This is a genomic window from Flavobacterium cyanobacteriorum (assembly GCF_002251835.1).
Lineage (GTDB): Bacteria > Bacteroidota > Bacteroidia > Flavobacteriales > Flavobacteriaceae > Flavobacterium > Flavobacterium cyanobacteriorum.
In genome coordinates this window covers 1-53,360 of record NZ_NOXV01000293.1, presented here as the reverse complement: position 1 = coordinate 53,360, position 53,360 = coordinate 1, and the positions used below count along the sequence as shown (strand labels likewise).

Below are 53,360 nucleotides of genomic sequence, written 5' to 3'. Positions count from 1 at the left end.
CTGTGCAGCCGGTATAATGCTTATCTGGTAGTAGATGAGGCCCATGCTGTGGGGGTATCCGGCAGGGGAAGGGGGATGGTACAGGAACTTGGCCTGCAGGATGAGGTTTTTGCCAGGGTTGTTACTTTCGGCAAAGCGCTCGGCTGCCATGGCGCAGCAGTTTTAGGCCACATAAAGCTGAGGGATTACCTTGTAAATTTTGCCCGCAGTTTTATATTCACAACAGGGCTGCCGCCCCATGCCTTAGCCACAGTGCTTGCAGCATATAACCAGCTTGCTGGTGATGTTTCTGCGCAAAACGGGCTCCGGGAAATCATCGGCTTTTTTTCATCTGAGGCAGAAAGGCTCGGCTTAGGCTGCTTTATCAATAGCACCTCCGCCATACACTGTGCCGTTGTGCCGGGCACAATAAAAGTAAAGGCTATATCAACGGCTTTGCAGGAGCGCGGATTCGATGTTCGGGCCATACTGTCGCCTACAGTGCCTGCCGGGCAGGAGCGCCTGCGTTTTTGCCTGCACAGCTACAACACAAAGCAGCAGGTTACCACAGTGCTTACGCATTTCCGGGAACTGCTTCATCAGTAGGCTTCTTTCGCCGTTTCCGCCGTTTAAACCAGTTGCTGTCTTCCTCACCAAACAGGTAGGCATACGGCTGCGTATCGGGGCTCAGCTCAAACAGCTTTTTAAGTATGGCTATAGTGGGTATTATAAGTATCATGCCCATAATGCCCCATATAGCGCCGCCAATAAGCAGCCCTAAAAAGGTAACCAGCGCGTTAAGGTTTACATTGCCACCGGTAATTTTAGGGGTGAGGAAAGCTCCTTCAAGCAATTGTATAAACGTAAAAGCCACCAGCACGGCTATGGGGTAAAACAGGCTGTCTTTGGTCAACAGCGCAAACAGGAAAGGCAATACAGCGCCCAGCGACGGGCCGAGGTAAGGGATGATATTAAGCACGCCTGCAAGCACACCGAAAAATATGGCATGCTCAATACCCAGCGCAAAAAGCACTGCCGTGTTCACTATGGCAAGGATAAGCATAACTTTGCCCGCGCCAACAATATAGGCGTGTACAATTTTGCGCAGCTGCGTCATTTTTGCCAGCAGGCCGTTGTTGTCATGCCTGCGGAACACTTTGGTAATAAATATGGCCAGGTGGTCCCGGTATATCAGCAGGAAAAAGATGAACACCGGCAGCAGGATGACATCCGACAGCGTGTTGAGTGTTGAAAATACGAGTTGGGTGGCGCTGCTGTTTTCCGGCTGCACAATTTCTACCGCTTTTTTCATTTCAAACCCGTCTTTCATGCCAAGGTCAAAACCAAACGTATCATAGCACCATGTATTAGCCTTAATGATAAAGTGGTTGAGCTTTTGGGTAAGGTCGGTACCCAGGTCATCAACAAACTGCCTCACCTGGATGTATATGAGGGAAAATATCCCGCCTAACAGGATAAGGAAGCCTGAAAGTACAACAAATGCTGAGAATGACCGGGGAATTTTACGGCGTTCCAGCCTGTTGCAGGTTGAGGTTAGCAGCATGGCTAAATATCCTGATATAAGCAACGGTACCAAAAGCTGTTTTGCCATTATCATAAAGAAGATAATAATGATAATGAGCAGGGCTATATACACGGTTTTTATGTAATTAGGCACTTTAAGGGTTTCCATGCATAAGGGAAGACGTGTTAATTTAATGTCTTTACTCTCAAAGTTATAGAATATAAATATTGCCTATTGGTAATATTATATTAAAATTGGTGGCCCCCAATTTTTAAATAAACACCCATATTTAAGTAAGTTTGCACTATGGAAAGTATGTTTACGAAAATAGGCGCTTACCAATATACTTCAGAGGCACTGATTATCAAAGGAAAGCTTCAGTCTGAGGGTATAGATGTTTTTATGGCCGATAACCATACGATAGATTTTGATCCGTTGATAAGTAATGCAATAGGAGGGGTTAAGCTATTTGTAAGAAATGTAGACGCTGGTAAAGCTAAGCAAATACTTTTTGCAATCAACAGGTATTCTGTCGACGATTCCGGAAATCCGGTTATATGCCCTCAATGCAGTAGTAGCCAGGTAGATTTGGTTTCCACCATCAAAGATTTAAAATCTTTATTTTCTTTCCTATTCTCTTTACTACTGGGATTACTTCCATTCTACGTAAAATATAAATATTGTTGTAACAATTGTAAAAATCAATTTCTATAAATGAAACTATTTATCACGGGAATTGGCACCGATGTAGGCAAAACAGTGGCATCGGCCATTATAACCGAAGCGCTCGAGGCAGATTACTGGAAACCGGTACAGGCCGGCGACCTGGACAATTCAGACAGCCACAAGGTAAGCAGGTACATATCAAACAAAAAAACGGTTATCCATAAAAACAGCTATGCCCTTACTACACCGGCCAGCCCGCACCTGGCTGCGGCAATAGACGGTATAACCATAAACAGGCAGCAGGTAACAGAACCGCAGACAGATAATCACCTGGTTATTGAAGGGGCCGGCGGGGTGTTGGTACCGCTTAATGATGAAGATACCATTTTAAGCCTCATAAAGCCGGAGTATAAAGTTGTGGTAGTGTCAAGGCATTACCTTGGCAGCATCAATCACACCCTGATGACTATTGAAACCCTGAAGAGCCATGGCATCAACCCGGCCGGGATTATATTTAATGGTGATGAAAACCCTTCTACAGAAAGTATTATCCTGAAACGTACAGGCATTACCTTCATCGGGCGGATTGACAATGAACCCTATTTTGACAAAAATGTAGTCCTTGACTATGCCGACAGGTTTCGTGAAAATATATTGAAGTTATGATTGCAGGAAACCAGGCTCCTCTCGGGCAAGAGAGCCTTCGTGAAAGAGACAGGCGCTACCTGTGGCATCCTTATACCCAGCACAAGACCGCTCCGGAGCATATTGCCATAACGAGGGGACAGGGTGCGCTACTTTGGGATGAAGAGGGTAAACAATATATTGATGCCATTGCCTCGTGGTGGGTAAATCCATACGGGCATAGTAATACCTATATAGCTGATGCCATATACAGGCAGCTTACTACACTGGAGCACGTGCTTTTTGGCGGTTTTACCCATGAGCCTGCCATACTTTTGGCTGAGAGGCTGGTGCCGCTTCTTCCGCCAGGGCAGGAAAAACTGTTTTTTAGCGATAACGGGTCAACAGCCGTGGAAGTAGCCATAAAGGCAGCATTGCAATATTATTATAATAAAGGTGAAAAGCGCACAAAGATAATAGCACTGGAAAATGCCTTTCATGGCGATACTTTTGCAGCTATGGCAGCCAGCGGGATAACATTTTTTACCGAGGCTTTCAGGGGTTCGCTTGTTGAGGTTACACACATACCCGTACCTGTAAAAGGTAGCGAGGATGAAGCCTTGGCAGTGCTTAAAGCCCTGGCCGCAACGGGTGAATATGCCGCTTTTATCTTCGAACCTTTGGTACAGGGTGCCGCCGGCATGGTGATGTATGAGCCGCAGGCGCTGGACAGGCTCATTGCCGTTTGCAGGGATCATGGTGTTTTTACCATAGCAGATGAGGTAATGACCGGTTTTGGCAAAACAGGTAAAATTTTTGCATCAGGCCACCTGGAAAATAAGCCCGACATGATGTGCCTCTCCAAAGCCCTTACAGGGGGCACCATACCTATGGCCGTAACTACTTTTACAGGAAAAATATTTAAGGGATTTTATGACGATGATGTAAACAGGGTGCTGTTCCACGGGCACACGTTCATGGCTAATCCTACAGGATGCGCCGCAGCCCTGGCTTCCCTTGACCTGCTGTTGTCGGATGAAATGCAGCAGAATATAAGGCGCATTAATGAAAATCACCTTGCCTTCATGAAAAAGATGCAGCACCACCCGAGGGTGAAGGAAGTAAGGGTAAGGGGCGTTATACTGGCACTTGAAATTGCCCGCGAAGGCAAAGAAGAATATTATGGAGGCTTCAGGAACAGGCTGTATAATTTCTTTATCAGCAGGGGAATCATCCTCAGGCCGGTGGGAAATATTGTATATATCCTGCCGCCTTACATCATCACGGATGATTTGTTAAGAAATATTTATGATGTTGTTGAGGAAGCTGTTGAAAAAATAACGTAAATTAGGTTAATTAATTTATGTTGTATGATCCATCCTGATACTGAACTCCGTTTTATCAATGATGTAGTTGGCTATGGAGTTGTAGCCAAGAAGTTTATCCCTAAAGGTACCATTACATGGGTTCAGGACGATCTGGATCAGGTATATACGCCGGAAGACATACGGCGGATAAACCCTGTTATGCAAACTTACCTTGACACCTACAGCTTTACGAACAGCCGTGGCGAGAAGGTTTTGTGCTGGGACCATGCCAAATATGTAAACCATAGTTTTAATCCCAGTTGCATGAGTACCGCTTATGATTTTGAAATTGCCATCCGGGATATACAGCCCGGTGAGCAGCTTACCGATGATTATGGCTACCTTAACGTATCAGAACCTTTTGAAGCGGAAGATGAAGGTACTGAACGTAAAGTGGTTTATCCTGATGATATACTGAATTACTACGAAGTATGGGACGGGGCCATAAAAGATAATATGGCAAACATAGGGGTTGTCAGCCAGCCGCTACTAAGGTTTATTCCGCAGGCCAACTGGGCAGAGTTCAGTAAAGTGCTTTCTGGCGAAGCGCCGCTCCGCTCCATAAAAACCTGTTATTTTGAGCAGAAAATTCTTGACCGCAGTTAAGTTGCGGTTTTTTTAGTTTAGTACTTTTGCAAAAATTAATTTTGCATTGGGTATACCTGTTTCCATAACCTCCATAGCTTCTTTCTCTCCGCTTGGCGACAGCTCCGAAACCGTTTGGAAAAATTATAACCACATCGGGACGCTTATTACAAATACCGCTATAGGCAGCGCCATTGTGCCTGTTGCGGCTGTTCCACCGGCCTTAAAGGAAAAAACGACGCTGCTGCGTGAGTCTGACGCTAAATACAGGCATCTTGATGACTCTGTGCTTTATGCTATACTTGCCTCAAGGGCCGCAGTGAGTAAAGCCGGCTGGGGCATTGGCGATGATTTTGGCGTAAATATCGGTTCTTCACGCGGGGCAACCCACCAGTTCGAGGAGCATTACCGCAATTACCTGGAAACCGGCAAGGCTGCTGTGCAGGCATCTCCCTCCACCACGCTGGGCAATATATCATCATGGGTGGCGCATGACCTGAAGAGCAGTGGGCCTGAAATTTCCCATTCCATAACCTGTTCAACAGCCCTGCATGCTGTTTTAAACGGCGTGGCATGGCTACGTGCGGGGATGGCACGAAAATTTCTTGCCGGCGGTGCCGAAGCGCCGCTTACGCCTTTTACCATTGCCCAGATGCAGGCCATGAAAATATATGCAAAGGCTTCGGGTGGCGCGTATCCCTGCCTTGCGTCTGACCTCCTTAAAAAGGTAAATACCATGGTGTTGGGTGAAGGGGCTGCTGCTGTGTGCCTTGAGCCGGGTATTGTTGACGGTGCCCTTGCTACTATTGACGGTGTCGGCTATGCGACTGAAATGCTGGAACACAGTGTTTTCCTTTCTGCTGATGCAGGATGTATGCAGCGGGCTATGCTTATGGCGCTGGGAGGCACTCCGCCTTCAGCTGTTGATGCTGTAGTAATGCATGCTCCGGGAACATTAAAAGGCGACAGTGCGGAGCATGCCGCCATACAAAAAGTTTTTGGTGATGCCATGCCACTGCTCACCACCAACAAATGGAAAATAGGCCACACCTTTGGCGCTTCGGGCCTCCTGAGCCTTGAAATGGCTGTCCTGATGCTCCTCAACAACAAGTTTATAGGCGTGCCTTTTACTGAAGGCAGGCCACAGCAGGGTAACCTTAAAAAGATACTCGTAAATGCGGTTGGTTTTGGCGGCAATGCTGTAAGTGTACTTATTGCCAGGCCGTAATAAGGTAATGCATTTACATCAGGGCCATAATGGTGGTGAAGCCAACGATATCCGCTAAAAGGCTCAATACGTAACTCGGTAGCAGGTGTGGGCAAATAATGCGCAAACTTTTTGCATAGCCCCGATAGAAACGGCATCCTCCCCGCCGCCCGCTTTCGCGGCGGGGAGATATAGTGGATAGCGGGACCGGGCTTTGACAAAAATGCCAAAGCCCGGGCTGCTCCGCAAAAAAAGCAGACTGCTTTTCGGGTTAGAGGCTGTATTATAAAATAGTTTAGCTGCTGCCTTCCCTGGACTGGGGAAAGCAGCAAAAACTGTTTAAGTTTTGGTGGCAAAACGTAAAACAAATTAAACACTTTATATTGATTATAAATAAGCCTGAAAAGGTTGTAGTTATAGTGATTTCACCTTATTTTTGTTTGATTTTTAAAAAAACTTATATATCAATCAGATACTATGGCAAAATCTGCATTATTAAAGTCATCAATTGCAAAAAAGTATTGGATGGCGCTGACAGGTTTATTCCTGTGCCTGTTTTTAGTGGGGCATTTAATAGGTAACCTTCAGTTACTTTACGGAGGGGAAAACCCATCACTGCGCTTTAATGAATATGCGCTTTTCATGACCACAAACCCTGCTATAAAAATACTGTCATACCTCACTTACTTTTCAATTCTGTTCCACGCTGTTGACGGTATAGTTCTTGCTTATCAAAACCAGAAGGCAAGGCCGGTAAAGTATGCTAAGAACAGGCCGGAAACCAATACTGTATGGGCTTCCAGGAACATGGCGGTGCTGGGTACGCTAATCCTGGTGTTTATTGTAACGCACATGGTAAACTTCTGGAGCCGGATGCATTTTGATAAGAACATGCCTTTGCAGACTGTTGAAATCAATGCAGGCGGCATGAAGCAGCTTTTTTACCTTACTACTGATGGCGGCTACCTGCCTAAAGCCCAGGTTGACCAGGGTATGGTAGTAATTAAAGACCGTAAGTACTTTTATGATGCGCAGGCCAATGTAAAAATAAAGGAAGGGTACATGGACCTTTACAAAATAACTGTTGAGTTTTTCAAACACCCGCGATACGGCCTTATAGCCAGTATACTATATGTTATAGCCATGGCGGTTTTAGGTTTCCACCTGTACCACGGTTTCGGCAGTGCATTCCAGTCGCTGGGCATAAATAACCCGCGTTATAACATGCTGATCAAAAATTTCGGGATAGCGTTTTCAATTGTAGTACCGCTACTGTTTGCTATAATTCCGTTATACATTCATTTCTTTCTAAAAGCTTAATTGTATGGCATTAGATTCTAAAATACCAAATGGTCCTATTTCTCAAAAATGGACAGACTATAAAAACAAGATCAACCTGGTAAACCCTGCCAACAAACGTAATATTGATGTTATTGTTGTAGGTACCGGGCTTGCAGGTGGGTCAGCTGCGGCTACACTGGCTGAGCTGGGATATAACGTTAAGGCGTTCTGTTTCCAGGACTCGCCACGCCGTGCGCACTCAATTGCGGCACAGGGTGGTATCAATGCAGCTAAAAACTACCAGGGAGACGGAGACTCAGTGTTCCGCCTGTTCTATGATACGGTTAAAGGAGGTGACTACCGCGCCCGCGAAGCCAACGTACACCGCCTTGCCGAAGTTTCAACAAATATTATTGACCAGTGTGTCGCGCAGGGTGTGCCGCTTGCCAGGGAATATGGCGGACTGCTTGATAACCGCTCTTTCGGTGGTACGCTGGTATCCCGTACTTTCTATGCTAAAGGCCAGACAGGCCAGCAGCTTTTACTGGGTGCGTACTCTGCCATGAACCGCCAGATAGGCCGTGGCAAGATACAGATGTATAACCGCCACGAAATGCTGGACCTTGTTATTGTAAACGGAAAAGCACGCGGCATTATAGCCCGTAATCTGGTAACCGGTGAAATTGAAAGGCATTCTGCTCACGCTGTAGTACTGGGCACAGGAGGTTACGGCAACGTTTTCTTCCTGTCTACCAACGCTATGGGAAGTAACGTAACCGCCGCATGGAAAGCACACAAAAAAGGAGCATACTTTGCCAATCCATGCTATACGCAGATTCACCCCACCTGTATCCCTGTTTCAGGTGACCACCAGAGTAAGCTTACGCTGATGTCAGAATCGCTAAGGAACGACGGGCGTATTTGGGTACCGAAAAAACTGGAAGACGCACAGGCCATCCGTGAAGGAAGGCTGAAGCCTACACAAATAGCTGAAGAAGACAGGGACTATTACCTTGAAAGGAGATATCCTTCGTTTGGTAACCTTGTACCTCGAGATGTGGCTTCGCGCGCTGCCAAGGAAAGGTGCGATGCCGGTTTTGGCGTTAACAAAACAGGTGAGGCTGTTTACCTTGACTTTGCTTCATCCATTATACGCTACGGTAAGGAACAGGCAAAGATAAAAGGGCTTAATCCCGACGATGAAAAACTGGTAAAACAACTGGGCACGGAAGTTATTGAGAATAAGTACGGTAACCTCTTCCAGATGTATGAAAAGATTGTGGATGAAAATCCGTATGAAACCCCAATGATGATATACCCCGCAGTGCACTATACTATGGGTGGCCTTTGGGTTGACTATAACCTTATGACAACAGTGGAAGGCTGCTACGCCATAGGTGAAGCTAACTTCTCTGACCACGGGGCTAACCGTCTTGGTGCTTCGGCACTGATGCAGGGCCTTGCCGATGGTTACTTCGTGTTGCCATATACTATTGGTGATTACCTTGCCAAAGATATACGTACAGGTAAAATATCAACAGACCTTCCTGAATTTGAGGAGGCTGAAAATAATGTAAGGACACAGCTTGAGAGCCTTATTAATAATAAGGGGACGCATACGGTTGACTATTTCCATAAGCGCCTTGGTAAGATAATGTGGGACAAGGTAGGTATGGCGCGTAATGCGCAGGGTCTTACTGAAGCCATTGCCGAAATTGCGGCACTTCGTGATGAGTTTTACCGTGATGTAAAAGTGCCCGGCGATATGTATGGCCTTAACCAGGAGCTGGAAAAAGCTATGCGCGTAGCCGATTTCCTTGAACTTGGCGAGCTTTTTGCAAAGGATGCCCTGCACAGGAACGAATCATGCGGAGGCCACTTCCGTGAGGAATACCAGACCGAGGAGGGTGAGGCACAGCGTGATGACGAGAACTTTGCCTACGTTGCAGCGTGGGAATACAGAGGTAAACCAAGCGAAGCAGTGCTGCACAAAGAGCCTCTTGTTTTTGAAAACGTAAAATTAGTTCAGAGAAGTTACAAATAAGCCACCAGCCATAAGGCATTAGGCATTAGCTATATGAGTGAAATTAAAGATTATAAAGATTTACTTATATGGCAAAAGGGAATTCAGATTGTTAAAGCAGTTTATTTGTGCTTTGGGTCTTTCCCTAAAGACGAGATCTTTGGTTTACAGAGTCAGATGAAGCGGTCAGCTGTTTCTGTGCCTTCTAACATAGCTGAAGGCTGGGGAAGAGATTCTACACAAAGCTACCTTCAGTTTCTCCGCGTTTCAAGAGGTTCACTCATGGAACTGGAAACACAACTGATTATAGCCAAAGAACTAAATTATATTGAAGATTTAAAATTTACGGAAATATCCGGTTTGATTACCGAAGAAAGTAAAATGTTAAACGCCTTTATTAAGACACTCAGCAAATAACTTTTGGCTGGTGGCTAGTGGCTAAAAACTATTAACATGAATTTAAAACTTAAAATATGGCGCCAAAAAAACGCCAGGGAAGCGGGGAAAATGGTTGATTACAACATCAGCAACGTTTCTCCTGACATGTCATTCCTTGAAATGCTTGACGTGTTAAATGAAGAGCTTAACAACAAGGGCGAAGACCCTGTTGCTTTTGACCATGACTGCCGTGAAGGTATCTGCGGCATGTGCTCGCTGTTCATTAATGGTGAGGCACACGGCCCTGACAGGGGCGTAACTACCTGCCAGCTGCACATGAGGAAATTTAAGGATGGCGATACTATTTATATTGAGCCTTTCCGTGCTAAAGCTTTCCCTGTAATTAAAGACCTTGTAGTTGACAGGAGTTCCTTTGACAGGATCCAGCAGGCCGGTGGTTTTATCTCGGTAAATACATCAGGCAATACTATTGATGCCAATGCCATTCCTATTAAGAAACATGATGCCGACAGGTCTTTTGACGCGGCTACGTGCATTGGTTGCGGCGCTTGTGTGGCCAGCTGTAAAAATGCTTCAGCCATGCTTTTCGTTTCGGCTAAAGTATCACAGTTCGCTCTCCTTCCCCAGGGTAAGGTTGAAGCGCACGAACGCGTACTGAACATGGTTAAGAAAATGGACGAAGAAGGCTTTGGTAACTGTACAAATACCGGCGCCTGCGAGGTGGAATGCCCTAAAGGGATTTCACTTGAAAATATTGCCCGGATGAACAGGGAGTACCTGTTTGCAAGCGTTAAATCGTAAGGCAAAAATCATTTGGGCCAAAACGAATCTATAGCTATCAGTCCAGATGCATCCAATGTGCGAAGTAGCGATTGTGTTGAGGCGTTGCCATATTAGTGTACAGCGGGTTGAAAGTAGGCTGAATCTGGCTGTTTGATTAAAAATATTGGAATAGGGCGGGCATCTTATGCCTGCCTTTTCTTTTAATGTATTCCAATAAAGAATCTTTATCAAATTTATTTAGAATTAATAAAAATAGTTTGCGTATAACAATCGCGACATTTAAATTTGCAGCAATTTAGAATTAATCTAAGTAAAGCTGTAATGCAGTCTGTAACTAAAGCAATATACTACTTAATAATCCTTTTTCCGGCGCTTCTTTGTGCGCAGGAAACCGACACTACAAGAACTACGCTTGAAGAAGTGGTGGTTACAGGCCAGATTGAACCCCAGTCGCTAAAAAAATCTGTATTTAACGTAAGGGTCATTACAAGGCAGGACATACAACAGCAGGCAGCCGTAAACCTGGCCGACCTGCTGAACCAGTATATAAATATTACGGTTATGCCAAACAGTACCAACGGGCGCTCCACCATCTCCATGTTTGGGCTCGATGGGCAATATATGAAAGTGCTGGTGGATAACGTGCCGCTGGTAAGCGATACAGGCCTGGGCAACAATACTGACCTTTCGCAAATTAATCTTGATGATGTTGAACAGATTGAGATTATTGAAGGGGCAATGGGGGTAACCCACGGTGCCAATGCCGTAAGCGGTATCCTTAATATTATAACCAAAAAGAGTTCAAAGTACAAGTGGGAGGCTTTTGCCGCCATACAGGAAGAAACTGCCGGTAAAGAGTATGCCTGGTTTGACAAAGGAAGGCATATACAGTCTTTAAAAATATCTAATAACATTAATGATAACTGGTTTGCCTCAATAGGCGCAAACCGCACACAATTCGCCGGCTTTTATGGCGACAGGGAAGGTAAGGAGCATACGGTTAACGACGGCCGCAGGGGCTACATCTGGCTGCCGGAAGAACAGCTTGTTACCAATGCCATGCTGAGCTACAAAAAGAATGGCTTCCGGGCGTTTTATAAGTTTGAATATCTTACCGAAGCTATAAGTTATTACAACTTTGCCGTACAGTCTGATTTTATACCGCCTTCCACCATCCTTAAATTTTCTAATGACGAACGTTTTTTAACCGAAAGGTTTTACCACCACCTGAACGGTACCGGCAGGCTGTGGAACAGGGTCAATTATAATGTCTCAGTATCTCACCAGAAGCAGGAACGCGATTATGAAAAGTTTAAGTATTATATTGAAACGGATGATGAGGTGAATAACAGCAGGGTAACCAACAATGCCGTTGAGGTATTATATTCTACGGGTACTTTCAGCAACTTTTTTGAAAGTAAGAAAGTTAACCTGCAATTGGGCTATGAAACAGTCAATACCAATGGCTTTGCCCTTGTAGACGGTGAAAACCAGATACCTGTGGAAGTGCGCCGCCGCCTCGAAAATTATGATATATTCCTTTCGGGAGAAGTAAATATTACTGATCGGTTTTCCATGAGGCCGGGATACCGCTACTCATTCCAGTCGGCATTTAATGACCAGCATGCCGTTTCGCTCGGCCTTCGCCAGCTTTTAAATCACGGTATGGAGGCAAGGGCATCTGTAGGCAGGTCATACCGCACACCTAACTTTGACGAGCTGTACAGCAGGTTGGTATTTTCAGGCCATTACTTTATAGGCAATCCGTCGCTTTCCCCTGAGGCAGGCCTGTCTTATGAGGTAAGCCTTAAAAAAAATACCTCATTCAGCGCCGGTGGCATGCTCTCAAACTCACTTATAGTAAGCTTCCTTGATATTGATGATAAAATTGATATGGCTCTGGTAGGCTTTGAGCCATCAGGCAATACACCTATATACCAGTACATAAACATAAGCAAGTACCGGATGTGGAACATTTCCACCACGCACCAGTACGCTTTTAATAATTTTAATGCAAGGCTTGGCGCTTCCCTTATTGGTATATCGCAGGAAATAAACAACGGGTCTGCCGTTTCTGATGATAAGTTCCTGTATTCGCTTCAGCTCAACACAGTGTTGTCATACAACCTGCCAAAGTGGAACACGCTGTTTTCAGTATATTATAAATTCAATGGCAGGCAGCAGCGTTTTTATGAATCTACCAACGGGAACGGAGACCCGGTATATAAAATATCAACGCTTGATGCTTACAGCTGGCTGGATGCTTCCATACGCAAAACATTTTTTAAAGACCGGTTTGATGTAACCCTTGGGGCAAGGAACCTGCTGGACATTGTAAACATACAGCAAACACAAAACACGGCTGGGTCAGCGCACGCCGCTTCAACCGATATACTGTTGGGTTATGGCCGTTCGTATTTCCTCAGATTATCATATAACTTTAATTTTTAACTTAAATACCAATATAATGAAAAAAAGTCTGATTTTTGTTTTTTCACTCCTTTCGCTTGCAGCCTGCAGTGACGACGATAATACTGCCCCTACCATATCAGGCCCCTCAACAGGCGCTATATTAACACCTGCAGTGGGTGGTGCCACACAGCCTAACCAGGTATATGTGGACCTTAGCGGGGAAACTTCAACACCGGTTTTAAGGACGGGCTGGGAGTTAGGCTTTTACAGCGGCACCGAATACAGGGTTGTGATTAACAGTGCCATCCGTATGGCCGTAAAGCAAACGGCTTCCACGGATATTACCCAGCCTGTAGCTATTGATAACAGTGTTGCTGTTGGCGCTCCTAACCAGGGTTCAGGCAATATTGAAAACGGTAATACCGCTTATGTTGATGCGCCTTCTGGGGCTATAACAGGTACGGCTATTGCTGAAGTTTCAGCCAACGATGCCGATAATAGGGTTTACCTTGTGAACCTCGGCAACGCTATACCAGCAGAACAGCCTGCCATAGGTACTATTAACATTTTTGGTGCTCAGCGTGGCTGGAGGAAGATACGCGTACTAAGGAGCGGCAATGGCTATAAGCTGCAATATGCCAGCCCCGAAGCTACCACGTTCCAGGAAGTTACTATCGCTAAAAACAATGCTTTTAATTTTACTTTCTTTAGCCTTACCGGCAACACACCGGTAAATGTTGAGCCGCAAAAAGAAAACTGGGACCTTAATTTTACCACATTTACCAATACCCTTAGCATGGGGCCCGGTGGAACTGTATCTTATTTTTATTCTGATTTTGTACTTACCAATGCCAAAGGCGGCACAAGGGCTTATGAAGTGCTGAACAGCGCGGGTATTACCTATGAAGCCTTCACTACTGCTAATGTAGACGCCTCCAAATTTACCGCTGGCGCCGCTGCAGACCAAAGGGTTATCGGTGCTAACTGGAGGAACGGCGGGGGGCCAACTTCACTGCCAAGTGTCAGGGATGACCGTTTTTATGTAGTTAAGGATGCTGCCGGTAATATTTACAAGGTGCAGTTCATTACTATGGTTAACCAGGCTGGTGAAAGGGGTAACCCGGTATTCCGGTATGAATTGTTAGATTAATTGTTTATAGTTAATTGGTTTGTTTGTCCCGGCCCCGCCGGGATTTTTTTTATTATAAACAATAAAAAGGGCTGTCTCAGCAGTATCATTCTTAACGTAATGCAGTGAAGTGAAAAATCTCTTCCTTCGTCAGAATGAAAGCACCTTTGAAACAGCTCTTTTAACTATAAGCTGATATTGTAATTATAAAGAAGCTACCAGGTCTCTCCACTCCTGCAGTTCAGGTATTCCGGGTTTTCTTTTCCCAAAGAACTGCACAATGATGTCACCCATTTCATTAAACACCTCAATAGCCGTAACCATGCCATCTTCAGTAGGCTTGCGCACAATCCATGTCTGCGCAATCTTGCTCATGTCAAGGTGCAGGTTAAAGTCAGGGTCCATAACGTTAAACCACTGGTTGTGCCACATGGTTTTGCGCACAAGGCCGGTATGTATCTGTATATTGCCCCTGTTGCCTACAAAGCACATAATAGGCAGCTTTTGTGCTGCAGCGCCTTCAAGCATTGTAACTATAGCGTCTTTATCAATTTTTTGTGCATAGGTTTCACCGGGCGCAAGGCGCAGCGCCTGTGTCCTGGTAACGCCGAACTTTCTCAGCATACCGAAGAACTCATGGGTATCTTTGAGGTCTGTCCATGCTTCCTGAAAGCCTTTCACGTCGATTTCGCTGTCCGGCTTCTCATCAAGTACAAAAGGTACTTCTACGGTGGCCTCTTCCGGTTGCTGGTTGTCAGATTTATATTTTTCTACCAGGGCGTCAAAAGCAGCTTCATTGCTGTCTTTTGTCAGGTATACTTTATGGATGGCCATACCGTCCTTACCAAAGAACTGGAGGCTTTTCCTGTCACCATGCTCGCTTGTTTCGGCTACGGCAAAGGCTTTATCCCAGTGTGAAAGGAAAATCCGAAGGTCAATATCCTCACCTACAAAAAGGCCCGCGTGGGGTGAAGTAAAATCAGGATTAAGGTAAATGCCTTTGCGCTCGTGTACGCATTCCTCATTACGTGTCAGGGCCATTACTTTGCCGAGTTTTTCAATTTCTGATAAAATATTGGCAAATTCAGGGCGCAGCCTTGTCACGTTTTCGCCTGCCTGGGTAGCTACAAGCTCAGCTTCACTAACACCGAGTTTTTCAGCGGCATTGCGTATCCTCAGGTGTGGGTTTTCAGCTTTGAGCGCTTCCCACTGCGATCGTAATGTATGGGTCATAGTATTCATGTGGAGATGTTTTTATATTCCGAAAATTATTAAAGGGTTTTTGTTTACGGGGTTGGGGCATATAGTGCAGGGAAAATTATACACTTTACTTATGATTTCTTTGGTAAATACTTTATCAGGAACATCGTGGGCTACTATCTTCCCTTTTTTCAGCAGCATTATCCTGTCGGCAAACTGGGCGGCAAGATTAAGGTCATGCAGCACCATCACGGCTGTGTTTCCCTTTTCAGTAAAGTTCTTCACGGTGTGCAGTATGCGGTGCTGGTGCAGTACGTCAAGGTTGTTAAGGGGCTCATCAAGGAAAACCAGCTTATGGGCTATATCATTATCAAGCTGTGCCAGTACCCGCGCCAGGTGCACACGCTGTTTTTCGCCACCTGAAAGCGTAGTGTAGTCACGGTCTTTCAGTGTGGCTACATCGGTTTCTTCCATAGCCTTCACTACGGCTTCCAGGTCGTTTTTATGTGGCCTGGCATTAAAATAAGGGTAACGCCCCATAAGCACCACATCTTTTACTGACAGTGGTATATCATGATTGTTGTTCTGCGAAAATTTAGCCTTGCTGTGGGCCAGTTCTTTTTCATCCCATTCTTCAAAGGTCTTTTTCTTGAAGAATATCGGCTCTTCATTTTTGCCCATTTCGTTGGCCAGCATGCTCAGCAGGGTAGATTTGCCTGCACCGTTAGGCCCCACTATTACCAGCAGTTCACCATAATTAACAGAAACATCAATATTTTGAAGTATAAGAGACTTGCGGTGTGCGTATGATATTTTATAAGCTTCTAACATGGTTTCCGGTTACATGGTGTTCCTGGTTTTAACAAGTATGGCAATAAATATGGGTGCTCCCATAAAGGCAGTAAGTATGCCGATGGGAATTTCTGACGGTGCTGCCACCGTACGGCTTATAGTATCGGCAGAAAGGAGCAAAACGCCACCAAATACGGCCGACATAGGCAATATTATATGGTAGTTAGACCTAAACACCATCCTGAGGATGTAAGGTACTATAAGACCCACAAACCCTATGGTGCCGGCAAAAGCTACCGATGTGCCTACCATAAGCGCTGTAAGCACTACTATCTGCTTTTTGATTTTTTCTACCGGTATGCCCAGGTGCTGTGCATCTCTTTCACCCAGCATCATCGCATTGAGCGCTTTGCCTTTATTGATGAGGAACAGGTAAGAAACCAGCACAATTGTAGCCAGTATCACATTTTTTGTCCAGGTGGCGCCACCCAGGCTGCCCAGGTTCCAGAAGGTAAGGTCGCGCAGCTGTTCTTCTTTAGATATATAAATGAGGAAGCCTGTTATGGCAAATCCCAGTGCTGTGATAGCAACACCCGAGAGCAGCATCACCACTACATTGGTTTTTCCGCCTGAAGTTGATATGCGGTACACCAGCATCATAGTAAGGAGCGCCCCCGCAAATGCCATTATGCTCAGGAACGAGAAATGGAATATTTCCGGGATATAAGCTTTTAATGAGCTGCCTAAAACTATGGCCAGCGCAGCAAATAATGAGGCGCCCGATGTAATACCAATGAGGTCGGGCGTGGCCAGCGGATTTTTAAACATGCCCTGCAGGCAGGTACCCGATACGGCAAGCGCGCTGCCAATGAGTATTGCCATAACGATGCGGGGCAGCCGCAGGCCCATCATTACAAAACGGTCACTTTCTGAAAGGGATTCGTCGTTTGTGATAAGGCTGCTTATCACTTCGGCAAGAGAATGCTTTTCAAATACATAAACACCCATATATAACGATACTACTGCCAGCACAGCCAGCAGCAGCATCCCGGATATCATGTATAATGAAAGCCTATTTTGCATTTTCTTTCAGCAGGGTGTTTAGCTGCACTGCTGCTTCGCCCACACGCGGGCCAAAGCCTGAAAGCAGGCCGCCATCCATAGCAATTATCTTTTTATTTTTACCGGCATTGGTTTTGTCAACTCCCGGTATTTTAAGCACTCCCTGCGGGCCGCCAAGGCTGCCAAGGCCGGAGTCGAACATAAGTATCACATCAGGGTTGCCTTTTATAAGCGCTTCGGGTGTAAGGGGCTTAAAATCTTCAAATTCAGTTATGGCATTTTGTCCGCCGGCCAGTGTTATTACTTTTTCTACCGGCGTATTTTTTCCGGCTACCATAAGTGTTCCTGCGCCACGGGCATAGATAAACAATACTTTAGGAGATTTAGGCAATGCCCCCACTTTTTTAAGGTCACTGTCTATCTTTTCGCCTATCGCCTTATAGTCTTCATGCTTAAGTATACCGGCTACGTCAGCTACCAGTTTTTTGGTGCCGTCTACGGTAAAATCCTGTTTAAGCACATGCGCTTCAACCCCTGATGATTTTATCTTTTGCAGCAGCTCCGGGCTCATGTCTTTTTCGGTAGCCAGTATAAGCGTAGGCTGCAGCGCCATTATTGATTCTATTGAAATGCTTCGCACATGCCCCAGGTCTTTTGCGGTTGCTTTTAAGGTTTCAGGGTAGGTGCTTGTAACATCAACAGCTACAATTTCTTTTTCATGGCCCAGTGCAGCTATTACCTCGGTAACAGCTCCGTTAAGCGAAACAATTTTTTGTGTTTTTTTCCTGGTAACTGTATCAGTAACAGTAGTTTCTTCAATGCTTGTTTTGGATTCTTTTTTGCAGGAAACACCGGCGAACATTACAAATGCAATGGCCAGCAGGGCAGGAATTTTTTTCATTTGGTTAATGTATGTTGTTTTTACTTAATCTAAATAAGTGCAAAACTACATATTTTTTTTAACCGTGAAAAGAAGAACCAGCGGAATTTTATGCGGGTAATGTTAAACTTTCTTTATAAGATAAGTAACAATGCCCCATACGCTAAACTGGTTGTATTCAGTAACTTTTAAGGCGGGGTAATCAGGATTTTCAGGCATCAGGTATACACAGCCTGTTTCGGTCTTTAATCGTTTTACCGTAAAATCGCCATCAATAAGGCAAATGGCAATTTTACCGTCGGCAGGTTCAAGGCTGCGGTCCACAACCAGTATATCGCCGTCATCAATTCCGGCATTAACCATGGAATTACCCGATACCCGTATAAAAAAGGTTGTCTCACTGTTGCGGCAAAGCGTTTCGTCCAGGCTTATCCTGCATTCCATAAAATCCTGCGCCGGCGATGCAAAACCTGCCGGTACAAGCGCAGTAATAAATGGCGCAGTTATGCCCCTGCCGGGGGCAGGCGTGTAAAAAGACAGCGCGGGGGTTTTATCTTTCATTCGCATTTTACCACAAGTATTTCATTAAAATTGGTTGTGTACCGCCGTGAAAGTTTCTCCTGTTTCATATCCCAGGTCTTTTCAGCCTGTGTGCCGAGGCGTATAATCCTGCCGCCCATTTTCCGGTTGGTGGCATCCATTGCTTTCATTAGCGCCATATGCCTGGGATTCTCATCCAGGAACAGGTTGAATTGCTTCGTGTTTTCAGGAATAAGGTCGCCCGTAATCACCCCCGCTTTCTTAAAGATCATCGTGCCGGTGCTCTTCATTATCTCTTTCAGCAGCTGTATGGCAGCATTGCTCAGGGTGATTGCTGAATTGGTAGCAAAAGGCAGCACCATGCCCCGGCTGTAGTGGTACCTTGGGTTATCTATACTGTGCTTGTCGGCCACCAGCATCACTATAATGGTATGGCAGCACGACTTTTGCCTGCGAAGCTTTTCTGCGGTTACTGTGGCAAAAGTTGATACACGCTCACGTATAAGGTCATAATCGCTTAGCAGCTTAGGGAAGCTCCTCGTTGTGGCAATGCTTTTTTTGTCGTTATCTATAGGGCTTGGTTCTAGTACCGGTTTTCCTTCCAGCTCGTACTTAATGCGCAGCCCTACTACGCCCCACTCGTTCTTTATCCATGCTTCGGCGTGTGGCTGTATAAAATCATGGGCTGTGTGTATATTACGGGCCTTCAGCTTCTTTGCCATCCTGTGGCCTATGCCCCATATATCGCCAACATCCAGCCACTTAAGTGCTTTTACCCGTTTTTCGTCCGTATCAATCACATACACGCCGCCTGTCCTGGCCAGGTATTTTTTTGCAATGCGGTTGGCTGCTTTTGCCAGTACGCGGGTGGGGGCAATGCCTACGCACACGGGCAGGCTCAGCCAGTTCCATGCCCGGTTTTTTATTTGCAGCCCGTAATTATGGTAATCATCTATCTGCACGCCGCTGAAATCAAGAAATGCCTCATCAATACTGTACACTTCTACATTTGGGGTAAACTGGCGCATAGTCTCCATAAGGCGTGCGCTCATATCGCCATACAGCGGGTAGTTTGATGAAAATACGGCCACATTGTGTTCTTTAAGTACCGGCCTTGCCTTAAATTCAGGCACTGCCATGCCGATACCCAGCGCTTTTGCTTCCTCGCTGCGCGAAATGATGCAGCCGTCATTATTGGAAAGCACTACAACAGGCTTTCCGTTCAGCTGCGGACGGAATACCCTTTCGCAGGACACATAAAAATTGTTGCAGTCAATAAGGGCAAACATATAGCAGGATTATTTTCATTTACAAATTAAGAAAATAATCTTATGATATGCAATTTATTTGCTGGATTAATAATTAAAATCTGCCTGCACCTAAACACCGTATGAACCAATCATATTACACCGGGAGCATTATATGGGGGTAGTTATTTTCATAATTGGCTGGAGTAATGCTGTTTTTCGCTACTCTTGTAAGATATACATCGTTTTTTTTAACGGTGAGAATGTATGCTGTTTTCCGGAAAAAACCGTAAACAGTCATGCTGATGTTCTGCTCAGTCTCGGTCACACCAATTTTTATACTTCTGGAAAGCAGCCGGATATTGCCTACTTTATAGTATGCGGCGTTGCTGAAGCGATACCTGACGATTACAAATTTTTCATCAGATGACAGTGAGTGCTGAAAATAAACCAGCCTTAGCGACCTGCTTCTCCTCGGCAGGAGCCTGAGCATCCTGCTTATTATCTGGTACTGAAAAAAAACATTGTTAAACACAGTATATATTTTTTGTGGTTGTTTATTCCTTCGTAAAAATAACTGTATCTTTAGGGGAGCGCAATGTACGGCTTTTAGAATTTTTAATGTGTCATAAATCGACAAAGGCACTTATTTTTTAGATTAAGTGCAAAGTATATTGCCTTTTTTAACAAATGGAGAAAGTACATGCACGGGGGGATGGCTATTTACCGCTTTTAATTACATAGTATGACACAGCTGCTTAAAGCAATATTGTCCCGCAAAGTTGTAATCCGCCTGCTGTTGCCGTTACTCAAGGCTGCCTTTGCTATTATGCTGGTTTTAATCATGTTTTACCTGGGTTTAACGTGGTATATACGTTATCATAAGCAACAGGTACTCACTATGGTTACAGCTACGCTGAATAAAAATATTTCAGGAAGGGTATCTGTTAATAATATGGAAACAGTACTCCTAAAAGGGTTTCCCCGGATATCCCTCCGGCTGAGTGGCGTTGTGATAAAGGACAGCCTGTATGGATTGCACAGGCAGGCCCTTTTACAGGGGGGTGACATTACACTTGCTGTAAATGCATTTTCCCTTGCCCGGGGCATTCTGCAGGTACAGCATATGGAAATCAGGGATACCAGGATATTTCTTTATACAGATGATAAAGGCTATAGCAACACATCTTTATTTAGAACAAGAACCCACAAAAATTCTATGAAAAATGTTTCGTTTCCCGAATTTAATGCCTTGGTACTAAGAAATGTGTACCTGGTAGTAGACGACAGGTTCCGTAAGAAAAAATATGCTTTTCATATTCATAGGCTTAAAGGGACATTAGGTGGAGATGAAAAACGGAAAAAAGTAAACATGGAAGCCGATGTTCTGGTTAAAAGCCTCGCCTTTAATACAGTGAGAGGGAGTTTTATTGAAGGCAGGAGGGTGAGGGGCAATTTCAATATTATTTATTCTGCTGCGGAGCAAATTATTACATTTAGCAGGAACAGGCTACAGATTGGGGATGAAGTTTTTTATGCCGGCGCACGAATATATACGGAAACGCCATGGAAAGACTTCAGCATAAACATTGAAGCTCCTTCAATACGGTGGAAAGATGCTGCGCTAATGCTTTCGCCTAATATTTCCCGCAAACTTATGGTATATGATATTGAACAACCCCTGGCGGTGGTATGCATGCTCAAAGGCGGCTTTAAGCGAAAGGGTGACCCGCTCATAAATGTAAAGGCAACGGTTGCCGGGAATGTGCTTCACACCCCCGGCGGACTTATCACCCGGTGTGGCTTTACCGGTTGGTTTACCAATAATTATATAGATGGCAAAGGATTAGGTGATCTTAATTCAGCTATTATACTCCGCAATTTTACAGGGGAATATTCCGGAATACCAATACAAATGCGTAGTGCATCAGTAGTTAACCTCAAAAGGCCTGTGGCATCAGGTAATTTTACCACAAATTTTAATATGGTGGCCCTCAATAACCTTATTGATGACAGCCTGTTGCACTTTAATAAAGGCAAAGCGGCTGTTTCACTTAATTTTTCAGCTGATATTATTAATTTTAGGTTGGCACGGCCAAAAATTAGTGGCGCAATAGCTATTACTGATGCAGCGCTGCTTTACAGGCCCCGTAGCCTGAACCTGGATAAAATATCGGCGGTACTGGATTTTGCTGAAGACAATCTTAACCTGAAGCGTTTAAGCCTGTCGACCGGTAAAAGCAGGATAAGTATTGATGGCAGCATCAGGAATTTTCTGAATCTGTACTATACCAGCCCGGAAAAAATGGTTTGCCGTGCCAACATTTACAGCCAAAGGCTTCATCTGGGGGAACTGGTAAGTTTCATAGGCCAGCACGCTGTCAATAACTATATTGTCCCCCTGAAACGGAAAGGCAATTTTACGGAAGATATCAGGCTGTTATTCGAAAAATGCCGCTTGGATATGAAGGTAAAGGTGGACACATTACACTATAAAAAGTTTATGGCTACCCGCCTTACCACAAATATACTATTTACTGGCAATGCTATCTTTATAAGGCATGCGGGGCTAAGGCACGCGGGGGGAAGTTTATTGCTTGGCATACAGGTGCGGCAACAGGGCAGGCAGAACAGGTATAACCTTAAGGCAAAAGCGGCAAATGTAAATGTAAGCCGTTTTTTACATGCTTTTGACAATTTTGGCATGCAGTCACTAAATGCCCGCAATATAAGCGGCTACCTTTCATCAGCTGCCAGTATTTCGGGCCGTATCAGCCAAAATGGAGCGTTGGTGCCGGGCTCTGTATATGGCAAGCTGTCATTCAGCCTCAAAAAAGGGGCGTTGCTTAATTTTGAGCCGGTTCGGCATATAGGCCGTTTAGCTTTTCCCTTTCGGGAGATGGATACAATAACTTTTTCAGCGCTTTCGGGCAGGTTTGCTATTAAAGGGGAGAAGGTGGTTATTTATCCGATGCAGGTGAATTCAAGCGTGCTGAACATGGACGTTGCCGGTATATATTCTTTTGGGAAAGGGACCAGGATACAGATTGACGTGCCGCTGCGTAACCCAAAAAAAGATAAAGATATTACTGACGCGGCTACCCTGGCCAGGAGGCGTAACCGTGGTATTGTACTGCACCTTGTGGCAGCTGACGATAAGGATGGCAAAGTGAAGGTCCGCCTGGGCAGCAACAAAAAGCCTAACAAGCCAGAATGATTTTTACTCTCATTATGCTGGCTTAATGTACAAGGATTTATTCAATTCTTCCCTTCTTTTTCGTTGAGGTATTTCCAGTAGCGTTTCGGCACATGTTGTATGTGCAGCTTCATGTTTTTCCGTGCCGGTATATTGGTGCTGTTAAAATAATCTTTCCAGAGTAAAGAGGCCAGCTCTTCCTTCTCATCAGTTAGTTCTGCGGGGAGTTGTACTTTACGGGTATCTATATTAGAAACAAATTCATAAGTTATCTGCTGCACGGTAGTAAGGTCATAGTACAGCCCATAGCGCCGCTTTACGTCATAAATAATCCATTGCTGGTCAGCATACCTGTCTTTAAAGAATTTTGCTACGAGCGGCAGCACATTAAAGTCCGGCTCAATAGGGCAGTAGTAAATACCGTCAGCTGTTTTCTGGAAACGTATGAATGCCTTCATACGGTGGCGCTCCCGGCTTATTTTCCGTTCCATTTTGCTTAGCGCAATAACATGCTCATTGCTAAAGTTAGCCTCTGCACCCTTAGGGTTATCAAATATATACCGTGCAAAATCAAACATATCACTAAATGTTTGCGCATCTTCCGCCAGGTGCACTTTATAAAAGGTCTGCAGCCACTGTGGGTCCAGCTTTTTTTTAAGCCCTTCCCAAACCCGCGTGGCTTTAGTTTCATCATTTATAATTTCAATGGACTCCTCCAGCATTAGCGGCTGGTAATATTTATCCCACACCAGCTGCACCTGCCCCGGCTTACGTTCATAAAATTCAAATACGGCAGTAAGGAGCCCTTCAAAACTCCCGTCAAAAACAAATGTTACCATTGTTGTTTAATTTATATCCCCAATTCAAAATAACAACAGCTGGTTTTGCGGGGTCTTCAGGTATTTGCTGCTGCTTTCAGCTACTATAAGGTTCTTCAGGTGCGGCGCGTCAGGTTCTCTGAGCAGGTAGGGGCTGTCGGCACATTTTATAAAATGTTTTGCCCGGTTATAAGCAACCCCTATTTTTTGCAGCTGGTCGCTGCGCAGCTTCCCGAACTTCCTGGCCTGGATTATTTTTTGTGCTGACCGCACCCCTATACCGGGTATACGGAGTATCATCCTGTAATCAGCATTATTAATATCAACAGGGAATTGATCCAGGTTACGCAGCGCCCAACTAAGTTTGGGGTCTATATCAGTATCCAGGTGCGGGTTGGCAGGGTTTAGCAGTTCCTGTACCTCAAAGCCATAAAACCGCATGAGCCAATCAGTCTGGTACAGGCGGTTTTCACGCAGCAGGGGCGGCTGCGTGCCTATAGCGGGCATACGGCTGTCATAACTAATGGGGATGTAGCCCGAATAATATACCCGCTTCAGCGAATAGTTCTTATAATACTCATTGGCGCTGTACATAATTTCCATGTCGGTTTCAGGGGTGGCGCCGATAACCATCTGGGTGCTTTGCCCTGCAGGTACAAATTTTGGGACATGCTTTATCAGGCCTGTCTTTTTTTCATCTTTAAATTGTGTTATATTTTGCTGTATAAAACCGAGCGGTTTTTTTACCTCTTCATGCGATTTATCCGGAGCCAGCAGCTTAAGCCCCGCTTCAGTGGGCATTTCCAGGTTTATGCTCATCCTGTCAGCGTATAATCCAGCTTCTATAAGCAGTTCCGGGCTCGCCCCGGGAATGGTTTTTAGGTGTATGTACCCATTAAAACGCTCTTCCAGCCGCAGCTTTTTTACAATCCGCAACAGCCGTTCCATGGTAAAATCCGCATTTTTAAAAATACCTGAACTAAGGAACAGCCCCTCGATATAGTTGCGGCGGTAAAAGCTCATGGTCAGTTCCACTACTTCATCAACGGTAAACGCGGCCCTTTTTATATCATTACTTTTCCTTGATACGCAAAAAGCACAGTCATAAATACAGTGGTTGGTAAGCAGTATTTTAAGTAATGATACACAACGTCCATCTTCGGTATAGCTGTGGCAAATGCCTGAGGAACTGTTGCCAATGCCATTATTATCATTTTTTCGGGTACTGCCGCTTGAAGCACACGAAACATCATATTTTGCCGCATCAGCTAATATATTCAGTTTTTCCCTTATCCTATCATACATGCGTAATTTTTTCTAACAAATATATGAATATTTTCAAAAGCATATTTTGCACTCTTAAAAAATTTTAAATTTTAACTAATGTCTAGTTAGGGATATTAAGGTTGTACCTGTTTACTTATTATTGAGGAGTTAAAATACAATTAAAAAAATATAAAATTTTGGTTGTTTTTTGTTAGTTATTTTATAATTCCAGTTTTAATATTATAAATTAATTTTTTTTACATGCAGGATTGTTATTTTTTTGATAATACAATAAAAATGGTGTGAAGGACTGGATTGGTGTGTTTTTATTTAAAAAATTTTATAATAATTTTAACTTTTAGTTTTATATTTGCCGGCTGTTTTAAATTGCTGTAAACTAACTTTTTACTACAGTTGTGGCAAAAATCTTAAAGATAATTGCGCTATTTATTAAAAAATATGAAAAAATTATTACTCACATTGCTTGGATTTGCATCGTTTAATGCGTTTTCTCAGGCTATCACAGTTAACTCAAATACATTTACACCGGCTCAACTGGTTAATAATGTTTTAGTGCAGAATTCGTGCCTTGTACAGATTTCTAATATATCGGTCAGCACGGGTACTAATTTTGGGTCAGTTAATGGTGTAGGCTACTACCAGAACACCAACAGCAACTTCCCGGTGACATCCAGTGGTGTAATACTTACTACCGGAAATGCTGTACTCTCTCCGGGGCCAAATACATCAGTGTTAAACGGTGGAAATTCTTCTACAACATGGGATGGTGATGCGGGCCTTGAGGCGGCACTGGCTTCTGCTGGTATCAATATCAATTCAAAAAATGCTACAGTACTTGAATTTGACTTTATACCCAATTCGCCCAATTTTTCATTTAAGTTTTTATTTGCATCTGACGAATATGGTCCTTTTCAGTGTGAATCAAATGATGCTTTTGCAGTATTGCTGACACAGGGTGCCACAACACAAAATGTTGCAGTAATACCGTCAACTAATATACCGATAACTGTAGGCACAATCAGGAGCAACCTGTACAACTCCGGTTGCCCTTCGGCTAACGAAACATTCTTTGGGGCATTTAATGGAGGTAGTGCTGCTGCCGCTTCGCCTATAAACTATAACGGGCAGACAAGGCTTATGACGGCTACAGCTACGCTAATACCCAATGTTACTTACCGCATACGCTTTGTTATTGCCGATGACGGCGGAGCTGACGGTACTGACGGGGATTATGACTCGGCTGTTTTTATACCGGCAGGAAGCCTTAACCTGGGCCAGCGTGTTTTTCCACAGGACCTTACTACGGCAAACGGGAATGCACTTTGCTTTGGGCAGTCCTTTATTCTAAACAGTAATCTTGATGATGCTACATATGATTTTGCCTGGACCAGGAATGGCAGCCCTTTCCCCGGAGGTAATGCACCGGCGATAACAGTTACGGAAAACGGGCAATACGCTGTTACCATAACAAGGCCCGATATAGGCTGTGTCACTACCCAAACCATAAATATAGAGTACAATCCGGAAATTTTGGCCGGAACACCGCAAAACATTTTTAAATGTGATAACGGTTCAGTAACCTATACATATGATCTTTCAGTAAATACGCCTCTGCTAAAACAGGGGCTTGACCCGGCCGCAGTAGTTACCTATCATGGTAACCAGGCAACTGCTAACAGTGGGGCAAATCCATTAAACCTGTCTTATGTAAGCGTGCCGGGTGCTACAGTATGGGCGCGTGTCCAGCTGCCGAACGGCTGCTACACCACAAGGCCCTTCCAATTGCTTATATCGCCCCCACCTGTTGCAACCGCACCCCAGACGGTAACGCAATGCGAAAGCGCGCAGGGTTCAAACAGTGCCATTTTTGACCTTACCCAGCAGACGGCAACAATACTAGGTACACAGAATCCCGCACAAAACCAGGTGCTTTACTTTACGTCTCTAGCAGCGGCTAATGCAGGTACTTCACCTATTACAACTCCTGAAAGCTATACTAGTAGTACACAGACCATATTTGCCAGAGTTCAGAAGGTATTTGACACTACCTGTTTTACAGTTACACAATTTAATATTGTTGTAAAACCACTTCCGGTATTGCCGCCAACATCTACAATTAATGCCTGCAACGTATACATACTTCCCGATGTTCCGGGTGGGGCGTATTATACAGGTATCGCCGGTACAGGTACAATGTTTGCCGCCGGTACCCAGATAACTACATCACAAACACTTTATGTTTACGCTCAGTCTGGTGGAACGCCAAACTGTTCAAACCAGTCACAACTTACAATTAATATTATCACTTCGGCTACTGCCCCGCCTAATGTTACAGCCTGCCAAAGTTATACACTCCCTCCATTAACAATAGGTGAGTATAGGACTGCGCCTGCAGGAGGCGGTACAATTATTAATGCAGGCACTGTAATAACAGCTCCGTTTACTACAATATATTATTATGTACCTACATCGGCAGAATGTACTCAGAATAATAATTTTACGGTTACCATTACATCGACACCGGTAGTTACAGACCTGCCTGATGTAAGCTCTTGCGGCCCATACACCCTTCCCACGCTCCCTAACGGTGAAAAGTATTACACCGGGCCGGGTGGTACAGGTACACAGCTCGCTAACGGGACGGTAATAAATAACAGCCAAACTATATATATATATACTACCAACCCTAACAATGCTGCCTGTACGGCAGAAAGTAGTTTTGTGGTAACGGTAAATAATGTTAATGTTGTTGACAGACAAGATGTTACAAGGTGTGGTTCCTTCTTTTTAGGCCCTCTTACAGTTGGGGGCTATTTTACTGGCCCTAACGGAACTGGCCAGCAACTATTTCCTGGTAATGTTATCACATCAACGAGAGTTATTTATATATATGCACAGAGTCCTACAGACCCGAGCTGCTTCGACCAGGAAGACTTTCTGGTAACAATAAATCAGCCTCCTGTATTAGCGCCTGTCGCTAGTGTTACAGTATGCGGATCATATACACTTCCTGCTATTGTCGGTCCGGGAAATTATTTTACAGAGCCTAATGGCGGCGGGGTCCAGCTTAATGCAGGGGATGTTATTACAGAAACACAGCCCTTATATATTTATGCAGTATCTCCGGAAGGATGCTCCGCAACTAGGACATTTACGGTTACAGTTATAAATATTACTAACCCTGGCGACCAGGTGGCCTGCGGCAGCTATACGCTTCCACCGTTATCTGTCGGAAGATATTTTACAGGCCCCAATGGTACCGGTCTTATTGGGACAACAGGTACTATAACTAACGCTGGTACGCAGACTATATACATATTTGCAGCTAGCAGTACGACGCCTGTGTGTACGGTACAGGAAAGTTTCCAGGTTACTATTGTGCCAAGCCCGGTTATACCTGCAATACAGGATGTTGTTTCGTGTAACCAATATACCCTGCCGGCATTAACTATAGGTAATTACTATACAGGGCCTAACGGAACCGGTACTATGCTTAATGCTGGTACTATAATTACGTCTAGCCAGACATTGCACGTATATGCTGAATCTACAATACCTGTAACTCCACCGTGTTTCCGCAACAGGTCGTTCAGTGTTACAATAATAAATACTTCGATAGCTCCTCCAAATGTTACCGCTTGTGGGTTTTACAACCTACAGCCACTCCAGGTAGGCCAATACCGAACTGCACCTAACGGCGGCGGTTCCGTAATACCTGCAGGTACGCCAATTACTGCGACAACAACATTATATGTTTATTCACCTGTGGCTTCGGGTACAAATTGTACTGATGATGATAGTTTTACAATTACTATCATTCCCTCACTTCTTGTTGACGACCCGGCTGATGTACGGTCATGTGTTAATTATTTTCTACCTCCGCTTACGAATGGACAGTATTATACAGGCCCCAATGGAACAGGCAGCCTGCTTTTGCCAGGACAGCTTATAACATCAAACCAGACAATTTATGTTTATAATTCAACGCCAGGGGTAGCCAACTGTGTTGCTGAAAATAGTTTTACTGTAGAAATACTTGATATTAATGTTACTGACTTACCTGATGTAACAGTTTGTGCTGCCCAGGGTTACGAACTTCCTCCACTTGCCGTTGGTAATTATTATACCGGCCCCAATGGTACAGGTACAATGCTAACTGCGGGACAGGTTATAACTACATCACAAAATATATACATATATGCGGCTACTACAACGCCTCCTATTTGTACAGATCAGGAAATGTTTACTGTAACTATTAAACCTACACCAGTTATAGATAACCCCGGTACAGTCGGTTCATGCGGTAATTACGTGTTGCCGGTACTCACGAGCGGCAGATACTTTACTGGCCCCAGCGGTACAGGAACTGAACTTTTACCTGGACAAGTAATAACTCAAAATACACAGCTGTATATTTTTGCGCAAACCGGAGGGGTGCCTAATTGTGTGGTTGAGAATGTATTTAATATCATTATCAATCCCGAGCCTCCAACGGATATTACCACATGTGATGCTTATGTGCTGCCTGTATTACCTATTGGTAATTATTTTACAGGTCCTGCCGGTTCAGGAATACAAATTCCACCCGGGACTACCATAAATACTACACAGGTATTGTATGTGTATGTATCATTAACTACAACTCCAAACTGTACCGATAATAATAGCTTTACTATAAATATAATTCCGTCTCCGGTACTGAACCCGGTAGATCCTGTTATAACGCGTTGCGACAGTTATGAACTTCCAGCAATGCCTGTAGGTAACTATTATACACAGCCTGCGGGTCAGGGTACACTTCTTCCGCCGGGGACTATAATAACATCTACACAAACTATATACAGGTATGCGGAAACAGGTACTTCACCGAATTGTACGGCTGAAGACAATTTCCAGGTAATAATTTTCCCAACCCCGATAGCCGATGCAAGGTCTGACATTCCTGTCTGCGGTAGCTATATCCTTGATGAGCTTATAGTAGGCAACTACTTTACAGGTCCAGGCGGTACGGGTACACAACTTCAGGAAGGTCAAGAGATTACATCTACCCAGACTATTTATATCTATGCAGCTAATCCAGGTAATCCTGCCTGTTTTACAGAAAGTAGTTTCCTGGTTGAGGTGTTTAATATAACTGCTGATGATCCTGCAGATGTTGTAGCCTGTGACAGCTATGTGCTGCCCCCGCTTACCGTTGGCAGATATTACGCTAATCCTGGCGGGCCAAACCTGCTTAATCCCTCGGCTAATCCCGAAATACCTGTTGGTACCGTAATCTCAACTTTGGGAGTCAATACATTGTATGTATATGCGGAAACTGGAGGACGAACTAACTGTACCGATGAAAACCAGTTTACGGTAACGATATTCCAGACTCCGGTAGTAGACGATTCACAAGGTGATGTGGCCCAGTGTACTCCTTTTACACTTCCTGCACTTAGTTCCGGGGCCTACTATACAGGCCCAAATGGTACGGGAACCCAACTGGCTCCGGGAACAGTGATAACTTCTCCTACCCAGGTATATGTTTATGCGGGCGTAGGGCCGGCAGGCCTCTGCTTTGACCAGCACACATTTTTTGTTGATGTAAATATTGTTGATGTTACGGCACCGTCTGATATTACCATTTGTGGGCAATATATTCTACCAGCCTTAGCTTCGGGTAATTATTATACAGGTCCTAATGGTACAGGCACTATCCTTCCTGCGGGTACCGTTATTACTTCTACACAAACAATATATGTATATGCAAGTGCGGGGTCTACAGTGGTATGTTTTGACCAGGATGACTTCACTGTGACTATAATAACTGCCCCACAAGTCAATCAGCCTGCACCTATTACAGTGTGTGGTATAAATAACCAGGGTAATGGTATATTTAACTTGTTGCCTGCAATGAATTTTGCATTAGGTGGGCAGCCATTTACGGCTGTTACAATACATGAAACTATTGAAAATGCACAATTTAACGGCCCTGTGATAGTAAATCCTGGCAACTATACAAACATTGTGGCCTATAATCAGACGGTATATATACGTCTCCAGTCTACCGTATCTGACTGTTTTTCGATTGTTCCGCTACAACTTTTTGTTAATAACAGGCCTGTAGCCAATATACCGGATCCACTACAGGTATGTGATGGCGAGGATAATAATGGATTTGCTATTTTCAACCTTACTTCAGCAAATTCAGGAATACTTGGCACGTTAAATCCCGCTGAACATATCATAACGTATTACCTGTCACAGTCAGACGCAGTTGCCGGTACTGCTACGGGGCGTATCAACAATCCTGCTAACTACAACAGCAATAGCACCACAATATTTGTTCGCCTTCAAAGTAATGCTACGGGCTGTTTTGATGTGGTAGCGCTGCAACTGATAGTAAATCCACTTCCTGTAGCTAACCAGCCGGTGCCTTACACGCTATGCGATGTAAACAGCCCTGGTGACGAGCGCGAGGCCTTTAACCTTACTACAAAGATTTCTGAAATCACCGGCGGTGCAAATGGTGTAGCGGTAACATTCCATAGGACAGCTGCCCAGGCAACAGCAAACACGAATGCTATAGCCAATACCACAGCTTTCATCAACGAAGCTACTGTGCAGTCTATTTTTGTGAGAGTTACCAATCTTGTTTCAGGCTGCTACCGTATAGTGCTGCTGGATGTACGTGTAGAGCCGCTTCCTCAGCTTACTATGCCGGATCAGGAAGATATAACGGCCTGTGATGCCGATGCTGATGGAATTGCCGTATTTAATTTACAGGCGCTTATAGCCGATATGATTAATAATGGCCCATCCATACAGGTGACTATGCATTATACCGCCATTGACGCACAGTTGGGCAATAACCCCATACCGAACCTGGCCAGCTACAGTACGCTAAGTCCGGATGATATAATTTATGTACGTGCTGTAAATACGGTTACAGGCTGTGTGCGGTCAGATTATTCATTCCAACTACGTGTAAACCTTGCGCCGCAGCTGCCGGATCTTGATCCTATTGTACTCTGTGATGAAGACAATAACAATAATGGGCAAACCGCTGTTAACCTTACTCAACAAAATCCAGTAATTACAGCTGCAATAGGCACAGGGTACATCATACGTTATTTCACTACTGAAGCCGCTGCCCTTGCAGGTGCTCCGGCAATACCTAACCCAGTATCTTACCTGGGTACTAATGGTCAGGAAATATGGGTACGTGCTACAGATGCAAATNTCGTTGTTAAATCGATTTGACACAACAACCGCAAGCTGGTTAGGCTTTAATTACCTGGCTTTTACAATCATCGCACTAAAGAAATTTAATAAAATAAAAGTTTAAACCACTTCTATATCATAAATTATTCCTTAGCGTATTCTCAATAACATCAATCCAGAGCTGGTTGCCTTTAACCAAAAAGCTTTGTTTCCCTGATTCTGTTGTTATAACAATTCGGCGGTCAATGGAGTTATAGGTTTTGGAGAAGGAGACATCTTTAACCTCTTCCAGGGCTATAACGGTTTCCTGCTTTGCCCTGAACCGGGCTGACTGGAATACCAGCTTGTCTTCAAGAAGGTAGAGCGTGCCTTTCTCAGTTTCCTCGTCTATATACCTGTATGCGGTGCCTTTGTATACTACTTCACTGCTTTTTTTTAAAGATGTCCTGGCAGCTCTTTGCTTTTTATGAGAAGATACCCCGATATACAGAGCAAGTAGAGTGGCACAAAAAATGCCCGTAGGCAGGCTAATATCCATGGCTGTGAAATGTAACGTGGCGTAACTGGCTGCCACAGCGGCAAAAGCCAGGAAAAAGAAAATAAATCTGCTGCGTAGTACCATAATTCCTGTTATTAAAGATTACGTGTATTATTTACAGGCATTGAGGGGGATTATTCGATCATTTTTATACTAAAATTCTGATAATAATGTACAAATATAGGATTTGACGGCACAGGCCAAAATTTTTACGACCAAAGGCAATAATATCCGACCAAAGGCGATAAGGTGTAAATATTGGTTACATAAAACAGCCCGTTCATTACAAAACTGAAGATTTAACATATATACAATACGCTGAATGGTATATATTTGCATCGCGACTGCAAATCTTTTTAAACATTTTGTTGGCTAATTATTAACAGAATGGGCTATATTTGCCATTCTTCAAAAAATAAAATAACTTCTTACCAACCTGATGAAAACATTATCAGACATCAACTTTAAAGGAAAAAAAGCGTTAATCCGCGTAGATTTTAATGTGCCCCTTGATGATAACTTCAGGGTAACTGATGCCAACCGAATAGAAGCGGCAAAACCTACTGTTGACAAGATACTTAGTGACGGAGGAAGCGTAATCCTTATGTCGCACTTGGGCAGGCCAAAAGGAAAGGAAGACAAATATTCCCTGAAGCATATTGTTGATAAGGCTTCTGAAATACTTGGCGTTAAGGTGAAATTTGTAGCCGACAGCATAGGCGATGAGGTGGTGCAAGCAGCCGCTGCCCTTAAGCCCGGTGAGATTCTGATGCTTGAAAACCTTCGTTTTTATAAAGAAGAGGAAGCTGGCGATGAAGCATTTGCACAAGCACTTTCAAAACTGGGCGATGTGTATGTAAATGATGCTTTTGGCACAGCGCACAGGGCACATGCCTCAACTACCATAGTTGCTAAATTTTTCCCTGAAAATAAAGTATTTGGCGAATTGCTTGCCAAAGAAATTGAAAGCCTTGATAAAGTGCTGAAGAACAGCGAACAACCTGTTACAGCAGTATTAGGGGGAAGCAAGGTATCATCAAAAATTACAGTGATTGAAAATATTCTTGATAAAGTTGACCACCTGATTATAGGCGGAGGGATGACCTTTACCTTCATTAAAGCGCAGGGCGGTAAAATAGGAGATTCTATTTGTGAAGATGACAAGCAGGAGCTTGCCCTTGAAATTTTAGCAAAGGCACAACAAAAAGGCGTACAGGTGCATCTTCCTGTAGATGTTGTGGCAGCAGATGCTTTTAATAATGATGCCAGAACACAGGTGGTTGATGTTAATGCCATTCCTGAAGGCTGGCAGGGGCTTGATGCAGGGCCAAAATCGCTGGAAAATTTCAGGAAAGTAATTCTTGAATCTAAAACCATATTATGGAACGGGCCGCTTGGTGTTTTTGAAATGGAAAATTTTGCAAAGGGCACCATTGCGTTAGGAAATGATATTGCTGAAGCTACTAAAAACGGCGCTTTCTCTCTTGTTGGTGGTGGCGACTCTGTAGCTGCGGTTAAGCAGTTTGGCCTTGAGCCTAAAATGAGCTATGTATCTACCGGCGGAGGTGCGATGCTTGAAATGCTTGAAGGAAAAACGCTGCCGGGCATTGCTGCGATACAGCAATAGCTTTGTTAAAGTTTACAATATTAAATTAAAACCATAGTTATAACACACATTGTTACTTTGTAATAAAATGTAATTTAACTGATTAAAAAGTAAATTATGAATAAAAAAAGAACATTGTCATTTGTCTTTATTTTATTGTCTTTTGCGGGATTTTCGCAGGGGCCGGCAGAGGCAACCACACAATTAAAACCTGACATTAAAAAATCCTACCTTGATTCTATAAAGTCAACTTTTGTGCATAATTCAGAATTGCGCTGTGTTGACAGCCTCTGGATGAAAGAACTGGCCAACCAGGGCCTTTTTGAAGGCATGCAGGAAGACCTGTTAACGGTAAACCCGGATGAAGAAGTGCCTTACGCACTTTCAACAGAGTTGCTGAAGGAAAGGCTGGCTAAAATGGATGCAAAGTCGCCCTTTAACATCGAGTACACAAAAAGCCTTGAAAACGTTATTAAATCATACCTGAAAAACAGGCCACGGGCATACGAGAGGCTTATGGCTATTTCAGAGTATTATTTCCCGATGTTTGAAGAGCACCTGGCCAAATACAATGTACCTATTGAAATAAAATACCTCGCCATAGTTGAGTCAGCCCTTAACCCCCGCGCCCGTTCGCGTGTTGGCGCCGGCGGCCTGTGGCAGTTTATGTATGGCACCGGAAAGCAATATGGCCTTGAAGTAAACTCTTATGTTGATGAAAGGAACGATCCTTTAAAAGCTACTGAGGCGGCCTGCCAGTACCTTAGCAGCCTTTACAATATTTTTGGCGACTGGGACCTGGTGCTGGCCTCGTACAATTCCGGGCCGGGTAATGTTACCAAAGCAATACGCCGCTCCGGCGAATACCGCAACTACTGGAACATAAGGAAACACCTTCCGCTGGAAACTCAGGGCTATGTGCCGGCTTTCCTGGCTACTATGTATATTTACGAATACCAGAAGGAGCATGGCATTAAGCCTAGAAAGGCGCCACTAACGTATTTTGAGACAGACACTATAATGGTAAAACGCCAGATGTCGTTCAGGCAGATAGCACAGTTGCTCGATGTACCTGTTCAGCAGCTGCAGTTCCTTAATCCTATTTATAAGCTGGATGTTATACCGTACACGGCTGAAAAACCGCATTACCTAAGGCTCCCTAAAGATAAAATAGCTCTTTTTACGTCTAACGAAAAAGCAATATATGCGTACATAGACTATCAGGAAAGTAAAAGGGAAAGGCCAAACTTTAACCTTAACCCTATTGTAGAAAGAAGGGATTCTACTGCGGTGGCCTACCAGACTACCTATAAAAAGAAAAAATCGGTTTCAACCAAAATCTATAAGGTGAAACGCGGGGACAGCCTTGGTGAAATTGCGGAAAAGCATGACGTTTCTGTCGCCGAACTGAAAAAATGGAATAAAGTTAAAGGCAACAACATTGTACCGGGCCAGAAACTTAAGATTGTAAAGGACGTTATGATAACGGTGCCGGTTAAAGAGGCCATTGCTATAAAAGAGCCTAAGGTAAAAGATACTAAAGACGCTAAGGATACGGTAGCGGCAGCAACTGCGTTGGCTGACAATACCAAGCCTGCTGCAGACCCGGCGGCAACAGAGGAAAATGCTCTTGTGGATACTAAAGCCACTGTTGCAAGTCATGCCAGGAAACCGAAGGATATCAATTTTGAAGAGGAGCGCATGTACATTGTACAGAAAGGCGATTCCCTGTTTAGCATTGCCAAAAAACACCCCGGCGTTACCGTTGAAAACCTGAAGACGTGGAACCAGATCCAGGGCGAAAGCATACAGCCCGGAATGAAGCTTAAAGTGGTTACCACATCCGGCGGAGGCACAACAACAAATTAACTAAAAGCACATAATGAAAAGACTGAAACAAATAATAGTTTTGGTTTTTGTTATATTTTTTATTGCCTGTAAAAGCGATGAGCATAATGCCGCTGCTTCTACAGGCAATATCAATGAAATAGCGGTTGTTATCAGTGATGTGCTGTGGAATGGAGAAGTAGGCGACACCATCAGGAAACGGCTTGCCGCGCCGGTTGACGGGCTTACAATGGAAGAGCCAATTTTCACACTAAACCAGTTTAACCACAAAGTTTTTACCGGCAGCCTGAGTAAGGGAAGGAACATTGTGCTGGTGGAGAAAGGCACTACTAACAACTTCACCTACAGGCACAATGCCACATGCACCCCGCAAAATGTTTTTACTATCACAGGCAAATCCGTGGATGACCTTCTGCACCTCATAGAGATGCACGCTGATGAGGTTATCATGAAGATACGCGATACTGAAATTACCGAATACCAGGACCGGCATAAGAAAACAGGGTTGCTGGGCCAGTCCTTGTTTACACCCTTCGGCATTAAGGCCAGTGTACCTAAAACGTATACTTTAGCAATGAGGAATGAAGATTTCCTGTGGCTTAAAAAAGATATTCCCAGTGGCAATACCAGCCTTGTAATCTATAAAGTGCCCTATGAAGTCGTAGAAAAAGATAAAACCCTTATCAATAACCTTATCAAAATGCGTGATTCTGTAGGGAACATGTATATCCATGGGCAGGAGCCAGGCACGTATATGAAAACTGAAGAAGCCTATTCACCCTATATTTTCATGACCAGTTTTCGGGACAAAAGGGCTTTTGAAACCCGCGGTAACTGGGAAATGGAAAATGATTTCATGGACGGCCCATTCCTTAACTATGCCATCAGGGATGATAAGCACCAGTGCTACCTTATAATCGAAGGATTTATTTACAGCCCGTCATCTCCCAAGCGTGACCTGCTGGTGGAGCTTGAGGCAATAATTAAATCAGTCAGGTTTATATGAACCCTGAATTCAAGATAAAGCGTTTTGATGAACTTTCCCTGCCGGAACTCTACCAAGTGCTGCAACTGCGCTCAGAAGTGTTTGTGGTGGAGCAAAACTGCGTTTACCAGGACATAGATGGCAAAGACGAAGAGGCACTGCACCTTTTAGGCATTTACGAAGGTGCTATAGTTGCTTACTGCCGGCTTTTTGCGGCCGGTGATTATTTTGATAATGCATCTGTGGGGCGTGTTGTTATAAGCAGTGGCTACAGGGACAGGAAATGGGGGCATGATATGAAGCATGAAGCAATAAAAGCCATTGAAACGTTTTTTGGCACCAAAAGCATTACAATATCGGCCCAATTATACTTAAAAAAATTTTATGAAAGCCATGGATTTCTCCCATACGGGGAGCAATACCTTGAAGACGGGATTCCCCACATCAGGATGGAAAGGGGCTTTATATAGCCTACGTTTTTGTTATAACCAGCTCAACACGCCTGTCATATTGTGAACCCATGCCCAGCGGTTTTGTGTTGCCGTAACCTTTAAAAGTCATCCTGCTCGCCGGCACTTTTTTCATTATTAAATATTTGTACACAGCCTGCGCCCTGTTAACAGAAAGTTCCCGCTTTTTGGTATCCCGGTCAATAGCTTCTTTCTGGAAAGAAGGTGTACAGCATATATGTCCCTGTATTTCAAACTCCAGGTTCTTGTACTTCTGAAGCAGTTTGGCAATTTTTTCGAGCTCTTTTTTGGATTGCAGTGTTAGCTTGCTGCTGCCGCGTTCAAATAAAATCAGGTCCAGGTAAACGCGGTCGCCCGTACGCATGTTTTTGGTAATGGTGCTGTATACGCCGGGTTCCAGTTTTGGCGGCGGGGCCGGTTTAAAGTTGATTACCACGTCAACACGCCTGTTTTTGGAGCGTGCTTCCGATTTATTGTCGATATCCTCATCAAGCAAAATACGCCCTTTGCCTTCTATAGTAACAATAATCTTGTTCTTTATTCCTTTTTCTATCAGCTTGTTTTTTATGGTGTTTGCCCTGTTTGATGAAAGCTTGAAATTGTAGGCATCTTTTCCGCGGTCATCAGTATAGCCAAATATCTGGATGCTCTCGATACGCGTCGTATCAATAGCTTTGATAAAATTAACGGTTTCACCCGCCTGTTTTTCGTCGAGCGTATGCTTGTCAAATTCAAAATAAACAGAATGCACTACCTCTTCCTGAGGATAGGCAACACCGCTTAGCAAGAGCAGGCATAGCAGGCTACAGATCTTTTTCATACGATTGTTGTTGATTATTCTCCACCCTGGTTAACGTTAAATCTTCCGGTGGGTGTATAACAATAGGGAATTTTTCTACTTTTATGGAACTGCTGTCCAGCCCGAAAGCCCTTCCTTCGGAGAGGCTTACCTTTTTCAGTATAAAGTAAATATCAAGGATTATCCTTTCATACCAGGGGATTTCATTCTCATAAGACAGGAATTTCTCAATAATCACGAATTTAAAGTCGCCTATAACATTGTTCCGGTTAAGGGACTCGTAGCGGCTGGTAATATCTACTTCACCCCGCTTCACCATATCCTGAACTACTTTTTTAAACATCAGGTTTATCCTTGGCGCCACGCGGAAGCCAAGGTAAAAATCCACCCGTATTACATCATCTTTCATAATCTCCCTTACGCGGTAATCCATGCGGTAAGGCTCATCAACGACATTAACATGTACAAACCAGTAAATATCTGCTCTTTTGGGCCTTTTCTGGAGTATGGAATAGATAATCTTAGACTCAATTTCATCGCCAAGATTAGCATTAGTCATATATACCAGGTGGGTGGCATATTTTGGTATTGACGTGTCATGGCTAAGTTCTGAAAGTACATTTTTATAATTATCAATCTTGGTAAACTCAGTATACTCACTGCGGATTTTTTTAGCCGTATGCCATACCGTCATTATTATAGCCAGCAAGCCCGCTATGATTAGTGACACATAGCCCCCATGTGAGAATTTGCTGATATTGGCAATTAAAAAAGAAAATTCTATAGCAAAATATACCAGTATAATACCTACAATAGCAGCGGGGTTGTAACGTTTCATCACCATATAATAACCGAGCAGTATGGTTGTCATAATCATGCACATGACAATGGCAAGGCCATAGGCCGCTTCCATATTGCCAGATTCTTTGAAGTGGAGTACAATGAAAACGCACCCGAGGAAAAGCAGCCAGTTTATGGAAGGGATATATATCTGCCCCCTGAGGTCGGTAGGGAATTTAACCGACACTTTCGGCCAGAAGTTTAAGCGCATAGCTTCACTGATGAGCGTAAACGACCCGCTTATCAATGCCTGCGATGCAATAACCGCTGCTGAGGTAGCTATGGCAATACCGAATGGCAGGAACCAGTCCGGCATAAGCAGGTAAAACGGGTTACCCTGGTTGCCCGGCGTACCGCTAAGTTCCATAAGTGTTTTCCCATGGTGTTCCATGAGGTATACGCCCTGGCCAAAGTAGTTCAGCACCAGCATACTTTTAACAAAGCCCCAGCTAATTCGTATATTTCCCCTGCCGCAGTGCCCCATATCGCTATATAGCGCCTCGGCCCCGGTAGTACAAAGGAAAACAAAGCCAAGTACATAGAACCCTTCGTGGTGTATGGAAAGCAGGTGAATAGCGTAGTATGGGTTTAGCGCTTTGATAACACACAAGTTTGAAAGCATGGGGATAAGCCCCAGCACTCCCAGCATACCAAACCATAGCAGCATCATAGGGCCAAAGAACTTACCCACAAACTTGCTGCCAAAGCGCTGAATAAAGAAAAGCACAAACAGGATGCTTATTACAATAGGTACCGTGTTGAGCTCCGGGCGGTATATCTTTAATCCTTCTATGGCTGAAGACACTGATATTGGCGGGGTAATAATCCCGTCGGCCAGCAATGCGCTCCCGCCAATAATCGCAGGTACTATAAGCCCTTTTTTCTTAAGCCTTTTTACGAGGGTGTACAGCGAAAAGATACCGCCTTCACCTTTGTTGTCGGCCTGTAGCGTAAGGATTACATATTTAAAAGTGGTTTGTAAAGTAAGTGTCCAGAAGATACACGACAGGGCGCCCAGTACTACATCATCCTGTATGGGCTGGTCACCCATTATGGCTTTCATTACATAAAGAGGCGAGGTTCCTATATCCCCGTAAATAATACCCAAAGTAACAATAAGCCCGCCTAAGGTTACTTTGTTAAGTTGTTTGTGACTGGTGCTCACGGCAATATTAAATTAAACAGCAAAGGTATGTCATTTTGTAAAAACCTTTTGAAAATGTAACGAATATTTCTCGGGACAAAGAGAAATCCCCACCTGTTGAAGATGAGGATTATGCAGTTACTTTAAAAGAATTTTATTATATTCTGCGGGATTGTTTAAAAGCGCTACAGATTTTGCTATTTCAGGATTGTTTGTAGTGTAGTATTTATAAAGCCCTTCTTTGTACTGGTAGCGTTTGATTATCTCGTCAATAATAAGTTGTTTTATCTCTTCTTTATGTGCGTTGAACTCCTTTTCCTCACTTTTTTGCAGTGCGGTCAGCAGCTGCTGGTATTCTGCCGAAATGCTCCCGTCTACTTTTTCTTTTTTGGCTACTTCGAGTGTGGCTTTTAGGGCCCTTTCTGTTTCGGTATCAAAATCAAATTTTTCTTTCTTAAGGAATTGTTTGAATGTTTCAAAATCATTGTCAGTGAATGACGGCACGTTGGCGCCTAAGCTTGGATTTTTATAATAATAGCCGGTAACAAAATTAAAAATGCCATCGTTTCGTAGCAGCGCATCGGCAATGGCGCTTTGTTTGGCTTCTTCCAGCTCCACATCAGGAAGTATCCCGCCTCCGTCATACACTGTCCGGCCTTTACGGGTTTTAAAAGCGTTATAGTTCTTTTTGTCAATCCGGATGGCTTTGCCGTCAGCATCTTTATGCGTATAGTCAAGCGCCTGTATGCCCCTGCCTGAAGGCGTGTAGTAGCGCGATATGGTAACTTTAACCTGTGTGCCGTACGTAAGGTCCAGTGGGCGCTGCACCAGGCCCTTGCCAAAACTACGGCTGCCTACTATAACAGCCCGGTCAAGGTCCTGTAGGGCCCCGGCCACAATTTCGGAAGCCGAAGCGCTTTTGCCGTCAACAAGCACTACCAGTGGAATTTCTATATCAACAGGCGGTTTAGGTGTTTTATAAGTGTTGTTGTACTTTTCGTTTTTTGATTTTGTGGTAACAATAACCTCATTTTGCGGCACGAACAGGTTACAAACATTAACGGCTTCGTTCAAAAGCCCACCGGGGTTGCCCCTTAGGTCCAGGATAATTTTCCTCGCACCTTCATTTTTAAGCTGTACCAGCGCCTCCTTCGTTTCTGCAGAGGCTTTCCCGTTAAACTGGGAAAGTACTATATAGCCTACATCTTTCCCTACCATAGAAAAAAAAGGCACGGCTTTTACATCCACTTCATTTATAACAATTTGTGTCGAATACGGTTTCCCCTGGCGCAGGTATTTAATATCAATTTTAGTATTGCGGGTGCCTTTGAGCAATTCACCGGCATCTTCCTTGAAAGCAGCAAGGTTGACATCGCCTATTTGTATAATTTCATCACCCGCTTTGAGCCCGGCTTTATCAGCAGGGTAATTTTTATACGGCTCCCGGATGATGAGCTTTCCTTCCCTACGGGTAACCACAGCGCCAATGCCTGTGTATTCGCCGGTGTTGTTAATCTTGAATTTGGCTACATCCTGTTCATTAAAATAAACCGTATAGGGGTCAAGGTCCGAAAGCATGCTTTTTATGGCCTTGTCCATGAGCTCACCGGGGTTAGTTTCGTCTACATAATTTGTATTGACTGTTTTGAACAGCGTAGTGAAAATTTCTATTTGTTTGGCTATTTCAAAAAAATCATTTTTAAATCCCGCGCCTACAAACAGTATGCCCGCAGCCACAAGGGGCAATACATATCGTTTTTTAAATAGTTTTGTCATTTTTCATTCTTTTTCTGAGTTTCCGGCGTATTAATAAATACGCTATTACGAAAATAAGTATAAAAGGCCACATATACAGCAGGCTAATGAAGAAACCTGATAATGTATTGAAGCCTGATTTTATTGCAGCCCACATTTTACTTATATATGATACCGTAGCGCCTCCCGATTTTTCTGTTGTTTTATAGAATTCGATGGTAACCGTGCTTAGCGCCACGCGGTTTTTCATATACCGCAGCTGCCCTTCCTTAACCTCAATTTCTTCACGTATGGCCGAAAGTTCTTTTTCAATTTCCAGTATTTCGCTTACTTTTTTTGCTTTTGATATCAGCTCAAGGTACCGGGCTTCCAGCACTTTTTTTGCCTTCATACGTGCTTCAACATCAATATACTCCTCGGTTACGTCCTGTGAGGATATTTCTTTTCGCTCAAAATAAGCTACACCCCTGCCTATAGTGGCAAGAAAAGGGTCAAACGATGCTGACGGCACCCGTATAATCATATTCCGGCTTACAGAATAGTCGTTTTTGCTTTCAGAATCCTGCTGCAGCTGCGCGCCGTATTTTTTAACAGCGGCGTGTATTTCGGCAGATGTAGCTGCCATATCAGTAGTTTCAAAGCGCAGGTCGGCATTCTTAATTATTTTTTGTACCGAAAACAGCCTGCCGCCGGTACTGTCAGTGGCCACTACGGGTTCATTTGCCGCAACAGCTTCCATAGCCATAACCGCATCAGTACTTCCAACTCCGGCTTCTTCCTCTTTTTTGCATGCTGTAAGCTGAACCATCAGCACCAGCAAAATAATGGTTTGTTTCATAGGGTGATTTTTAGCTGTAACGCCAAACCGTTATATTTAGTACGCTGGCTTAATGCCGGTTAGCATTTTCCTGCTCCATAAACTTTTCAAAAAGCCTGATGGTGCGGCTGTTAATTTCCTCAAATCCCAGCCTGTCATTTGTCTGGTAAAGCAGCATGACAGCATAAGCATTGCCGGCATCGGTGAGCAGGTGCTTGTTTAGCCGGTAAGCCTCACGCAGTAACCTTTTAAAATAATTGCGGTCGGCAGCCTTTTTAAAATATTTTTTTGATACGGAAACACCTGCCTGTAGTTTCGCGGGAGCATCAGGCACACGCACATATACCAGGCGAAGTGGGTATTTTGCTACTGACAGGCCCTCGCTGAAAAGAAGGTTTATGGTATTCCTGCTTTTCAGTTTTTCACTTTTTGGGTATGTAAACCTTTTTTCCATGGATTGGCAAATGTACAATAATTGCAATATTCATGGCTCTTTAGGCTGTTAATGAATATTTTCTAAGGATGTTAATTTGAATATGCTATTTTTTTCTTACACAAACAATTTTTTGTAATATTGTATTAAAATATTTAATTATGGTGTCAAAAAGGGTAGGGCAATACATTGAAGCAAAGGGTATAAGCTATTATGCTTTTGAAAATTCGCTTGGGTCGAGCCGTGGAAGCATATCGAAAGCAGTAAAAGACGGTAAAAGCATAGGTTCTAATGTCCTGGAAAAGATACTTTCCGTTTACAGCGACATCAATCCGGTGTGGCTTTTAACGGGCTATGGCGATATGTTTGCTGAACCTGCCCTGACTGGCAATGGGGCTGTGAAAACCTATCGCCTGAAAACCGACACAACAGTAGAGAGCCAACAGATACCACTATATGACCTTGAAGCCGTAGCGGGAATTGTACCCATTTTCAGCAATGACAAAGCCATACAGCCGGTTGACCATATTTCTATTCCGCATATGCCCAAATGTGACGGCGCTGTATATGTAACCGGTGACAGTATGTACCCGATACTGAAGAGCGGCGATATTGTACTTTATAAAGAAGTAAACGATATTGCTAACAATATTTTCTGGGGCGAGATGTACCTTATGAGTATCGCTATGAATGATGAAGAGTATATTACGGTTAAATATATCCATCGCGCGGATGTGCCCGGATATATAAGGCTTGTAAGCGAAAATAAAAAGCACCAGGACAAGGATGTAGAGCTTTCAAAAATAAGGGCGCTTGCCCTTGTGAAGGCCAGCATCCGTATCAATGCTATGTTGTAATATAGAAAATTGCCTTGTCGCGGTTATTTATTCACAAACTTAAAAAACCTGCTCTCACCACCGTCTTTTGTCTGTTCCTGGTAAAGGAACTGAAGGTTATTGCCGTCAAATATTTCAAAAAACTCTTCCCACGATATCTCTTTCAGGTTATCTTCTGCATAACCGGGGAAGTTTATCCTTAAAAGCCCGCCGCCGTTCTTTGCGGTACTCTCTACAACTGCCGGTTTGCCATCTCTTGCTTCGGCCCATTCCTGGATTTTTTTATGGTCTGTTGTTGTGTGTGATGCTGATGCTGACATACTATTGCGGTTTAGATTCGTAAATTTCAAATTTACCCGCTATTACCACAATAAAATATTAAGGGTGCTACAAATTTGTGTTAAACAGAGCGGGGCTTTTTATAAAGCGGCACTGATGAACATGCTTCGCCAAACATAAGGCTTTTTGCATAAGGCATAAGCTGTGCGGCAGCCATTACATAAGCCTCCTGCGGCACCGGCTTGCGAGAGCAGCCTTTTATAATTACAGGCTTGCCGGTATATTCTGTATAATCAAGCCTGGCAAGTATATCCTGGTATACGGCCACATTAAGCTCATCAACCGTGCCCTGTATTATTTTTTTGGCGAAAGGCTGCAGGTGTACCGTAACCAGCATGTAAGCCCATGCGGGCACGATGGCGTCGGTACTGCAGTACAGAGCTATATATTTGTTGCTGTACTGCTCCCAGTTATGGCCCTTCAGCGTTTCGCGGAACTCTTTTTCCTTCAGTACAAACCCTTCCCAAAGCCATGCCGATATATCAAGCGCCACGCGCTCTTCTTCTGGGTAATAATCTTCAAGATCGAACACCTGAAGTACGCTGTTGGCAACGCGGTTAATTATTTCGTTATCTGAATTTATATTAGTTTCAGGTTTCATGTTTCAGGTTTTATTCCTTTGAGATGTATGACTGTACTTCAACAGGTATAGTGTGACTGCGACGGCAAACTGGCCACTGCGTGTACTTCTCCCTTCCTTCGGAGGAGCCGGTGGAGGCCTACAGCATTCCCAGTTCCAGTTTGGCTTCCTCACTCATAAGGTCGCGGCTCCACGGCGGGTCGAAAGTAATTTCAACCTCAGCAGCTTTAACACCTTCAATTTTAGTGATCTTCTCCTCTACCTCCCGCGGAAGGCTTTCGGCAACCGGGCAGTTTGGTGATGTAAGGGTCATGAGTATCTTCACCTCATGGTCGGTATTTACCATAACGTCATATATCAGTCCCAGTTCATAAATATCTACGGGGATCTCAGGATCGTATATAGTTTTTAATACCTTTACTATCTCTTCACCCAGTTGTGCAGTGTCTATTTCTTGTTCCATAACTTAATTTTTTGCCTGGAAAGCCAGCGCATACATTTTTATCTGTTTTATCATTGATACCAACCCGTTGGCCCTTGTAGGCGAAAGGTGTTCCTTAAGCCCTATTTCATCTACAAAATCGGTATCAGCTTCCAGTATAGCCTCGGGCGCCTGGCCTGAAAATACCCGGATGAAAATCGCTATAAGCCCCTTGGTTAAAATAGCATCGCTGTCAGCGGTAAAAACTACCTTACCGTCCTTTTCCTCAGCATGAAGCCAAACCTTGCTCTGGCATCCTTTTATTATGTTATCGTCTGTTTTATACTGCTCGTCAATAAGCGGTAATGTCTTCCCCAGGTCAATCACATACTGGTAACGCTCATCCCACTCATCAAACATTGAGAATTCGTCTATAATTTCTTCCTGTATATCCTGTATCTTCATATTATTCTTTTATACCGGCTAAATTTAATAGTCCGGCAACCAGTGGGGCAATTTCAGCCGGGGGGTTGCCGTGGTCAAATCCATTACTCCTGTAAGCTTTATCCTTAACTGTAACTTCAAGCGCTGCCGACAGTGCGCCGTCATACATTCTTTTACTGCTGGGAGCCTCAAGGCCCTGCATACCCTCCAGCTTTACTTTATTAAGCAATTGTAATATCTTTTCCCAGTCCTGCTTGTTTATTGCAGTTGATGCCTTTAGGCCGGCCCTTGAATCTGAAGCCAGTACACTGTCTTTGTTAACAGTAACCTCAACACTGCGACCCCTTGTAACTGCTTTGTAATGAATAGCTACATCCTTTTCCTGATTTTTAAGCGCCGATGAGGCACAGCCACAAAACGCAACTATTATAAGCAAAACAGGCATTATTTTTTTCATGGTGCAAAGTTATTACTTTTTAAACAAGCATACGCTGTGCCTTTTTTACGGCCTCAACCAGTATGTCTATCTCTTCCTTTGTGTTATAAAACGCGAAAGAGGCGCGCGCAGTACCCGGTAACCCGAAGAAATCCATTACAGGCTGGGTGCAGTGGTTGCCGGTGCGTATGGCAATGCCCATCTTATCTACAATAGCGCCTATGTCATACGGGTGCGTGCCCTCCACAAGAAACGAAATTACCGATGCCTTGTGGGTAGCCGTGCCTACTATACGCAGGCCTTCAACTTCCTGCAGCCTTTCGGTACCGTAATCCAGCAGTTCCTGTTCATATCGGATTATATTATCAAAACCTACTGCATCAAGATAATCAATTGCCGTGCCGAGAACAATGCCGCTGGCTATGCCCGGCGTACCAGCCTCAAATTTATGTGGCAAATCAGCATAAGTAGTTTTGGCAAAGGTTACTTCCTTAATCATTTCGCCACCTCCCTGGTAGGGCGGCAGTTTATTGAGCCATTCTTCCTTGCCATATAGCACCCCGCTGCCTGTTGGGCCGCAGGCTTTGTGCCCCGAAAAAGTATAAAAATCACAATCCAGCTCCTGCATATCAGGCTTCATGTGTGGAACGGCCTGTGCGCCGTCAATCAATACCGCAGCCCCGGCCTCATGTGCTTTTTTAATAATATATTGAATAGGGTTAACCGTCCCCAGCGCATTGGAAATATGGTTTACTGCTACTATTCTTGTTTTTCCGCTAAGCAGCCTGTCAAATTCATCCATTATCAGCTCGCCCTGCTCATTCATCGGGATAACCACAAGATTGGCGCCGGTGCGTTCGCACAGCATCTGCCACGGCACTATGTTGCTGTGGTGCTCCATAGCCGATACCATAACCTCATCTCCCTCCTTTACAAATTTGGCAAACCCGCTGGCCACAATGTTGATGCCGTGCGTAGTACCCGATGTAAAGATAATCTCGTAATCGTGTTTTGCATTCAGGTGCTTTTGAATCTTCTGCCTTGAGGCTTCGTAGGCATCCGTAGCCTTTTGGCTCAGGTAGTGTACCCCCCGGTGAATGTTGGAGTTTATCTCACCGTAATATTTCATTATCGCATCAATAACCGCTTTGGGCTTTTGCGATGTGGCTGCGTTGTCAAAATATACCAGCGGCTTGCCGTTAACCTGCTGGTTAAGTATTGGGAAATCAGCCCTGATGGCTTGTATATCTAGCATGGTTGTATCGTCAAATTTATTATACAAAGTTACGGCATGTTTGGGAATAACAAGTATAAAAAAAGCAGTTCCGAAGAACTGCCATATGTTAAAGGTCAAACCCCATGTTCACACCGAGTTTGGTGGCTATGAGCTTGGTGATCCTGTTCTTGAGTTCCGGTATTTTTATACTTTCTATAACTTCGTTGCTGAAGGCGTACATAAGCAGTGCCTTTGCTTCTTTTTTAGGGATCCCACGCGATTGCATGTAGAACATGGCACTTTCGTCAAGCTGGCCAATGGTACAGCCGTGTGAGCATTTTACGTCATCCGCAAAAATCTCCAGCTGCGGCTTGGCATTAATAGTCGCCTTATCGCTTAGCAGTATGTTGTTGTTCTGCTGGAAAGCATCGGTCTTCTGCGCTTCCTTTTCTACATATATCTTCCCGTTGAATACACCTGTAGCATTACCGTCAAAAATACCTTTGTAGTTCTGGTGGCTCTCGCAGTTAGGCTGTGCATGGCGCACCAGTGTATAATGGTCTACCAGCTGCTTTTCGCCAATTATCGTAATGCCTTTCAGCGTACTCTCTACCCTTTCGCCCTGATGGTAAAAGTTCAGGTTGTTGCGGGTAACGTTGCCTCCGAAAGAGAATGTATGTACCGAAGCATTGCTATGCGCTTTCTGGGCTATGTAGGTATTGTCTATCAGGTTGGCAGTAAGTATGTCATTCTGTATCTTGTAATAATCTACCATCGCCCTTTCCTGTACAAAAATCTCGGTAACAGAGTTGGTCAGCACCGGGTTGCCGTTAAGGCTCTGGTGCCTTTCAATAATCTGCACATGGGCATTTTCACCAACTATGATCAGGTTGCGTGGCTGCACCATAAGCGCGGCTTCAGTACCGGTAGACAGATACATGATCTCAACAGGCTTATCAGCTACCTTACTCTTCGGGATGTTGATGTACGCCCCTTCAATAGCAAAGGCTGTATTAAGCGAGGTAAGGCTGTCTTCAGTATTGGCTATCTTATTAAAATATTCATCAATAACCTCTTTGTACTTAGGCTTTGTAAGCGCTGAAGACATGAGACAGACATCAAGACCGTCATGCGTGGTTGATGACAGGAACGAGCTGAACACCCCGTCAATAAATACTACTTTGTAGGTATCTATGTCATGGATGAAGTACTTCTTAACATCCGCCTGCGTCAGTGTGTTTTCCTGTTTTGGGAACACGCTGAAATCATTCTTCAGCACCGAGTTAAGCGAAGTATATTTCCAGGCCTCTTCCTTTTTGGTAGGGAAGCCTTTTTCTTCAAATTTTTTTATTGCATTTGTCCTTATGTCATGTAGTTCAGATGTTACATCCACCTTTTCTTCAAAGGCCATGAAAGAGGACAGCAGTTTTTCTTTTAATTCCATCTTTTAATGTCAAAAGTCATAACGTCGAAAGTCATAAAGACTTACTCGAACCGACTATTTACTCAAATATTTTATAAAGCCGCTTAGCAGCATTGATATTTCACTAATTTCAGTCGAAAGTTCATTGAAAACTTCCATACTAATATAATTAAGGTCGAGCGCCAGGTAGAATTGTGATCTTACCTCTCCTGCTGAACCTTTTGCAATATATAAGAAGTGTATAAATTCCTTGTCAGTATTTCTTTCAAAACCTTCAGCTATGTTAGAAGATATAGAGACAGAGGATCTTCTTAATTGTCTTGCCAGATCAAAATCCCGCTTAAATGCAGTTTCTTCAGTAATCAGATAAATTCTTTTATTTAAAGCCCTCGCTTTCTGCCATGAATTTATATCTTCAAACGAACTAAATTTACCCATCAGGCTTTTGACTTTTGGACGTTAAGACTTTTTGACTGACTAGTTTTCCGCTTTTATCCAGTCGTAACCTTTCTCCTCAAGCTCATACGCCAGCTCTTTGCCACCTGATTTTACAATACGGCCGTTATACAATACATGTACAAAATCAGGCACTATATAATCCAGGAGCCTTTGGTAGTGGGTAATCACAATTACTGCATTATCCTCACTTCGCAACTTGTTCACGCCGTTGGCTACAATGCGAAGCGCGTCAATATCAAGGCCTGAATCGGTTTCGTCAAGTATGGCCAGTTTCGGCTCCAGCATTGCCATCTGGAAAATTTCATTACGCTTCTTCTCACCTCCTGAAAAACCCTCGTTTAACGAACGGGAAAGGAACTTGCGGTCTATTTCCAGCAGCTCGCTCTTTTCACGTATCAGCTTCAGCATTTCATTAGCAGGCATTTCTTCACGTCCCTGTGCCTTGCGGCTCTCGTTAATGGCAGTTTTCATGAAGTTGGTTACCGATACACCCGGTATCTCTACAGGGTACTGGAACGAAAGGAACACCCCTTTATGCGCACGCTCTTCCGGGGCCAGTTCGCCAATATCTTCCCCTTCCAGAAGGATTTCGCCATCGGTAACTTCATAATCCTCTTTACCGGCAATAACCGATGAAAGTGTAGATTTACCCGAACCGTTAGGGCCCATAATAGCGTGTACCTCACCGGCACGAACTTCAAGGTTTATACCTTTTAAAATGTCTTTGTCTTCTACTCTGGCGTGTAGGTTTTTTATACTTAGCATTAATATTTATTTTATATCGTACAATTGTACATTAACTTCTGTTTGTGCTTTAAGCAATTGCTTATCGGCTGTAACCAATGGCAAATTTAAAAAGCTTGCTGTTGCAGCTACTATACTGTCTGGCAACTTGAACTTATAATTGCTCCTAAGATTTATAGCTGCAGATTTAATAGATGCATTTATATCAATAATTTTTACCGAGCCAAGGAAACTTCTTAAATTTTCTATATCGTTGTCATCAAGCCCTGGGAAACTCAACAGTTCTAATTCAGAAATAAATGATATATAAATATCCTTCCCATTGAGGTAATTAGCAATTTCTTCGTTTCCCTGTAATAGATAAATAAGAATGTTGGTGTCAGCTAAAATACTATTCCCACTCATCCCTCATTTCTTTTTGTATCTCAACGGGATTGCCTTTAAATTTCACTGTGCCTGAAAAAGCTTTGGCGTCAAACCCTTTACTTTTAATCTTAGCCTGATTGATCCCAGCCTGACTGATCTCAAAGCCCAAAGCTTTAGCGAGCGATTTTAAAACCGGCAGGTGCACTTTTTTTACATTCTTCAAAACGATGTCCATAACCTGAATAATTTATCCTACTGATCCTTCAAGACTTATCTCCAGCAGCTTCTGCGCTTCCACTGCAAACTCCATCGGCAGCTTGTTCAGTACGTCTTTACTGAACCCATTCACAATGAGCGCAATGGCTTTCTCGGTTGGGATACCCCTTTGGTTGCAGTAAAACACCTGGTCCTCACCAATTTTACTGGTAGTGGCCTCGTGCTCTATTTTGGCTGTTGTGTTTTTAGATTCAATGTACGGGAAGGTATGCGCACCGCAGTTGTTGCCCATGAGCAGCGAATCGCACTGGCTAAAATTACGCGCATTCTCTGCACGGCTTCCTATCTGTACCAGCCCGCGGTAGCTGTTTTGTGATTTACCGGCCGAAATACCTTTAGAAATAATAGTACTCTTGGTGTTTTTCCCAAGATGGATCATCTTAGTTCCTGTATCGGCCTGCTGGTAGTTGTTGGTAACGGCAATAGAGTAAAACTCCCCTACCGAATTGTCCCCTTTCAATACGCAGCTTGGGTATTTCCATGTAACAGCTGACCCGGTTTCAACCTGTGTCCAGCTTATCTTAGCGTTCTTCTCACAAAGCCCGCGCTTGGTCACAAAATTGTAAACACCGCCCTTGCCCTCTTTGTTGCCCGGGAACCAGTTTTGTACAGTGCTATATTTAATCTCGGCATCATCAAGCGCTATAAGCTCTACCACTGCGGCATGCAGCTGGTTTTCGTCACGGCTTGGTGCCGTACAGCCTTCCAGGTAGCTCACGTAGCTGCCTTCGTCGGCAATTACCAGCGTACGCTCAAACTGGCCGGTGCCTGCCTGGTTGATGCGGAAGTAGGTAGAAAGCTCCATCGGGCAACGCACGCCTTTAGGGATATAGCAGAACGACCCATCACTAAAAACAGCCGAGTTAAGCGCCGCGTAAAAATTATCCCTTTGCGGAACAACTGTGCCAATGTATTTGCGAACCAGTTCCGGATGCTCTTTTATCGCCTCGGAAATAGAGCAGAATATAATGCCCTTTTCAGCCAATGTCTTTTTAAAGGTGGTAGCAACAGAAACGGAGTCCATCACGATATCAACCGCGACACCCGCCAGTTTCTTTTGCTCATCCAATGAAATGCCCAGTTTCTTGAACGTATCAAGCAGTTCCGGGTCCACCTCATCCAGGCTGTTGTATTTTGGCTTCTTTTTTGGAGCCGAATAGTAAGATATTGCCTGAAAATCAGGCTTTTCATAATGCACATTGGCCCATTCCGGCTCCGTAATTTCCTGCCAGGCACGGAACGCCTCCAGGCGCCACTCGGTCATCCATTCCGGCTCTTCCTTCTTAGCAGAAAGCGCACGGATGATGTCCTCGTTAAGCCCGTTGGGGAACGTTTCTGATTCTATATCTGTATAAAAACCGTACTCGTACTCTTTATTTTCGAGTTCAATTTTTAATTCTTCTTCTGTGTATTTGCTCATTGTAAGTTGTAATGTTTTAAAGTCAGAATGTTATAAAGTTCCTGCGAGGTACTTGATAAATCCACTCTATAACTTCGACACATCATTTATTTTATAATTTAAACTTTCAAACTCAACTTGTGATATATAACCTAAATCTGAAGCTAAATATAGTTGAGACCTGAATTCTCCTGCTGAAGCTTTGGCTATATAGAGAAATCTAATAAATTCTTTAGCTGTTTCTCTTTCAAAGCCTTCTGCAATATTAGACGAGATAGAAATACTCGCTCTCCTCATCTGATCCCTTAAGCCATAATCTTTGGCAAAAAGACCATTCTCATTTGTAAGTCTGTATATTTCCGTATTTAATTCCCGAGCTCTTTGCCATGCAATAATCTCTTCAAACGAATTTAATCTCTCCATACGGAACTTTACAAACTTTTAAACTTTCAACTTTATAACTATAAAGAGAAGCTCTCCCCGCACCCGCAGGTCCTTTGCGCATTCGGGTTGTTAAAAACAAAGCCCTTGCCGTTAAGCCCGCCCGAATATTCCAGTGTGGTACCGGCCAGGTACAGGAAACTCTTTTTGTCAACCGCGATTTTTATATCATTATCTTCAAAAACTTTGTCATTTTCGCCCAGCTTGTTGTCAAATTTAAGTTCATAAGACAAGCCGGAACACCCACCGCTTTTAACCCCTACCCTTATATAATCTGTCATAGGGTTATAGCCTTCTTCTTCCATTAACATAGCAGCCCTTCTTTTCGCTGTATCAGATACTTTTATCATAGCTGTGTATATTTAGTCTAAATAATGTGCAAAGATACCACATAATTGCCTAATACTTACACTTCCACCTGTAAATTTTTTAGTACGCCTTTTGCAATTTCCGTACCATTCTACATCTGTAAAATGAACTATCGCGTGTGTTTTTTTGGGCGTGTCCCTGCGGGCCGGGCTTTCCGCTGCAAGTCCT

General features: G+C 43.9%; 49 protein-coding genes. 19 read left to right on the top strand and 30 right to left on the bottom strand.

The window, feature by feature from the left end; genetic code table 11:
• Positions 1–585: aminotransferase class I/II-fold pyridoxal phosphate-dependent enzyme (locus CHU92_RS11905; protein WP_129583077.1), on the top strand; the 585-nt coding region annotated here is incomplete at its 5' end.
• Here CHU92_RS11905 and CHU92_RS11900 read toward each other — a convergent pair.
• The gene (locus tag CHU92_RS11900; RefSeq protein WP_094415857.1) at positions 554–1,672 is read right to left on the bottom strand and encodes an AI-2E family transporter; all 1,119 of its coding nucleotides are present in this window, start codon (positions 1,670–1,672) and stop codon (positions 554–556) included. The two genes, CHU92_RS11905 and CHU92_RS11900, sit on opposite strands and share 32 nt — an antisense overlap.
• A gap of 138 nt (positions 1,673–1,810) precedes the next feature.
• Between CHU92_RS11900 and CHU92_RS11895 the strand changes: the two genes are divergently transcribed.
• From CHU92_RS11895 to CHU92_RS11845, 11 genes are all read left to right on the top strand, one after another.
• Positions 1,811–2,218, top strand: a complete 408-nt coding sequence (locus CHU92_RS11895; RefSeq protein WP_094415855.1) for a putative signal transducing protein — start codon at positions 1,811–1,813, stop codon at positions 2,216–2,218.
• A complete protein-coding gene (bioD, locus tag CHU92_RS11890) occupies positions 2,219–2,836 on the top strand; it encodes a dethiobiotin synthase (RefSeq protein ID WP_094415853.1) in 618 nt (205 codons plus the stop codon).
• Positions 2,833–4,140 carry an adenosylmethionine--8-amino-7-oxononanoate transaminase gene (bioA, locus tag CHU92_RS11885; protein ID WP_094415851.1) on the top strand — a complete coding sequence of 436 codons (1,308 nt, stop codon included), beginning with the start codon at positions 2,833–2,835 and terminating at the stop codon, positions 4,138–4,140. Before bioD ends, bioA begins: the two co-directional genes overlap by 4 nt.
• Positions 4,141–4,164: 24 nt before the next feature.
• On the top strand, positions 4,165–4,767 hold the full coding sequence (locus tag CHU92_RS11880; RefSeq protein ID WP_094415849.1) for an SET domain-containing protein: 603 nt from the start codon (positions 4,165–4,167) through the stop codon (positions 4,765–4,767).
• A 46-nt stretch (positions 4,768–4,813) separates the two neighbouring features.
• On the top strand, positions 4,814–5,974 hold the full coding sequence (locus CHU92_RS11875; protein WP_094415848.1) for a beta-ketoacyl synthase N-terminal-like domain-containing protein: 1,161 nt from the start codon (positions 4,814–4,816) through the stop codon (positions 5,972–5,974).
• Positions 5,975–6,430: 456 nt separating this feature from the next.
• Positions 6,431–7,273 (top strand): succinate dehydrogenase cytochrome b subunit, encoded by an 843-nt coding sequence (locus CHU92_RS11870; RefSeq protein WP_094415846.1) that lies wholly within the window; start codon positions 6,431–6,433, stop codon positions 7,271–7,273.
• Positions 7,274–7,277: 4 nt separating this feature from the next.
• On the top strand, positions 7,278–9,278 hold the full coding sequence (locus CHU92_RS11865) for a fumarate reductase/succinate dehydrogenase flavoprotein subunit (protein ID WP_094415844.1): 2,001 nt from the start codon (positions 7,278–7,280) through the stop codon (positions 9,276–9,278).
• A gap of 33 nt (positions 9,279–9,311) precedes the next feature.
• A complete protein-coding gene (locus CHU92_RS11860) occupies positions 9,312–9,674 on the top strand; it encodes a four helix bundle protein (protein ID WP_094415842.1) in 363 nt (120 codons plus the stop codon).
• Between the two features lie 36 nt (positions 9,675–9,710).
• A complete protein-coding gene (locus CHU92_RS11855; protein ID WP_094415840.1) occupies positions 9,711–10,457 on the top strand; it encodes a succinate dehydrogenase/fumarate reductase iron-sulfur subunit in 747 nt (248 codons plus the stop codon).
• Positions 10,458–10,760: 303 nt separating this feature from the next.
• Positions 10,761–12,890: a TonB-dependent receptor plug domain-containing protein gene (locus tag CHU92_RS11850; RefSeq protein ID WP_094415839.1), complete on the top strand. Its 2,130-nt coding sequence runs from the start codon at positions 10,761–10,763 to the stop codon at positions 12,888–12,890.
• Between the two features lie 16 nt (positions 12,891–12,906).
• On the top strand, positions 12,907–14,001 hold the full coding sequence (locus CHU92_RS11845; protein WP_094415837.1) for an HmuY family protein: 1,095 nt from the start codon (positions 12,907–12,909) through the stop codon (positions 13,999–14,001).
• 183 nt (positions 14,002–14,184) lie between these two features.
• Here the strand turns inward: CHU92_RS11845 and CHU92_RS11840 are convergent, their stop codons facing one another.
• From CHU92_RS11840 to CHU92_RS11810, 7 genes are all read right to left on the bottom strand, one after another.
• Complete coding sequence (locus CHU92_RS11840; RefSeq protein WP_094415835.1) at positions 14,185–15,222, bottom strand: hemin-degrading factor; 1,038 nt, start codon at positions 15,220–15,222, stop codon at positions 14,185–14,187.
• A gap of 12 nt (positions 15,223–15,234) precedes the next feature.
• The gene (locus CHU92_RS11835; RefSeq protein ID WP_094415833.1) at positions 15,235–16,011 is read right to left on the bottom strand and encodes a heme ABC transporter ATP-binding protein; all 777 of its coding nucleotides are present in this window, start codon (positions 16,009–16,011) and stop codon (positions 15,235–15,237) included.
• Positions 16,012–16,020: 9 nt separating this feature from the next.
• On the bottom strand, positions 16,021–17,055 hold the full coding sequence (locus CHU92_RS11830; RefSeq protein WP_094415831.1) for a FecCD family ABC transporter permease: 1,035 nt from the start codon (positions 17,053–17,055) through the stop codon (positions 16,021–16,023).
• Positions 17,045–17,935 (bottom strand): heme/hemin ABC transporter substrate-binding protein, encoded by an 891-nt coding sequence (locus tag CHU92_RS11825; RefSeq protein WP_094415829.1) that lies wholly within the window; start codon positions 17,933–17,935, stop codon positions 17,045–17,047. The genes CHU92_RS11830 and CHU92_RS11825 overlap by 11 nt, the downstream gene beginning before the upstream one ends.
• A gap of 102 nt (positions 17,936–18,037) precedes the next feature.
• Positions 18,038–18,475, bottom strand: a complete 438-nt coding sequence (locus CHU92_RS11820; RefSeq protein ID WP_317044693.1) for a LexA family protein — start codon at positions 18,473–18,475, stop codon at positions 18,038–18,040.
• Complete coding sequence (locus CHU92_RS11815) at positions 18,472–19,743, bottom strand: Y-family DNA polymerase (RefSeq protein ID WP_094415825.1); 1,272 nt, start codon at positions 19,741–19,743, stop codon at positions 18,472–18,474. The genes CHU92_RS11820 and CHU92_RS11815 overlap by 4 nt, the downstream gene beginning before the upstream one ends.
• 115 nt (positions 19,744–19,858) lie before the next feature.
• Complete coding sequence (locus CHU92_RS11810; RefSeq protein ID WP_094415823.1) at positions 19,859–20,236, bottom strand: hypothetical protein; 378 nt, start codon at positions 20,234–20,236, stop codon at positions 19,859–19,861.
• Positions 20,237–20,446: 210 nt separating this feature from the next.
• On the opposite strand from CHU92_RS11810, the gene CHU92_RS11805 reads away from it, so the two are divergent.
• On the top strand, positions 20,447–22,918 hold the full coding sequence (locus CHU92_RS11805) for an AsmA-like C-terminal region-containing protein (RefSeq protein ID WP_094415822.1): 2,472 nt from the start codon (positions 20,447–20,449) through the stop codon (positions 22,916–22,918).
• A 41-nt stretch (positions 22,919–22,959) separates the two neighbouring features.
• On the opposite strand, the gene CHU92_RS11800 is transcribed toward CHU92_RS11805, so the two are convergent.
• A complete protein-coding gene (locus CHU92_RS11800) occupies positions 22,960–23,736 on the bottom strand; it encodes a TIGR03915 family putative DNA repair protein (protein ID WP_094415820.1) in 777 nt (258 codons plus the stop codon).
• Positions 23,737–23,760: 24 nt separating this feature from the next.
• A complete protein-coding gene (locus CHU92_RS11795; RefSeq protein WP_094415818.1) occupies positions 23,761–25,020 on the bottom strand; it encodes a putative DNA modification/repair radical SAM protein in 1,260 nt (419 codons plus the stop codon).
• Between the two features lie 420 nt (positions 25,021–25,440).
• Here CHU92_RS11795 and CHU92_RS11790 point away from each other — a divergent pair, with 420 nt between their 5' ends.
• Complete coding sequence (locus CHU92_RS11790; protein WP_094415816.1) at positions 25,441–32,247, top strand: choice-of-anchor L domain-containing protein; 6,807 nt, start codon at positions 25,441–25,443, stop codon at positions 32,245–32,247.
• A gap of 97 nt (positions 32,248–32,344) precedes the next feature.
• On the opposite strand, the gene CHU92_RS11785 is transcribed toward CHU92_RS11790, so the two are convergent.
• Positions 32,345–32,830 (bottom strand): hypothetical protein, encoded by a 486-nt coding sequence (locus CHU92_RS11785; protein WP_094415814.1) that lies wholly within the window; start codon positions 32,828–32,830, stop codon positions 32,345–32,347.
• A 355-nt stretch (positions 32,831–33,185) separates the two neighbouring features.
• Between CHU92_RS11785 and CHU92_RS11780 the strand changes: the two genes are divergently transcribed.
• From CHU92_RS11780 to CHU92_RS11765, 4 genes are all read left to right on the top strand, one after another.
• Positions 33,186–34,373 carry a phosphoglycerate kinase gene (locus CHU92_RS11780; RefSeq protein ID WP_094415812.1) on the top strand — a complete coding sequence of 396 codons (1,188 nt, stop codon included), beginning with the start codon at positions 33,186–33,188 and terminating at the stop codon, positions 34,371–34,373.
• Between the two features lie 96 nt (positions 34,374–34,469).
• Positions 34,470–36,221 carry a lytic transglycosylase domain-containing protein gene (locus CHU92_RS11775; protein WP_094415810.1) on the top strand — a complete coding sequence of 584 codons (1,752 nt, stop codon included), beginning with the start codon at positions 34,470–34,472 and terminating at the stop codon, positions 36,219–36,221.
• A 13-nt stretch (positions 36,222–36,234) separates the two neighbouring features.
• Positions 36,235–37,206 carry a DUF4837 family protein gene (locus tag CHU92_RS11770; RefSeq protein WP_094415808.1) on the top strand — a complete coding sequence of 324 codons (972 nt, stop codon included), beginning with the start codon at positions 36,235–36,237 and terminating at the stop codon, positions 37,204–37,206.
• Positions 37,203–37,655: a GNAT family N-acetyltransferase gene (locus CHU92_RS11765; RefSeq protein ID WP_094415806.1), complete on the top strand. Its 453-nt coding sequence runs from the start codon at positions 37,203–37,205 to the stop codon at positions 37,653–37,655. Before CHU92_RS11770 ends, CHU92_RS11765 begins: the two co-directional genes overlap by 4 nt.
• Before the next feature lies 1 nt (position 37,656).
• On the opposite strand, the gene CHU92_RS11760 is transcribed toward CHU92_RS11765, so the two are convergent.
• The 5 genes from CHU92_RS11760 to rnpA all read right to left on the bottom strand — a co-directional run bounded on the left by CHU92_RS11760 (position 37,657) and on the right by rnpA (position 43,464).
• Positions 37,657–38,475, bottom strand: a complete 819-nt coding sequence (locus tag CHU92_RS11760) for an OmpA family protein (protein ID WP_094415804.1) — start codon at positions 38,473–38,475, stop codon at positions 37,657–37,659.
• Positions 38,459–40,459, bottom strand: coding sequence for a KUP/HAK/KT family potassium transporter (locus tag CHU92_RS11755; RefSeq protein ID WP_165764652.1), 2,001 nt, complete (start codon positions 40,457–40,459; stop codon positions 38,459–38,461). The genes CHU92_RS11760 and CHU92_RS11755 overlap by 17 nt, the downstream gene beginning before the upstream one ends.
• Before the next feature lie 117 nt (positions 40,460–40,576).
• Positions 40,577–42,214: a S41 family peptidase gene (locus tag CHU92_RS11750; protein WP_094415800.1), complete on the bottom strand. Its 1,638-nt coding sequence runs from the start codon at positions 42,212–42,214 to the stop codon at positions 40,577–40,579.
• Positions 42,198–43,031 carry a DUF4349 domain-containing protein gene (locus tag CHU92_RS11745; RefSeq protein WP_094415798.1) on the bottom strand — a complete coding sequence of 278 codons (834 nt, stop codon included), beginning with the start codon at positions 43,029–43,031 and terminating at the stop codon, positions 42,198–42,200. Before CHU92_RS11745 ends, CHU92_RS11750 begins: the two co-directional genes overlap by 17 nt.
• Positions 43,032–43,080: 49 nt before the next feature.
• The gene (rnpA, locus tag CHU92_RS11740; RefSeq protein ID WP_094415796.1) at positions 43,081–43,464 is read right to left on the bottom strand and encodes a ribonuclease P protein component; all 384 of its coding nucleotides are present in this window, start codon (positions 43,462–43,464) and stop codon (positions 43,081–43,083) included.
• A gap of 140 nt (positions 43,465–43,604) precedes the next feature.
• On the opposite strand from rnpA, the gene CHU92_RS11735 reads away from it, so the two are divergent.
• Positions 43,605–44,300: a S24 family peptidase gene (locus tag CHU92_RS11735; RefSeq protein ID WP_094415794.1), complete on the top strand. Its 696-nt coding sequence runs from the start codon at positions 43,605–43,607 to the stop codon at positions 44,298–44,300.
• A 23-nt stretch (positions 44,301–44,323) separates the two neighbouring features.
• On the opposite strand, the gene CHU92_RS11730 is transcribed toward CHU92_RS11735, so the two are convergent.
• The 14 genes from CHU92_RS11730 to CHU92_RS11665 all read right to left on the bottom strand — a co-directional run bounded on the left by CHU92_RS11730 (position 44,324) and on the right by CHU92_RS11665 (position 53,173).
• Positions 44,324–44,599 (bottom strand): hypothetical protein, encoded by a 276-nt coding sequence (locus CHU92_RS11730; protein WP_094415792.1) that lies wholly within the window; start codon positions 44,597–44,599, stop codon positions 44,324–44,326.
• A gap of 80 nt (positions 44,600–44,679) precedes the next feature.
• The gene (locus CHU92_RS11725; RefSeq protein WP_094415790.1) at positions 44,680–45,219 is read right to left on the bottom strand and encodes a DUF2480 family protein; all 540 of its coding nucleotides are present in this window, start codon (positions 45,217–45,219) and stop codon (positions 44,680–44,682) included.
• A 118-nt stretch (positions 45,220–45,337) separates the two neighbouring features.
• Complete coding sequence (locus CHU92_RS11720) at positions 45,338–45,661, bottom strand: SUF system Fe-S cluster assembly protein (protein ID WP_094415788.1); 324 nt, start codon at positions 45,659–45,661, stop codon at positions 45,338–45,340.
• Between the two features lie 3 nt (positions 45,662–45,664).
• Complete coding sequence (locus CHU92_RS11715; RefSeq protein ID WP_094415786.1) at positions 45,665–46,084, bottom strand: SufE family protein; 420 nt, start codon at positions 46,082–46,084, stop codon at positions 45,665–45,667.
• Between the two features lies 1 nt (position 46,085).
• The gene (locus tag CHU92_RS11710; protein WP_094415784.1) at positions 46,086–46,520 is read right to left on the bottom strand and encodes a hypothetical protein; all 435 of its coding nucleotides are present in this window, start codon (positions 46,518–46,520) and stop codon (positions 46,086–46,088) included.
• A gap of 19 nt (positions 46,521–46,539) precedes the next feature.
• On the bottom strand, positions 46,540–47,754 hold the full coding sequence (locus CHU92_RS11705; RefSeq protein WP_094415861.1) for an aminotransferase class V-fold PLP-dependent enzyme: 1,215 nt from the start codon (positions 47,752–47,754) through the stop codon (positions 46,540–46,542).
• Between the two features lie 88 nt (positions 47,755–47,842).
• Entirely contained in the window at positions 47,843–49,159 is a 1,317-nt protein-coding gene (gene sufD / locus CHU92_RS11700) for a Fe-S cluster assembly protein SufD (RefSeq protein WP_094415782.1), read from the bottom strand.
• A 54-nt stretch (positions 49,160–49,213) separates the two neighbouring features.
• Positions 49,214–49,576: a four helix bundle protein gene (locus CHU92_RS11695; protein WP_094415781.1), complete on the bottom strand. Its 363-nt coding sequence runs from the start codon at positions 49,574–49,576 to the stop codon at positions 49,214–49,216.
• A 39-nt stretch (positions 49,577–49,615) separates the two neighbouring features.
• Positions 49,616–50,362, bottom strand: coding sequence for a Fe-S cluster assembly ATPase SufC (gene sufC / locus CHU92_RS11690; RefSeq protein WP_094415779.1), 747 nt, complete (start codon positions 50,360–50,362; stop codon positions 49,616–49,618).
• 6 nt (positions 50,363–50,368) lie between these two features.
• On the bottom strand, positions 50,369–50,746 hold the full coding sequence (locus CHU92_RS11685; RefSeq protein WP_094415777.1) for a type II toxin-antitoxin system VapC family toxin: 378 nt from the start codon (positions 50,744–50,746) through the stop codon (positions 50,369–50,371).
• A complete protein-coding gene (locus CHU92_RS11680; protein ID WP_094415775.1) occupies positions 50,733–50,942 on the bottom strand; it encodes a hypothetical protein in 210 nt (69 codons plus the stop codon). The genes CHU92_RS11685 and CHU92_RS11680 overlap by 14 nt, the downstream gene beginning before the upstream one ends.
• Positions 50,943–50,954: 12 nt before the next feature.
• On the bottom strand, positions 50,955–52,403 hold the full coding sequence (gene sufB / locus CHU92_RS11675; protein WP_094415773.1) for a Fe-S cluster assembly protein SufB: 1,449 nt from the start codon (positions 52,401–52,403) through the stop codon (positions 50,955–50,957).
• 66 nt (positions 52,404–52,469) lie between these two features.
• Positions 52,470–52,805, bottom strand: coding sequence for a four helix bundle protein (locus tag CHU92_RS11670; RefSeq protein ID WP_094415772.1), 336 nt, complete (start codon positions 52,803–52,805; stop codon positions 52,470–52,472).
• A 38-nt stretch (positions 52,806–52,843) separates the two neighbouring features.
• The gene (locus CHU92_RS11665; RefSeq protein WP_094415770.1) at positions 52,844–53,173 is read right to left on the bottom strand and encodes a HesB/IscA family protein; all 330 of its coding nucleotides are present in this window, start codon (positions 53,171–53,173) and stop codon (positions 52,844–52,846) included.
• Positions 53,174–53,360: the final 187 nt, after the last annotated feature.

Excerpts from the sequence above, each read along its gene's own strand:
- CHU92_RS11750 (WP_094415800.1), bottom strand. The coding sequence starts at position 42,214 with ATGACAAAACTATTTAAAAAACGATATGTATTGCCCCTTGTGGCTGCG.
- sufD (WP_094415782.1), bottom strand. The coding sequence starts at position 49,159 with ATGGAATTAAAAGAAAAACTGCTGTCCTCTTTCATGGCCTTTGAAGAA.
- CHU92_RS11735 (WP_094415794.1), top strand. The coding sequence starts at position 43,605 with ATGGTGTCAAAAAGGGTAGGGCAATACATTGAAGCAAAGGGTATAAGC.
- CHU92_RS11870 (WP_094415846.1), top strand. The coding sequence starts at position 6,431 with ATGGCAAAATCTGCATTATTAAAGTCATCAATTGCAAAAAAGTATTGG.
- bioA (WP_094415851.1), top strand. The coding sequence starts at position 2,833 with ATGATTGCAGGAAACCAGGCTCCTCTCGGGCAAGAGAGCCTTCGTGAA.
- CHU92_RS11845 (WP_094415837.1), top strand. The coding sequence starts at position 12,907 with ATGAAAAAAAGTCTGATTTTTGTTTTTTCACTCCTTTCGCTTGCAGCC.
- CHU92_RS11835 (WP_094415833.1), bottom strand. The coding sequence starts at position 16,011 with ATGTTAGAAGCTTATAAAATATCATACGCACACCGCAAGTCTCTTATA.
- CHU92_RS11780 (WP_094415812.1), top strand. The coding sequence starts at position 33,186 with ATGAAAACATTATCAGACATCAACTTTAAAGGAAAAAAAGCGTTAATC.
- CHU92_RS11745 (WP_094415798.1), bottom strand. The coding sequence starts at position 43,031 with ATGAAACAAACCATTATTTTGCTGGTGCTGATGGTTCAGCTTACAGCA.
- CHU92_RS11880 (WP_094415849.1), top strand. The coding sequence starts at position 4,165 with ATGATCCATCCTGATACTGAACTCCGTTTTATCAATGATGTAGTTGGC.
- CHU92_RS11865 (WP_094415844.1), top strand. The coding sequence starts at position 7,278 with ATGGCATTAGATTCTAAAATACCAAATGGTCCTATTTCTCAAAAATGG.
- CHU92_RS11900 (WP_094415857.1), bottom strand. The coding sequence starts at position 1,672 with ATGGAAACCCTTAAAGTGCCTAATTACATAAAAACCGTGTATATAGCC.
- CHU92_RS11770 (WP_094415808.1), top strand. The coding sequence starts at position 36,235 with ATGAAAAGACTGAAACAAATAATAGTTTTGGTTTTTGTTATATTTTTT.
- CHU92_RS11805 (WP_094415822.1), top strand. The coding sequence starts at position 20,447 with ATGACACAGCTGCTTAAAGCAATATTGTCCCGCAAAGTTGTAATCCGC.
- CHU92_RS11710 (WP_094415784.1), bottom strand. The coding sequence starts at position 46,520 with ATGAAAAAAATAATGCCTGTTTTGCTTATAATAGTTGCGTTTTGTGGC.
- CHU92_RS11820 (WP_317044693.1), bottom strand. The coding sequence starts at position 18,475 with ATGAAAGATAAAACCCCCGCGCTGTCTTTTTACACGCCTGCCCCCGGC.
- CHU92_RS11665 (WP_094415770.1), bottom strand. The coding sequence starts at position 53,173 with ATGATAAAAGTATCTGATACAGCGAAAAGAAGGGCTGCTATGTTAATG.
- CHU92_RS11860 (WP_094415842.1), top strand. The coding sequence starts at position 9,312 with ATGAGTGAAATTAAAGATTATAAAGATTTACTTATATGGCAAAAGGGA.
- sufC (WP_094415779.1), bottom strand. The coding sequence starts at position 50,362 with ATGCTAAGTATAAAAAACCTACACGCCAGAGTAGAAGACAAAGACATT.
- CHU92_RS11850 (WP_094415839.1), top strand. The coding sequence starts at position 10,761 with ATGCAGTCTGTAACTAAAGCAATATACTACTTAATAATCCTTTTTCCG.
- CHU92_RS11840 (WP_094415835.1), bottom strand. The coding sequence starts at position 15,222 with ATGAATACTATGACCCATACATTACGATCGCAGTGGGAAGCGCTCAAA.
- CHU92_RS11825 (WP_094415829.1), bottom strand. The coding sequence starts at position 17,935 with ATGAAAAAAATTCCTGCCCTGCTGGCCATTGCATTTGTAATGTTCGCC.
- sufB (WP_094415773.1), bottom strand. The coding sequence starts at position 52,403 with ATGAGCAAATACACAGAAGAAGAATTAAAAATTGAACTCGAAAATAAA.
- CHU92_RS11720 (WP_094415788.1), bottom strand. The coding sequence starts at position 45,661 with ATGGAACAAGAAATAGACACTGCACAACTGGGTGAAGAGATAGTAAAG.
- CHU92_RS11765 (WP_094415806.1), top strand. The coding sequence starts at position 37,203 with ATGAACCCTGAATTCAAGATAAAGCGTTTTGATGAACTTTCCCTGCCG.
- bioD (WP_094415853.1), top strand. The coding sequence starts at position 2,219 with ATGAAACTATTTATCACGGGAATTGGCACCGATGTAGGCAAAACAGTG.
- CHU92_RS11800 (WP_094415820.1), bottom strand. The coding sequence starts at position 23,736 with ATGGTAACATTTGTTTTTGACGGGAGTTTTGAAGGGCTCCTTACTGCC.
- CHU92_RS11670 (WP_094415772.1), bottom strand. The coding sequence starts at position 52,805 with ATGGAGAGATTAAATTCGTTTGAAGAGATTATTGCATGGCAAAGAGCT.
- CHU92_RS11855 (WP_094415840.1), top strand. The coding sequence starts at position 9,711 with ATGAATTTAAAACTTAAAATATGGCGCCAAAAAAACGCCAGGGAAGCG.
- CHU92_RS11725 (WP_094415790.1), bottom strand. The coding sequence starts at position 45,219 with ATGAAACCTGAAACTAATATAAATTCAGATAACGAAATAATTAACCGC.
- CHU92_RS11680 (WP_094415775.1), bottom strand. The coding sequence starts at position 50,942 with ATGGACATCGTTTTGAAGAATGTAAAAAAAGTGCACCTGCCGGTTTTA.
- rnpA (WP_094415796.1), bottom strand. The coding sequence starts at position 43,464 with ATGGAAAAAAGGTTTACATACCCAAAAAGTGAAAAACTGAAAAGCAGG.
- CHU92_RS11785 (WP_094415814.1), bottom strand. The coding sequence starts at position 32,830 with ATGGTACTACGCAGCAGATTTATTTTCTTTTTCCTGGCTTTTGCCGCT.
- CHU92_RS11795 (WP_094415818.1), bottom strand. The coding sequence starts at position 25,020 with ATGTATGATAGGATAAGGGAAAAACTGAATATATTAGCTGATGCGGCA.
- CHU92_RS11895 (WP_094415855.1), top strand. The coding sequence starts at position 1,811 with ATGGAAAGTATGTTTACGAAAATAGGCGCTTACCAATATACTTCAGAG.
- CHU92_RS11815 (WP_094415825.1), bottom strand. The coding sequence starts at position 19,743 with ATGTTTGCCCTTATTGACTGCAACAATTTTTATGTGTCCTGCGAAAGG.
- CHU92_RS11730 (WP_094415792.1), bottom strand. The coding sequence starts at position 44,599 with ATGTCAGCATCAGCATCACACACAACAACAGACCATAAAAAAATCCAG.
- CHU92_RS11695 (WP_094415781.1), bottom strand. The coding sequence starts at position 49,576 with ATGGGTAAATTTAGTTCGTTTGAAGATATAAATTCATGGCAGAAAGCG.
- CHU92_RS11685 (WP_094415777.1), bottom strand. The coding sequence starts at position 50,746 with ATGAGTGGGAATAGTATTTTAGCTGACACCAACATTCTTATTTATCTA.
- CHU92_RS11715 (WP_094415786.1), bottom strand. The coding sequence starts at position 46,084 with ATGAAGATACAGGATATACAGGAAGAAATTATAGACGAATTCTCAATG.
- CHU92_RS11830 (WP_094415831.1), bottom strand. The coding sequence starts at position 17,055 with ATGCAAAATAGGCTTTCATTATACATGATATCCGGGATGCTGCTGCTG.
- CHU92_RS11760 (WP_094415804.1), bottom strand. The coding sequence starts at position 38,475 with ATGAAAAAGATCTGTAGCCTGCTATGCCTGCTCTTGCTAAGCGGTGTT.
- CHU92_RS11705 (WP_094415861.1), bottom strand. The coding sequence starts at position 47,754 with ATGCTAGATATACAAGCCATCAGGGCTGATTTCCCAATACTTAACCAG.
- CHU92_RS11775 (WP_094415810.1), top strand. The coding sequence starts at position 34,470 with ATGAATAAAAAAAGAACATTGTCATTTGTCTTTATTTTATTGTCTTTT.